The 57,237-nt window shown below is 64.6% G+C and carries 52 protein-coding genes and 1 tRNA gene (1 of these 53 only partly in view); 19 read left to right on the plus strand and 34 right to left on the minus strand.

The genetic code is table 11. From position 1 onward, the window contains the following. The 6 genes from BRX43_RS07075 to BRX43_RS07100 all read left to right on the plus strand — a co-directional run. Positions 1-764, plus strand: a 764-nt coding sequence (locus BRX43_RS07075) for an RcnB family protein (protein ID WP_206433138.1), incomplete at its 5' end; no start/stop codon positions are given. Between the two features lie 98 nt (positions 765-862). Next, positions 863-1,555 carry a 2OG-Fe(II) oxygenase gene (locus BRX43_RS07080; protein WP_125994166.1) on the plus strand — a complete coding sequence of 231 codons (693 nt, stop codon included), beginning with the start codon at positions 863-865 and terminating at the stop codon, positions 1,553-1,555. Positions 1,556-1,657: 102 nt separating this feature from the next. Continuing rightward, complete coding sequence (gene recJ, locus BRX43_RS07085; protein ID WP_125994270.1) at positions 1,658-3,424, plus strand: single-stranded-DNA-specific exonuclease RecJ; 1,767 nt, start codon at positions 1,658-1,660, stop codon at positions 3,422-3,424. A gap of 42 nt (positions 3,425-3,466) precedes the next feature. Beyond that, positions 3,467-3,541, plus strand: a tRNA-Glu gene (locus BRX43_RS07090). A 93-nt stretch (positions 3,542-3,634) separates the two neighbouring features. Beyond that, on the plus strand, positions 3,635-5,422 hold the full coding sequence (locus BRX43_RS07095; protein WP_125994167.1) for a site-specific integrase: 1,788 nt from the start codon (positions 3,635-3,637) through the stop codon (positions 5,420-5,422). Positions 5,423-5,616: 194 nt separating this feature from the next. After that, positions 5,617-6,024: a hypothetical protein gene (locus BRX43_RS07100; protein ID WP_125994168.1), complete on the plus strand. Its 408-nt coding sequence runs from the start codon at positions 5,617-5,619 to the stop codon at positions 6,022-6,024. A 39-nt stretch (positions 6,025-6,063) separates the two neighbouring features. Here BRX43_RS07100 and BRX43_RS20240 read toward each other — a convergent pair whose 3' ends face one another. The 3 genes from BRX43_RS20240 to BRX43_RS07110 form a co-directional block, all read right to left on the minus strand. Continuing rightward, positions 6,064-6,210, minus strand: coding sequence for a hypothetical protein (locus tag BRX43_RS20240; protein WP_164523553.1), 147 nt, complete (start codon positions 6,208-6,210; stop codon positions 6,064-6,066). Positions 6,211-6,306: 96 nt separating this feature from the next. Then, positions 6,307-6,624 (minus strand): hypothetical protein, encoded by a 318-nt coding sequence (locus BRX43_RS07105; RefSeq protein ID WP_125994169.1) that lies wholly within the window; start codon positions 6,622-6,624, stop codon positions 6,307-6,309. A gap of 55 nt (positions 6,625-6,679) precedes the next feature. After that, positions 6,680-8,188 carry an SIR2 family protein gene (locus BRX43_RS07110; protein WP_125994170.1) on the minus strand — a complete coding sequence of 503 codons (1,509 nt, stop codon included), beginning with the start codon at positions 8,186-8,188 and terminating at the stop codon, positions 6,680-6,682. 100 nt (positions 8,189-8,288) lie between these two features. Between BRX43_RS07110 and BRX43_RS07115 the strand changes: the two genes are divergently transcribed. The 3 genes from BRX43_RS07115 to BRX43_RS07125 all read left to right on the plus strand — a co-directional run bounded on the left by BRX43_RS07115 (position 8,289) and on the right by BRX43_RS07125 (position 14,286). After that, complete coding sequence (locus BRX43_RS07115) at positions 8,289-8,669, plus strand: hypothetical protein (protein WP_206433139.1); 381 nt, start codon at positions 8,289-8,291, stop codon at positions 8,667-8,669. Between the two features lie 39 nt (positions 8,670-8,708). After that, complete coding sequence (locus BRX43_RS07120) at positions 8,709-9,044, plus strand: hypothetical protein (protein WP_125994172.1); 336 nt, start codon at positions 8,709-8,711, stop codon at positions 9,042-9,044. Positions 9,045-9,651: 607 nt separating this feature from the next. Then, positions 9,652-14,286 (plus strand): NACHT domain-containing protein, encoded by a 4,635-nt coding sequence (locus tag BRX43_RS07125; RefSeq protein ID WP_125994173.1) that lies wholly within the window; start codon positions 9,652-9,654, stop codon positions 14,284-14,286. A 36-nt stretch (positions 14,287-14,322) separates the two neighbouring features. On the opposite strand, the gene BRX43_RS07130 is transcribed toward BRX43_RS07125, so the two are convergent. The 3 genes from BRX43_RS07130 to BRX43_RS07140 all read right to left on the minus strand — a co-directional run bounded on the left by BRX43_RS07130 (position 14,323) and on the right by BRX43_RS07140 (position 16,515). Then, on the minus strand, positions 14,323-15,027 hold the full coding sequence (locus tag BRX43_RS07130) for a DUF4238 domain-containing protein (RefSeq protein WP_125994174.1): 705 nt from the start codon (positions 15,025-15,027) through the stop codon (positions 14,323-14,325). Beyond that, positions 15,024-16,061 (minus strand): DUF4238 domain-containing protein, encoded by a 1,038-nt coding sequence (locus tag BRX43_RS07135; RefSeq protein ID WP_125994175.1) that lies wholly within the window; start codon positions 16,059-16,061, stop codon positions 15,024-15,026. Before BRX43_RS07135 ends, BRX43_RS07130 begins: the two co-directional genes overlap by 4 nt. Positions 16,062-16,161: 100 nt before the next feature. Then, on the minus strand, positions 16,162-16,515 hold the full coding sequence (locus BRX43_RS07140; RefSeq protein ID WP_125994176.1) for a hypothetical protein: 354 nt from the start codon (positions 16,513-16,515) through the stop codon (positions 16,162-16,164). A 635-nt stretch (positions 16,516-17,150) separates the two neighbouring features. Here BRX43_RS07140 and BRX43_RS07145 point away from each other — a divergent pair. Both BRX43_RS07145 and BRX43_RS07150 read left to right on the plus strand, forming a co-directional pair. Further along, positions 17,151-17,927: a Hachiman antiphage defense system protein HamA gene (locus BRX43_RS07145; RefSeq protein ID WP_125994177.1), complete on the plus strand. Its 777-nt coding sequence runs from the start codon at positions 17,151-17,153 to the stop codon at positions 17,925-17,927. Continuing rightward, positions 17,911-21,417, plus strand: coding sequence for a DEAD/DEAH box helicase (locus tag BRX43_RS07150; RefSeq protein ID WP_125994178.1), 3,507 nt, complete (start codon positions 17,911-17,913; stop codon positions 21,415-21,417). The genes BRX43_RS07145 and BRX43_RS07150 overlap by 17 nt, the downstream gene beginning before the upstream one ends. A gap of 314 nt (positions 21,418-21,731) precedes the next feature. Here the strand turns inward: BRX43_RS07150 and BRX43_RS07155 are convergent, their stop codons facing one another. From BRX43_RS07155 to BRX43_RS07175, 5 genes are read right to left on the minus strand one after another with little or no spacing between them, the layout of a single operon-like run. Continuing rightward, on the minus strand, positions 21,732-22,259 hold the full coding sequence (locus BRX43_RS07155) for a hypothetical protein (protein ID WP_241214828.1): 528 nt from the start codon (positions 22,257-22,259) through the stop codon (positions 21,732-21,734). Next, complete coding sequence (locus tag BRX43_RS07160; protein WP_125994179.1) at positions 22,256-22,609, minus strand: hypothetical protein; 354 nt, start codon at positions 22,607-22,609, stop codon at positions 22,256-22,258. Before BRX43_RS07160 ends, BRX43_RS07155 begins: the two co-directional genes overlap by 4 nt. Beyond that, entirely contained in the window at positions 22,606-23,163 is a 558-nt protein-coding gene (locus BRX43_RS07165) for a hypothetical protein (protein WP_125994180.1), read from the minus strand. The genes BRX43_RS07160 and BRX43_RS07165 overlap by 4 nt, the downstream gene beginning before the upstream one ends. Before the next feature lie 47 nt (positions 23,164-23,210). Beyond that, positions 23,211-23,870 (minus strand): hypothetical protein, encoded by a 660-nt coding sequence (locus BRX43_RS07170; protein ID WP_125994181.1) that lies wholly within the window; start codon positions 23,868-23,870, stop codon positions 23,211-23,213. After that, a complete protein-coding gene (locus BRX43_RS07175) occupies positions 23,870-24,391 on the minus strand; it encodes a hypothetical protein (RefSeq protein ID WP_125994182.1) in 522 nt (173 codons plus the stop codon). The genes BRX43_RS07170 and BRX43_RS07175 overlap by 1 nt, the downstream gene beginning before the upstream one ends. A gap of 744 nt (positions 24,392-25,135) precedes the next feature. On the opposite strand from BRX43_RS07175, the gene BRX43_RS07180 reads away from it, so the two are divergent. Continuing rightward, positions 25,136-25,996 (plus strand): hypothetical protein, encoded by an 861-nt coding sequence (locus BRX43_RS07180; protein WP_125994183.1) that lies wholly within the window; start codon positions 25,136-25,138, stop codon positions 25,994-25,996. Between the two features lie 295 nt (positions 25,997-26,291). Here the strand turns inward: BRX43_RS07180 and BRX43_RS07185 are convergent, their stop codons facing one another. From BRX43_RS07185 to BRX43_RS07195, 3 genes are read right to left on the minus strand one after another with little or no spacing between them, the layout of a single operon-like run. Then, positions 26,292-27,044, minus strand: a complete 753-nt coding sequence (locus BRX43_RS07185) for a hypothetical protein (RefSeq protein WP_241214829.1) — start codon at positions 27,042-27,044, stop codon at positions 26,292-26,294. Positions 27,045-27,052: 8 nt separating this feature from the next. Continuing rightward, complete coding sequence (locus BRX43_RS07190; RefSeq protein ID WP_125994185.1) at positions 27,053-27,700, minus strand: hypothetical protein; 648 nt, start codon at positions 27,698-27,700, stop codon at positions 27,053-27,055. A gap of 34 nt (positions 27,701-27,734) precedes the next feature. Beyond that, a complete protein-coding gene (locus BRX43_RS07195) occupies positions 27,735-29,810 on the minus strand; it encodes a S8 family serine peptidase (RefSeq protein WP_125994186.1) in 2,076 nt (691 codons plus the stop codon). Positions 29,811-29,913: 103 nt separating this feature from the next. On the opposite strand from BRX43_RS07195, the gene BRX43_RS21160 reads away from it, so the two are divergent. The 3 genes from BRX43_RS21160 to BRX43_RS07210 all read left to right on the plus strand — a co-directional run bounded on the left by BRX43_RS21160 (position 29,914) and on the right by BRX43_RS07210 (position 32,045). Next, a complete protein-coding gene (locus tag BRX43_RS21160; protein WP_277600159.1) occupies positions 29,914-30,036 on the plus strand; it encodes a hypothetical protein in 123 nt (40 codons plus the stop codon). A gap of 621 nt (positions 30,037-30,657) precedes the next feature. Then, positions 30,658-31,521 (plus strand): toxic anion resistance protein, encoded by an 864-nt coding sequence (locus BRX43_RS07205; protein ID WP_125994188.1) that lies wholly within the window; start codon positions 30,658-30,660, stop codon positions 31,519-31,521. 194 nt (positions 31,522-31,715) lie between these two features. Further along, positions 31,716-32,045 (plus strand): hypothetical protein, encoded by a 330-nt coding sequence (locus BRX43_RS07210; RefSeq protein WP_241214830.1) that lies wholly within the window; start codon positions 31,716-31,718, stop codon positions 32,043-32,045. Between the two features lie 6 nt (positions 32,046-32,051). Here the strand turns inward: BRX43_RS07210 and BRX43_RS07215 are convergent, their stop codons facing one another. The 10 genes from BRX43_RS07215 to BRX43_RS07260 form a co-directional block, all read right to left on the minus strand. After that, on the minus strand, positions 32,052-32,843 hold the full coding sequence (locus tag BRX43_RS07215) for an AIM24 family protein (RefSeq protein ID WP_125994190.1): 792 nt from the start codon (positions 32,841-32,843) through the stop codon (positions 32,052-32,054). A 17-nt stretch (positions 32,844-32,860) separates the two neighbouring features. Then, complete coding sequence (locus BRX43_RS07220; protein ID WP_241214831.1) at positions 32,861-33,784, minus strand: HpcH/HpaI aldolase/citrate lyase family protein; 924 nt, start codon at positions 33,782-33,784, stop codon at positions 32,861-32,863. Next, positions 33,784-34,893: a cysteine protease StiP domain-containing protein gene (locus BRX43_RS07225; protein WP_125994192.1), complete on the minus strand. Its 1,110-nt coding sequence runs from the start codon at positions 34,891-34,893 to the stop codon at positions 33,784-33,786. Before BRX43_RS07225 ends, BRX43_RS07220 begins: the two co-directional genes overlap by 1 nt. Next, the gene (locus BRX43_RS07230; RefSeq protein ID WP_125994272.1) at positions 34,883-35,635 is read right to left on the minus strand and encodes a hypothetical protein; all 753 of its coding nucleotides are present in this window, start codon (positions 35,633-35,635) and stop codon (positions 34,883-34,885) included. The genes BRX43_RS07225 and BRX43_RS07230 overlap by 11 nt, the downstream gene beginning before the upstream one ends. Then, positions 35,632-36,750 (minus strand): phosphoribosyltransferase domain-containing protein, encoded by a 1,119-nt coding sequence (locus BRX43_RS07235; RefSeq protein ID WP_125994193.1) that lies wholly within the window; start codon positions 36,748-36,750, stop codon positions 35,632-35,634. The genes BRX43_RS07230 and BRX43_RS07235 overlap by 4 nt, the downstream gene beginning before the upstream one ends. A gap of 71 nt (positions 36,751-36,821) precedes the next feature. Beyond that, positions 36,822-37,397, minus strand: a complete 576-nt coding sequence (locus BRX43_RS07240) for a TerD family protein (RefSeq protein WP_125994194.1) — start codon at positions 37,395-37,397, stop codon at positions 36,822-36,824. A 27-nt stretch (positions 37,398-37,424) separates the two neighbouring features. Next, positions 37,425-38,003, minus strand: coding sequence for a TerD family protein (locus BRX43_RS07245; protein WP_125994195.1), 579 nt, complete (start codon positions 38,001-38,003; stop codon positions 37,425-37,427). Between the two features lie 26 nt (positions 38,004-38,029). Next, positions 38,030-39,145 (minus strand): DUF475 domain-containing protein, encoded by a 1,116-nt coding sequence (locus tag BRX43_RS07250; protein ID WP_125994196.1) that lies wholly within the window; start codon positions 39,143-39,145, stop codon positions 38,030-38,032. A gap of 37 nt (positions 39,146-39,182) precedes the next feature. Further along, a complete protein-coding gene (locus tag BRX43_RS07255) occupies positions 39,183-40,361 on the minus strand; it encodes a TerD family protein (RefSeq protein WP_125994197.1) in 1,179 nt (392 codons plus the stop codon). Positions 40,362-40,390: 29 nt separating this feature from the next. Then, positions 40,391-40,972 (minus strand): TerD family protein, encoded by a 582-nt coding sequence (locus BRX43_RS07260; RefSeq protein WP_125994198.1) that lies wholly within the window; start codon positions 40,970-40,972, stop codon positions 40,391-40,393. A gap of 618 nt (positions 40,973-41,590) precedes the next feature. On the opposite strand from BRX43_RS07260, the gene BRX43_RS07265 reads away from it, so the two are divergent. Further along, positions 41,591-43,162 (plus strand): AAA family ATPase, encoded by a 1,572-nt coding sequence (locus BRX43_RS07265; RefSeq protein ID WP_241214832.1) that lies wholly within the window; start codon positions 41,591-41,593, stop codon positions 43,160-43,162. Positions 43,163-43,183: 21 nt separating this feature from the next. On the opposite strand, the gene BRX43_RS07270 is transcribed toward BRX43_RS07265, so the two are convergent. From BRX43_RS07270 to BRX43_RS07285, 3 genes are all read right to left on the minus strand, one after another. Beyond that, a protein-coding gene (locus BRX43_RS07270) for an IS5 family transposase (RefSeq protein ID WP_125994273.1) occupies positions 43,184-43,932 on the minus strand; the annotation gives its coding sequence in 2 pieces (ribosomal slippage) (positions 43,184-43,596 and positions 43,596-43,932; 750 coding nt in all). 160 nt (positions 43,933-44,092) lie between these two features. After that, positions 44,093-44,335, minus strand: a complete 243-nt coding sequence (locus tag BRX43_RS07280) for a hypothetical protein (RefSeq protein WP_125994199.1) — start codon at positions 44,333-44,335, stop codon at positions 44,093-44,095. Positions 44,336-44,776: 441 nt separating this feature from the next. Beyond that, the gene (locus BRX43_RS07285) at positions 44,777-47,458 is read right to left on the minus strand and encodes a GAF domain-containing protein (protein ID WP_125994200.1); all 2,682 of its coding nucleotides are present in this window, start codon (positions 47,456-47,458) and stop codon (positions 44,777-44,779) included. Positions 47,459-47,713: 255 nt separating this feature from the next. On the opposite strand from BRX43_RS07285, the gene BRX43_RS07290 reads away from it, so the two are divergent. Next, positions 47,714-48,475 carry a DUF1206 domain-containing protein gene (locus BRX43_RS07290; protein WP_164523554.1) on the plus strand — a complete coding sequence of 254 codons (762 nt, stop codon included), beginning with the start codon at positions 47,714-47,716 and terminating at the stop codon, positions 48,473-48,475. On the opposite strand, the gene BRX43_RS07295 is transcribed toward BRX43_RS07290, so the two are convergent. From BRX43_RS07295 to BRX43_RS07310, 4 genes are all read right to left on the minus strand, one after another. Then, positions 48,472-49,026: a transcriptional regulator gene (locus BRX43_RS07295; RefSeq protein ID WP_125994202.1), complete on the minus strand. Its 555-nt coding sequence runs from the start codon at positions 49,024-49,026 to the stop codon at positions 48,472-48,474. The two genes, BRX43_RS07290 and BRX43_RS07295, sit on opposite strands and share 4 nt — an antisense overlap. A gap of 147 nt (positions 49,027-49,173) precedes the next feature. Continuing rightward, positions 49,174-49,353, minus strand: a complete 180-nt coding sequence (locus tag BRX43_RS07300) for a hypothetical protein (protein ID WP_125994203.1) — start codon at positions 49,351-49,353, stop codon at positions 49,174-49,176. Between the two features lie 202 nt (positions 49,354-49,555). Continuing rightward, entirely contained in the window at positions 49,556-49,828 is a 273-nt protein-coding gene (locus BRX43_RS07305; RefSeq protein ID WP_125994204.1) for a hypothetical protein, read from the minus strand. 135 nt (positions 49,829-49,963) lie between these two features. Next, the gene (locus BRX43_RS07310; RefSeq protein WP_346962853.1) at positions 49,964-50,809 is read right to left on the minus strand and encodes a transglutaminase-like domain-containing protein; all 846 of its coding nucleotides are present in this window, start codon (positions 50,807-50,809) and stop codon (positions 49,964-49,966) included. Between the two features lie 305 nt (positions 50,810-51,114). Here BRX43_RS07310 and BRX43_RS07315 point away from each other — a divergent pair, with 305 nt between their 5' ends. Further along, entirely contained in the window at positions 51,115-53,985 is a 2,871-nt protein-coding gene (locus BRX43_RS07315; protein ID WP_241214833.1) for a TonB-dependent receptor, read from the plus strand. A gap of 276 nt (positions 53,986-54,261) precedes the next feature. Further along, positions 54,262-55,167 carry a LysR family transcriptional regulator gene (locus BRX43_RS07320; RefSeq protein WP_125994205.1) on the plus strand — a complete coding sequence of 302 codons (906 nt, stop codon included), beginning with the start codon at positions 54,262-54,264 and terminating at the stop codon, positions 55,165-55,167. A 73-nt stretch (positions 55,168-55,240) separates the two neighbouring features. Here BRX43_RS07320 and uraH read toward each other — a convergent pair whose 3' ends face one another. The 3 genes in view from uraH to uraD are tightly spaced (each overlapping or abutting the next) and all read right to left on the minus strand, a layout consistent with a single transcriptional unit that may run on beyond the window. After that, positions 55,241-55,582 carry a hydroxyisourate hydrolase gene (gene uraH / locus BRX43_RS07325; protein WP_125994206.1) on the minus strand — a complete coding sequence of 114 codons (342 nt, stop codon included), beginning with the start codon at positions 55,580-55,582 and terminating at the stop codon, positions 55,241-55,243. Next, the gene (locus tag BRX43_RS07330) at positions 55,579-57,006 is read right to left on the minus strand and encodes an NAD(P)/FAD-dependent oxidoreductase (RefSeq protein WP_125994207.1); all 1,428 of its coding nucleotides are present in this window, start codon (positions 57,004-57,006) and stop codon (positions 55,579-55,581) included. Before BRX43_RS07330 ends, uraH begins: the two co-directional genes overlap by 4 nt. Beyond that, positions 57,003-57,237: the 3' portion of a 2-oxo-4-hydroxy-4-carboxy-5-ureidoimidazoline decarboxylase gene (gene uraD, locus BRX43_RS07335; protein ID WP_125994208.1), read on the minus strand. Its footprint extends 257 nt past the window's final position; the window shows 235 of its 492 coding nt (coding positions 258-492); the start codon falls outside the window, past its right edge — the gene reads right to left on this strand; the stop codon is at positions 57,003-57,005. The genes BRX43_RS07330 and uraD overlap by 4 nt, the downstream gene beginning before the upstream one ends.

Raw genomic sequence — 57,237 nt, forward strand, 5'->3', positions numbered from 1 at the left:
GGGCGGGACTGGGTTCGGGGCGCCAGCCCGCGCCCCGGCCGGATCGCACCGACGCTGACCGCGACGCGGATCGTCGGGCCGACGCCTGGCGGCGTGGCCCGGAACGGGGGCCGGATCGCGCGCCGTCCCCCGGCGCGGGCTGGCGCCCCGAACCCAGTCCCGCCCCCATGCCCGGCCGGAACGATCGGGTCCCCGGCCGCGACCGTACCCAGGCCGATCGTGACGCCGATCGCTCGGCCGATGCATGGCGGCGCGACGAACAGCGCCGCAGCTTCGAACGCGATCGCCGGGAGCGGGATCGGCAATGGGGTCGTCAGCGTCAGGCGCGCGACGACTGGAACCGTAATCGTGCCTATGATCGCGGCTGGGGCGACAGCTGGAATGGCGGTTGGAATGATGACCGGGGCAGCGTAGCCACCTGGAACAGCGGTCGCGACAGCTATCGGCCCCGCACCTGGGATCGCGGATGGCGGAATGACCGGCGCTTCGACTTCGACGCATTCCGCCGCGACAATCGCCAGGCCTTCCACCTGCCGCGCTATTACGGCCCATCGGGCTGGACGCAGGGCTATCGGCGCTTCGGCCTGGGGTTCAGCCTTGCGCCGCCGTTCCGGAGCCAGGGCTATTGGATCGCCGATCCCTCCGCCTATCGCCTGCCGGAGGCGTACGGCCCCTATCGCTGGGTGCGCTATTATGACGATGCGCTGCTGGTCGATCTGCGCACCGGCCTGATCGTCGACGCGGTCCACGGCCTGTTCTGGTGATCGCCACCCGACCCGCGCCCGGCCGCGCGGTTCGGGCACGGCTTTACCCCTTTTTGCTTCCTCTTGCCTTCCGCGCCGGGCGGCGCGAAAAGCCCGTCATGGCGCTCTTTTCCAAATCGCGGCCTGCGACCAGGCCACCCGCCACGTCCCCGGCCCGCGCCCTGACCGGCCATAGCGTCGCCGCACGGCTCGACGCGAACCCGCAGGCCGAGCGCCTGCCGATCGACGATGCGCAAATCTACCGCGTGCCCGACTTCCTCGATGCCGCGACCAGCGCTTCGCTGGTGGCGATGATCGACAGTCGCCGGCGCCCCTCGACCTTGCTGTCGGACCGCAACGACCAGGGGTTCCGCACCTCGGAAAGCTGCGACATGGATCGTTGGTCGCCCGACGTGCGCCCGACCGACGAGGCGATCGCCGCGCTGCTCGGCATCGATCCCGTCCATGGCGAGACGATGCAGGGCCAACGCTACGCCCCCGGTCAGCATTTCCGCGCGCATCACGATTATTTCCACGACACCGAAAGCTATTGGCCGCGCATGGTCGCGGAGGGTGGCCAGCGCACCTGGACCGCGATGATCTACCTCAACGATGTCGAGGACGGCGGCGCGACCTGGTTCCCGACCGCCGGCGTCCGCGTCGCCCCGAAGCGCGGCCTGCTGCTCGCCTGGAACAATATGAAACTCGACGGCTCCCCCAATGAGGCGACCATCCATGAGGGGATGCCCGTCGTCGAGGGCACCAAATATATCGTGACCAAGTGGTTTCGGGAGAATGCCTGGCTGCGCTGACCGCGTCGGCGGGCATCACCCGTCGCCCTTTCCCTTGCCGTGCCCGCCCGCGTCGCTACGGATGCGAGGCATGTCCCCAACCGGTCTTCCGCTCGCGTGACGCTGTCTCCCGGCACTGTTCTCGGCATCACCCAGTCGATCGGCGGCCAGCCCTGGCGGTGGCGCGCTTTGTCCGCCGACGATCGCGATGGCGGGCTGGGCGGTGAGGCGCTGCTTCGCCAGCTCCTGCTCTCGCGCGGCTGCCCGCCCGATGCGATCGAGGCGCATGTCGCCCCCTCGATCCGCGGATTCATGCCCGACCCCTCGATCTTCCGCGACATGGACCGCGCCGCCGCACGCCTAGCGGATGCGGTCGGCGCGCGCGAGCCGATCGCCATCTTCGGCGACTATGACGTCGACGGCGCCACCTCGACCGCCTTGCTCGTCCGCCTGCTCCGGTCACTGGGTCACGACGCCCGCGCCTATATCCCGGATCGCCTGACCGAGGGCTATGGCCCCAGCGGACCCGCCCTGCGTCGACTGGCGGCGGAGGGCGCGTCGTTGATCCTCACCGTCGATTGCGGCGCCCAGGCCTTCGAGGCCCTGGAGGATGCGCAGTCCGCCGGGATCGAGATCGTCGTCGTCGATCATCACAAATGCGCGGCGGCGCTGCCCGTCGCCCATGCGCTGGTCAATCCCAACCGCCTGGACGAGGCGGCGGAGGCGGCCGCGCACGGGCACCTTGCGGCCGTAGGCATGTGCTTCCTGCTCGGTGCGGCGCTGGTCCGGGAACTGCGTTGTCGAGGCTATTTCGCCGATCGCGCCGAGCCCCGACTGATCGACCTGCTCGATCTGGTCGCGCTTGGCACCGTGGCGGATGTCGCCCAGCTTCGCGGGCTCAACCGTGCCTTTGTCGCGCAAGGGCTGAAGGTCCTGGCACGACGCGCCAATATCGGTCTTTCCGCCCTGATCGAGGCGTCGCGTCTGACCCGCGCGCCGACCGCCACCGATCTCGGTTTCGCGCTCGGCCCCCGCATCAATGCCGGCGGCCGGGTCGGCCGATCGGATCTTGGCGTGCGCCTGCTCACTACCGAAGACCCCGATGAGGCGCGACAGCTGTCGGAACAGCTCAACCATTTCAACGAGGAGCGCCGCGCGATCGAAGCCGCCGTGCAGGCGGAGGCCGATCTGCTGATCGACGAACGGGCGAATGTCGTGACCGTCTGGGGCCAAGGCTGGCATCCCGGCGTGATCGGCATCGTCGCCGGACGGCTCAAGGAGCGGCTCGGTCGCCCGGTGGTCGTGGTGGCGGTGGACGAGCATGGTACCGGCAAGGGGTCGGCCCGCTCGATCACTGGCGTCGACTTGGGCGCGGCGATCATGGCGGCGCGCGAGCACGGCCTGCTGGTGGCGGGCGGTGGCCACGCCATGGCGGCCGGCCTGACGATCACGGCCGCGCGTCTGCCGGAGCTGGTCACCTTTCTCGACGAACGGCTCAAGGTTGCGGTCGAGCGGGCTCGCGAGGATCGCGCGCTGCTGATCGACGCCGTGGTTGCGCCCGGGGGCGTCACCCCCGCCCTGATCGAATCGCTGGATGCCGGTGGACCTTATGGCGCGGGTTGGCCCTCGCCCCGCATCGTCGCGGGCCCGTTCCGCCTGATCCGCGTCGACGTCGTGGGCAACGGTCATATCCGCGCCATCGCAGCCGGCGAGGATGGTCGCAGCCTGAAGGCCATGGCCTTCCGCGCGGCCGACACCCCGCTGGGCCAGGCGCTGCTTGCCATGCCCAAGCACCGCCGCCTCTGGCTCGCCGGCCGCGCGCGTCTCGACGATTGGGGGGCGAAGCCTGCCGCCGAACTTCATCTCGATGATGCCGCATATGCCGATTGACGAACCCAAAACTCTCCTCTAACGACCCGCTCACGCCTTCACGGCCCCTTCGTCTAGCGGTTAGGACGCGGCCCTTTCACGGCTGAAACACGGGTTCGATTCCCGTAGGGGTCACCATCTGCGCTCAAGAGCGCAGAATTGCGCGATTAAGCCATTCTTTGCCGCTCGCTGGTACAGCGCACAGGTACAGCGAGCACTAAAATGGCCCTCATGGCGACACCCTGGAAACACCCTTCGACCGGCGTTTATTACCTGCGCCGACAGATCCCCGAGAAGCTGCGCCCCGCATTCGACGGCAAGGCGCTGTGGAAGGTATCGCTGGGCACCAAGAATGGCAGCGAGGCCACGGTGCTCTTCCTTCAGGCTAACGCCGCACTCGAACAGCGGTTTGAAGAGGCGCGAGCCCGGCTGAAGGCAACGGGCAGCCCCTGCCCTTCCGCACGCGATCGTGCCGACGAACTGGTCGCGGCCTATTTTCAGGGCCCCGAGTTCAAAGCTGGCGGACTGGATGGTGACGAGCGACTGCTCCTGGCTAGGCTGGAGCTCGATCGGGGGTTGTGGAACGCGACCCCGACCGGATGCAGTTCCCCTGCCCCACTGCCTGATCAGCAATGGTGGGAAATGGCGAATAACGCCGCACTGTTCCGCGATCATCCCGGACGCAAGCCGACTCTAGGCCATGCACCCGGCACGATCTGGCGCTGGGGCGACGAAAGCTTTCGGCTCGATGCCAGAAACCAGCAGATCGGCCGTCTCATCAACCAGATTGCCCGTCACAATGAGACGCCCCCAACTGATCTCCCCGAGGGCATTGAGGCCGCAATTAAGACCTATCTCGACGCGGTTCCCGTCGAAGCGCCTAAAGCCCGCAAGCGTCGCCCGACCTCGGGCCGCCTACGCCCCGACCTACGCCTGATGGAATTGTTCGCAGACTGGCAGGGGGTGATGCAGCCCTCCCTGCAGAGCGCACACGAATATGAGGGTGCCGTGCGCGATTTCATCGACTTCATCGGCGACATTCCCGTCGAGGAGGTCGTCAACAACGATCTCCTCGATTATCGCGACGAGGCGGCCCATCTGCCTGCCTCCATGCCGCGCGCCGATCGCGGGCTGAGCTTCACCGAGCGCCTCGATCGCCATCGGCATTCCGATACGCCCCGGATCAGCCCCGCGACGCTCAAAAAGCGGGTGGGTGCGATCCAGGCACTGCTGAGCTTCGCCAAAAAGCAGAAGTGGATCAGCCGCAACGAGGGCCGCGATGTGCCGATCCTCGGCTATTCTAAGTCCGGCGCCGCCCCTCGCCTGACCTTTCAGGAAGAGGAACTGCAACGGCTGTTCGCAAGCCCACTGTTCACCGCCCCCGCAACGTGGAAGCGTGATCGCCTGGTTACTGACATGACGCTGTACTGGCTATTTCTGCTCGGCCTGACGACCGGTGCGCGGCTGGAGGAAGTCGGCCAGGCCATGGTCGCCGATGTGAAGACCGACAGCACCATCACCTATATCGACATCGACGACTATGCGACCGACCCCAGCGACGACGGCAAATCGATCAAGACGGCCACGTCCCGCCGCCTCGTACCTGTCCATGCCAAGCTGATCGAACTGGGCTTTCGTAAATATCTCGAGGCGGTAAAGAAGGCCGGACACACCCGCCTGTTTCCCGATCTCGTTCCGAACGGCTTCGGTAAGCGGACGAAGGAAGCCTCGCGCAGCGCCAACCGCTTCATTGATCGATACGTATCCACCGACGCCCGATTGGTCTTCCACAGTTTCCGCCATGGCTTCAAGGATTTCGCTCTGGAAGCCGGCGTGCTTGAACGGATCGTCGACCAGATTTGCGGTCACGCCGCCACCACAGTTGGGGGAAAGTACGGTCAAGGCGTTCGCTTGGCGATCCTGAATCGCGAACTTCATAAGGTTGATTGGTCGTTTCTCGATTGGGCTGCATTGGTTCCGGCAAGCGCCGACATAGACTGGGACACGCTGTTCGAATAAATTTTCGTCGCCTGAGCCGCTTCAAGCTGACAGTTCTCGACCAACTATTGCCGTTTGGATGCTTCCCCGGCAAGGTCCGCTCATGCCGGAACCGGTCATTCGCGAGTTCGGCTGCTGCCGGGCAGCGACCGCCCCACTAGCTGCCGTTGCCGGTGCCTCGCTACTATCCCGATAGCCGACATACGGAGCGAGCGATGTCGGTCGAAGCCATTCTTGCATGTCTTGGCGCGATCGGTGGTCATGATCGCGCGACATGGAAGCTGAGCGTCGTGCAGGCGCGCGAGATCGTGGCCGAACTGGCAGCGGCCAATCCGCATCTGGAGAACCGGCCTCAATTCCAGTCGACGACGGCGGACGAGGACGGGACCGACCTCGCGATCCTGGCCACGCTCGAAGGCGGCTGGCCTCAATTTATCGAGCGCGACAAACAGACCGTCGGCTATCTGAAATGCGCGATGCTTCATCCCGACTTCGGCAATGAGCGAGACATGACCCGGAAGCAAGTTGAGCGCCAGATGCTCGTCAACGAATACACCTTCCCGTTGACAATGGACGGTGACTTCAATCGCAATGCCCTCATGGCGCGGGAATCCGAGACCTAGGACTATCGGTGAGCGTCCGCTGCGCAGTGCTTTTTATCGTCAAATGCCCGGCAGAGCCTTCTCTGGGCTGTCGACGAGGAAGGCCGGAAAACCGTAATTCAACAGTTCCGGCCGTGAGAACATGAAGGCGTCATTGCCGTAAAAATACAGATTCAAGATCAACAGACCACAGATTCCATCGAACACCGTCCGTTGTGACGCCTTATCTCGACTTTGCAGCCTATTGTGTTTCACCGCATTGTAATTTTCCCACCAGCCAGGTTTTGTTCGAGGTACTTTTCCCTAGCTTTCCCAAGGCTTGAACGCCAACCCATATTGATCGACATCAATCTCGACCGTGTGAAGATCAGGGTATTGCCCCATGATGATGTTGCAGCAGTCACGCATGTTCTGCGGAGTGCTCCCGGGCGATATCTTGTTGCATAATGCCTTTGCCGTGACATCCACTTCGCTCCCTATGAGCAAAAGCAGGCCTGCATATCGATCTGAAAAAGCATCGTAATTGCTGGGATGCGGCTCTACGAAGGATGTCGTCTTGGCGAGGTCTCGCTCCAATGTAAGAAAATAATGCCAAGAAGGCATATCATGGCTGTGGGCCATATCTACCAAAACCTCCACATAGGCTCTACGCGAATGGAAACGCAGGCTGATTTGATCAGTCGCCCGGACGCAGCAACTGCTTGGGGAACTGCGCCATCAGCTGGTCGCGGATGGCATGGAATCCCCCACCGAGCCCGGACGGCGTATATAGGGGCCGATTGACTGGGGACTCCGATGCGAGAGAGCCCGGCCAAGCGACTTCGATCATCTGCTTCGTCGTGTCTCGCAGATTATCGGGCAGCTTTTCCCACCCTCGAAACCAAAAGCGCGCGAGATCGCGAAAGCTTGAGGTGATCGCTTCGCCACGATCACGCAGGATCATGACCGCTATTGCCGCTGCAACGGGCATCGTTTCATCGGGCATTGCGGGGCAGATGACCTTCGCAAACGGATCGAAACCCTGACGAGGCGGCTGCTGGTTGTAATGCGCAAGAAGTGTGGCGGTCGCTTGGGCGGCATGACCGGTAGGGAGATACAGATTGAAGAGGGCGCCATTCAAGCTGCGCATTTCCTGCTCCTCATGTGGTCGAGCCAATTCCACCAAATTTCCGAACGCGCGTGCAACGCGCTCATGGAGATATTCCGGGACGACCGTTGCGTCGAGCGTGCCTCGAAAGGCATTCAACGCAGACGCAAAGGAACCGCTCGCGATGGATGCTTCCAGTGCATCGAACTCATAGTCGGTCAGCATACGTGGGTTGATCGGGGCATCAGCTACAAGGTTTTGCAGACCTGCCTCAGCTTGAAGCTTTCGGGTCGCGTTGCAGATCGCGACGAGACATCGCTCGAAAGCCGCCGCGCTATCTGCGGCATCTGGATAGAGGTCGCGCGGCACGACAAGCTTAATTCCAAACGCATTGGCGGTATCTGCGAGCTCGGGATTGGCATCGAATGCCAGCAGGTAGGATTGCGGCAGTTCGCCGCCAAAGGCCTTACGGACCGCGTTCAGCAACTTGACGATATTCTCGTCGCGCAAGCTGTAGCCGATGAAGAGCAGCCGCTTGCCTAGCAGATCGGCGCGCAGCCGGATGTCGAGCGGGTGATCGGTCACGGCCATCCGGCTTCGGTAGGATTGATCGCCGAACACGAGCGATTCGGGCACATCGAGATCGCCGTGAAATTTGATGAGCAATGGCTCACCCGGGATAGCGGCGCTTAAATCATCGATCGTGACGACTTTACGATATCGCCGTCCAAATTTCTCGGCCGTCAACTCGAAGATGTTGTCCTGGTTGGTTGTATAAACGATGCCCGGCCCGAGGCTGAGCAAGAGGCGATGCCCTGATGCCTTTTGCTCGTCGAGGGCTTCGACAAGAAGACGCTCGCGGAGAAACGCGATAAACGCGTCAGCGCCACGCCGCTCGGCATACAGATCGGACACAGTGGCCAGCGGCGTTTCTGGTGGCTCACCGATTTCGGACGCGAAGGCTTGTGCAAGCTCGGCGCCTGCTAGACCGAGATGTCGACGCGAAACGCCGGCACCAATGAATGGCACCAACTTATATCCTGCCAGCAGCGTCGCGATGTCTGTGACGATTGAAGGTTCTTGCTCGCCTGCTCTCATTCCTCAACCTTCCGATCGCCGCCTTGCGGTTTCGAACCGCGAGCTGCCGCTTGTTCAAATTAGGTATCGATCACTGAGTTCCCAGCTTCGTGTAGCGCGCATGGAAATACTGAAACCAGGAATTGAGGAAGGCCGCGGATCAGTCACCCTGATGGCGTTCGTCGCGGAGCCGCCGCCGCTGCGGCGCGACTGGCTGGCTGAGCTTCTGGACGGGCTCGGCAACGTGCCGGCCGACGTGGATTGGCTCCTCTTGGCGCTGACGGCCACCGAACCCAAGAAGCAGTTCGAGACCGATCCGCTCGCTGACGCGCTGTCCAAATACGTGGCATCGCTCGCGCCTTCCTTACTCGCGGCCCTGCTGGAGGGGATCAGCAAGCTGTTGAACCGGAAGCTCGTGGTCGAGCAGCGCCACTGCGAGATCTCCATGCGGTACAGCTGGCTTGGGCAGGTCGCCGGTCAGATTGTTGTCAAAATTATCTAGGGCCGCAATCCGGAGACGCTCAAGAAGCCGGCACTGTCAGTGCCGCGTAAACTTCCAATCGCTGAGGACTATGGCCGCGGCCTGTTCGAAGAAGTCCGCAAGGATCTGCCGGAACTGGACCAAGCGTGGCCCGAGCTTAACCGCGCGTTGTTCTGGTACTGCGTCGCCGAGGAGCGTTCGCGGAAGCGTAAAAGCGGCGGGCGTATGACCGATTACTGGCTCGTGTCGATTTTTGGTACCTATTGGGCATTCGGCGGACCGAATTTCGACTACGTGGCCGAGCAGATCACCGCACGGCCGCCCAAAGACGACAAACTGACGGCCCTCACGCTCGCCGTCGCGCTGTATTACCAGAATGGGCGGCTCCGTGCTTGACGGGATCGTCTCAAGGAGGCCGCGACGATCGAGCCAGAGGTTGAGGCGGAACTCGCGAAGCTGCTTAACCCACCCAAGGGCGCCGGCGCCGAATTCAAGCGGCAGCAGGCAGCATGGAAGCGCGAATCCGACCGTCGGGTCGCGAAAGAGGCGAAAGCGATCCTCGCGGGTCTCATCGCCACCGTCCGGAACTTCGGCCGACCGGGCTTGGTGTCGCAAGATCAAGCCTATCTCCACAACCAGATGCGGAACAGCGACGGTCAGCATAACCGCTGGACCGACGGGAAAGGGCCTTGAAAAAGGAAATAAGCGAGGACAGTAGAAGCGCGATGCGAACGAACGTCCAGCTCATGGGGTCGTTTTCTGAAAGCGGCCGGTCTTCAGCCGGCCCAAGATTGCTGCTTATAGACCGCCGGCCGGCTTAAATTTGAACTTCCACTTCTGACAAAAGCTGCCGTACGACATATCGCTCGCGAACGTCTGGAATGAACATGCCCAAGCTGACCATGGACCGTCTGATACACGCAATCATCATTGGCCCGGCGGCACCGACGTCTCCCAAGGTCCTGCGCCGTCGTCCCAAAGCTGCGGCCAAGGCCTGACCATCATGGCGGTATCAAAGGTTCTGACGCCTGCGGGGCAGATCAAGGCAGCGATCCTCACGCTCAAGGACAGCGGTGACGATGGCTTCGAAGGCCTGATGGCGGCGCTGCTCGGGGCGGTGACGCACTTGCCGTTCCGGCTGGCCGTTTCAGGAAGCCAGGATGGCCAGGATGGTCGCGGTGACGGGGCTGAGGAGTCGATTGCGTTTGAGGCCAAACTCTACACGTCGAAGCTCACCAAATCAGTGGTCAACAACAAAGCCACTGAGGTGCTTGCCAGCGCCGATCCGCCCGATCTCTGGATCCTCAGCGCGACCGTCGGCGCGTCCACTCAGATTGTCACGACTCTGCGCGCCGCCTTCGCCAAGGTCGAGACCAGCCTGCTGGTGCTCGACTGGCCGGCCAACACATCGCTGCCGCCGCTGGCCTTGCTGTGCGCTATGGTACCAGACATCTGCGCCGATTTCATCGCCTGCCACAGTCAGGCTGGCGTCGACCGGGCCGCATTGCTGGCTGCGCTCACGGCGCTGGCAGTCGCGCCGGGTTTTGCTGCGCGCGCTACAGACCTCAGCGACGCGCTGGCCAATCCGTTACTCGGTCTCGCAACGGCCCGCGCCGCCAATCATGCTATCTATGGGCGGCTCTTCGCGAGGACAGACGAGGCCCGACATCGTTTCGGACAACCGCTGGCGCCTGCGGCCAGCCACGCTCTTGCGCCGATCGATCGAGCGCGACGTGTCGAGCTCGATACAGTTCTGACAGCGCCGCCGATCCCGGGCATCATCGCGGTGACCGGCGACCAGGGGTGCGGCAAATCCTGGCTCGTCGCGCAAGCCTGGCTCGCTCTGCCGGATGCCCCGTTCCTGATCTTTCTGACGGCAGCCGAAGCGGTCGCCGCAATGTCCTGTGCGCCTCAAGAGCTTATCGCACGCCAGCTGATCGAACAATCGGGCGGTGTGCAGACCATCGCGAGCCTCGATCGCTGGACGCAGCGCCTTGCACGATGGCGCGCGCGGCCCGCGACCGCGCCGCGCTTGCTCCTGGTGATTGACGGGCTCAACGAGCGTGCGCGGACCGACTGGGCGCCCTGGTTGTCGCGCCTGGCCGGCTATCTCGCGATGATCGGCGGATGCGTGATCGTCACAAGCCGGGCGCGCTATTTCAAGCGGATCGACGACCGTTTCACCGTACCGCGGCGTACGGTCACGCTTGGTGACTTTACCGATGCCGAACTCGATGCTGCGCTCGCCGCACATGGGGTCGCGCCCACACAAATCGCCAAGCGGGTTCGGTCATCACTGCGGAATCCGCGTATCCTCGGTATCGCGCTCGAGCTTCTCGGCACCGCACAGATCGGCGCCGCCGAGGAGCTGAGCATCGAGCGGTTGCTGTTCGAACATGTCCGCACCCACGCCAGCGACCCCGCCGACGGCGAGACGCCTTGGCAGTTCAAGACCCTGCTCGCCGATCACGCCCGGCTGATCCGCGAAAGGATTGAGGGTCAGGTCACCGACGACCGGCTGATCTTCGCCCATTATGACTTCGCAGACGCGCCGCGCTTCGATCTGCCCCGCGACCTCTTGCCAGTGGTCGAAGAGCGCTTCTTTGTCGGAGTCGAGGGCGATACCGCTCTCTACCAGCTGACCGAGGACGGCCTCGTCTATGCGCTCGCCATCGCGACGATCCGCGAGCTTCAGAAGGCCGAGCGCAATGCCCGGTCAGTCACCGAGCGCCTCGCCGAAATCATCGAGCCGGTCGCCGCGCTCGACCTCGTAACCCATGTCCTGTTCGCCGCAGCGCTCATTGCCAGCGTCGACGCCGAGGTCAGTCCGGCAATCGGTGCCGCCTTGCTGGCGCGTCACGCGATGCAACAAAATGCCGATGAGGACAGCTATCCCGCTTATTGTGGCATTGTCCGCAACATTCCGGCGGCGGCGCTCGATGCGCTGTTCGCGCTGGCCATCGACGAGCCTCATGTCCAGCACAAGGAATGGCTGCTCGATGCGCTGCGCCGTGCGCGCGCCGACCGGGCGGCGTGGGAGATCATCGCGCCACGGCTCGATGCATGGCTGCGCATCTATTCGCTCAACGCTGCGCATGGCCTTATGCCGGGCGAACGCGATGCCACGAAGCGCGCCGACGCAAAGGCGGAGACCGAAACCAAGATTGCGACCCGGCTTGCCGACCTGACGCCGTGCGAGCGCGCGATCCTTGCGCGGATGACCCGCGACGACAGCGTCGATGGCACTGTGCTCAGCGAGGATATCTTCACTATCCTGGCCGGCATGCCGCTGTTCGATTTCGCCGACGGGCTGATGTGCTGGGCGTTCGCCCGCTCGATCAACGGTGGCTATCATGTGCCGTGGAAAGACTTCGCCTTCGTCGTCCAGCATAACCGGATCGACTGGTTCGAAACGCGCGAGGCGCTGCTTGCGGCAGCCGCCTGCTTCACCGCCGCCGATGCCTCGCGCACCGGCCAATGGGCGCTGGTTTCGATCCTGCGCGCCACCGGCAATGCCGACGATGGCAGCCGTGCGGAGATCATCGCCAATGCGCTGATGCCCGAATGGGAGCATTTTCAGGGCTGGCGGCTGGTCGAGCGCTATTGTGCGACCGATCCGTGCGATCCAGCCTCCGAACGACCCGACACGATCGATGACACCGCCGAGCGCATGGGGGCGCTCGATCCCAAGGCCCTTGTCAGGAATCGCTGGACCGGCGAGCATGAGCACTTCCTGGGCGACGCCGCACCGGGTCTCGCACGCTTCGCACCCGATAACGTCGTCGCGATCAACCGGGCCGTGGTCAGCGACATGCTCGAGCGCCCGAGCAATATCGCGACGCTCGGCATTCCGTTGCTCGGCAGTGCCACCGTGCTGATCGAGCCGGATACAGTCGAGGCAATGGCCGCGCGTGCCGCCGCGCTGTCCCATCCCAAAGAGCCGATCGGGGACGCCGACACCAAGGACTGGGTCGTTTCGCAATATCTTTTGGTCACCGCCTTCGCCCATCTCGACGGCGACGCCCAGGTCCAGGTGCTCATCGATCTGCCCGAACACGGACCGCCGCTGGTCCAGCTCGACAGCGTGTTTCATCCGGCGAGCGCCGACATGGTCGATCGGCTGGTCGACCACGGGACTGCCTCGAGCGAGGAGCATCGGCTGCTGATGGCGCTGGCGTTCGTGCGCGGGTCGGACTCACCGATCAGCCCGGAGACACTCGCGAAAATCCGGTTGTTAACCGATCATCCCAAAGCGTCCGTGCGCGGTCTCGCGCTCCAGATATCGGCAGAGCATCCCGACGACGCTCAGCTCACCGCCTTCGTGGCGAGCGGCTGGAGTGCCGCGACCTATCACCCGCGCGAGCATTTCTACGAACGCTGGCATGGCTCGTCGATGATGATCGCCGCAGCGAAGCGGGGCCTGTTGAGCGGAGCCGAAGCCGTCGCGCGTGTCAGCCCCGATCGCTATGGCGCGGCAGCGGAAAAGCTTGGTGCCGCCGCAGTCGGTACGCCGCTCGCCAGCCTGATCGGTCAGGCCACCGCGCGCGTGCTCGCAGCGGTGATGCCGTTCCGGCCACCGCGCGTTTCGTTGAGTGACACTGCCGATGCCGACGCCGTCGCCCGCTTCTCGCTCGAGGATGACGACGCCGATTTGCCGGATGACCAGCGCTTCGCCCGGATCAACGAAAGCGACGAGGCGTTCGCCGCGCGCCAGAAGGCCGGGTGGGATCGCTTCCAGGCGTTCGAGGCTACGCTCACCAAAAGCGGTGCCGAGCTGATCCTGCGCGATATCGGCTCGAATGCTATGCGCGCGATCACCGAAACCGACCTCGCCGCGCTTCAGGCCATCGCCAGGCAGTTGCTCGATGTCCCGACCAGACGGTTGCCGCGCATTGCCAATCTCGCCTCTCGCATCGCCCGGGCGCTGTCCACCGCAGACCCGGATCTCGCCGTCGCGCTGTTCCGCCGTTGCGCTGGCCACGAGGCCTTTGTCCGCATCACGCGTTCGGCGGGTTTGATCCCGCTGATGACCTGGGATATCTGGCACAGCGAGGATTCCGGCGCGATGGAGGCGTTGCGTCGCGACCGGCTCGCGCGCTGTTCGAGTGACCACGCGCTGGCAAGTGAAGTGCTCGCCGCCTGCCATGCCGGACGGCAATCCTGGCTGGAAGATTATGCGACGCGCGAGATCGCGACCGACCATCCCGTCGCCACCGCTCGGGCGCTGACGATCCTTGGCTTCGCCGATGAGAGCGAGACCGCCGGCGCGACGATTGCGCGGTTCGACAATCATGGCGGAATGGTCGGGCGGGCCGCCGAGGCAGCGCGGTTCGCCTATGATCGCAACCGCTGGTCACGCATCTGGTATCAGCACCTCGCCGAGACCGGCGACCGCGTCGACTTCTGGCGCTATGGCACCTTGCTCGCCAAGATCGCCGATGCCCGCATGGCGTTGTGGACCGGAGACTATGTGGAAGGCCCGCTGCTCGACCGGTTCGGCTATTCGCTCAACCGGCCGATCGAACGCCGCATCGAGGCGTGGAAGAAAAAGCGCGACAGCAAATTGTTCGGCCAGGACCAGCCACGCGATGTCTATCTCGAACCCGCGCCCGACGGCTTCGATCTGAGCGAGGAATGATGTGCGGTCCTGCGAAATGGCCGGAGCTGGGCGTCGCTATTCGGCGAAGCTTTCGGTGGATGAATAGAGATACTGCCAGGCGTTCTTGATCGTCATGCGATTGATGCCGGCGATCTCGTCCGCGTCTGGCGTGCGAGTCACCGGTCCGAAATTCCGGTGCGCGGGGTCGTTCGACAGAAACAGGCAATGGCGGCTCGACAGCGGCAGCAGCATCGTCGGCTTGTTGGTGAAGTCGATCAACGGATTGCTGGAGGTCAGGAACCGTTGGTCGCTGCCCGGCGGGATCACGTTGAGCGCATAATAGAGCGGAACATAGCTCTCCCAATTGTCGAGTGCGGTCTTCAGCCGGACCACAAGCCAATAATCCTCGCTCCAGTGGCCGACCTTGTCGGGATGGACCGTCTCCAGCTCGCGCCGCAATCGCGGCTGGTTATGGTGCATGAACGAAATCGCCATGGCGAGCTTGCGGATATCAGCCGGGAACTGACCCTCGAGAATCTCCGTGATGACCTTCGACGCCATACCATCGACCACCGCAATCTGCTTCTCAGCCCAGTCCGGCGCATAGCCGGGCGGTGGATTGCGCAAGGTGTTCCAGCGCTTCTTGAACCCGAAGCGCTCATTATTGCCCTTGGTGATCTTCCCCGTCTCGCTGTCGAGCCGCCACAGCGCGCCGGCCTCGGTCTCGAACCGCTTAAGATAATAGCGCGGCGTATAATGGTGCCGCTTCGAGATCGTCATGGCATCGCCTCCGGTTCATCGGCAGGGGCTTCCCGCACGGCCCACTTCTGGTCGCGCTCGCGTGGTCCGTTCCACTTCGGCTTGTCGGGACGCGGGCCGAAAATGAACTGACCGAACGCATAATAGCCGCCTCCGGGCGACGGCACGCGGTCGAGCTGTGCCACCGGCGACAGCGCAGCAGTGCCCGCGATCAGCGACGCTTCGCGCGTACCGGACGCGAAGATTGTGTGGTAGCCGAAGCGGCAGATCAGCCGATTGATCCTGGCAATCGCCTTGCGGTCGGTGATCGTGCGGTGGCCGATGTCCGGCCGGCGCGGACGGCGGCGACCGCGCAGGACCATCCGGGTCGTCACCGGAAACAGCAGCTCGATCCGGCCGGCGTCCTGCGCAATCTTATAGGGTCGCATTGCCGGCGTCGGGACGCGCGGGTCATAATAGATCACCGGATTGTCGCTGGTGAGGAACGCGTGATCGGACGCGTTGTGCAACACATCGAAGCTGAGCGTGGCGAACAGCTTGCCCATGTCGTTGAGCGCGCGCGCCATTATCTCGAGCGATTTTTGCGGGTCGATGGTGACCTGGATCTTCTCCATCAGGTCCGGGAAGCCCTCGGGGAGCGGGGGCAGCTTCCCGGCGGCGTGCATGAGCAGCGCCTGTGTGTGCACCGAGTGGCCGAGGTGCAGCTCGGCGGGATCGCGGAACGCCGGCACCCGCACGCGCATGAGGCCGAGGAAGGTGATGATATGCGGCGCGGCTTCAAACATCGCCTCGCGGTTGGCGAGGGCTGTGACGATTGTCGGCCACTTCGTCTCGATCTCGCTGAAGATCGCCTCGAGTCGATCGTCGTCGCGCGTACCCTCATCGTCGAACTGCGAATAATAATAGCGCTCGAACCCGGTCGACTCCGGGCGCTGCCGGAAGGGCCGGGCAGGATCGCCCTTGCGGAAGACCTGCAGCTGCCCCGAGCCATCGCAGAAATTCTTCAGATAAGTGACCGGCACATAATGGTGACGTTTCGGCATCGAGAAGAACATAGCCAAAACATCGGCGCGCTGCGAGGCTAATTCTCGCCGCGTCAGTCATTTCGGATCAAATTGAACGGCTTAGGCGCTGCGGAAAAGGCGGCGTACGCATCTATAACGGCGCGGCACGCTGGGCGATCCGGCTCGATGCCGGTGACCTCATTTCAGGCCGACTATAAGGCGTGGCTGGCGGCGCGATCCGCCGCGCTACATTGTACTGCTGCGCGCGCAGGTTGCCTTGGCTTGGCTCGATCGCGGCCGGGCTTTGCGCGGTCCGGTCGAGAAAGATGTCACGGAGGAAGACATGCCAGAATCCGAAGATCGGGCGCCGCGGATTATCGGCTGCGGCTAGACGAGCGAGACTGGGAAGTCTGCAACGACAGACACTGATAACAAGATCGGCATCGGCGGTAATGGTCAGAAAAAGTTTGGGTAGACGTCGTTTGAGATCGCCGGGAATTGACATCGCCGTACCTCGCGTTGCCGTCGCGCTGGGGTCTTTATTCTTTACGTTGTCGATCAGAAGCCGTCAGTTGGCTTGCGGTCCAATCTCAGTCGGCACATGAGATCAGGGGCGCGATCGCTCAACGTCGGCATTTGATAAGACCCGCCGTTCGCCGCGTCGCCGGTGAACGGCAGAAATGTCCCACGACCTTCCAGCCGGAGGCGACCTAGAATGCGACGTTCGTAAGTTACGCCTTCAACGGCAGCTTCTGTCAAAAGCCGACGCCACGCGCTTCCTCGACCGGTCTCGGGAGTGCCCCGAACTGGCCGTAACCTGTCAGGCAGCTTTCAGGTGGGGAAATGCGAAAGCGGACACCAGCTTGCAGTGGCTGACTCGTGCTATCGGTTATCGCATCCCTAACGGCCTCTGGGCCGTGACCTGCCAGGCTGCTTTTGCCACCAGCGGACCTCCGCACAAGCAATTGAGCGAAATCGCCGACTGATCACCACTGACGCCAGGCTTGCGGATCGGTTCGAGCCAGTGATTTCTGAGCCGCGCCTTGATCTCATTTGACGCCGCCAACGCGATTGACGCAAATGCTCGCCACCCGGATCGAAATGGTTTATTAGGGTTGCGCCAGAGATCAGAGGTCCTAATTGGTTCAGTTCGCTACATGGTGCAATTCATCAGCGACGCCGGTCGGGGCGCACAGTCTGCAGACTCTCACCGGCGATCCGGCGCGGCTGCACTTGGGCGTCGGCGCAACTGCCGCCGTCGTACCCGGCCATTATGCCTCCGAGGAGCGGATCGCGCATGTGCTGCGCCACCTGGGTAAGCCCCAGGCTGCCGCAATAATTGAGGCCAAGTTGCCGACGACCAAACAGATCCGGTCGGGTGATCTCGGCGAGATTTTTGCCACCGAGTGGATAGTGACCAATACCTTCTATCGGGTTCCTATAAAGCGGCTGCGCTGGAAGGACCACCGCAACATGGCCATGCGCGGAGAGGACGTGATCGGGATCGCCCAAGATCCGATTACGTCGCGGCTGCTGTTTCTTAAGACTGAAGCGAAGAGTCGCGCTACGCTCACTGGTCAGGTCCTTGTGGAGGCGCGCGCAGGGCTCGACAAGGAGAACGGGCTGCCGTCGGCGCATGCGCTGTCCTACATATCAGCACGGTTGTTCGAGACCGGCGACCACGGGCTAGCTGACGCGATCGATCAAGCAACCTTCAATTCGGGTATTCAGGCAAACTCGGTCCGGCATCTGCTGTTCACCTTCTCGGGTAACGCGCCGCAGGCGCTGCTCACCGCGTCGCTTCAGGCCTACGCCGGAAATCATGCGCAAATGAGCGTCGGGCTAGAGGTTAATGGTCATCCGGCGTTTGTTGGCGCGATTTATGATCAGGTGATCGCCAATGCCAACCAGCCCTGAAGAGATCCGGGCGGCGATCGAGCTTGCCGCTACCGCCGGGTTCCGTGGCCGACTAATCGCGCGGGGCCAGGCCCGTGCAATGGTCTGGCGCGATGGCGTGCTGCCGGCCGACGCCCCCGCCTTCTCGCCACAGCTCAGCTACGATCTCACGACCTATGCCTATTCGTTGCTCGATCTGGGTCTCAGGCTCCGCGATCTCGACGGCGACAAGGCAAGCGCCCGCACCGCATTCGAGCAGGCCGCCACCGCCCTCGAAGCCGTCATCGCCAAAGGCGACCCGGCTGACCCCGACCGAGACTTTCACTTTGTCATGGCCGCCGCGAGCTATCATCTCGCCCACCTGTCCGCGCGCGCCTATTCGCTGCTCAGCATCGTCACCGCCGACGCCAACTTTTCACCGCTGGAGCGCGCCCTTGCGCTCCTGATGCGACGCGACTTTCGCGACCTTGAGGTCATGGTTCTGGCGTTCAGGACCGGCGGTGTAGCGAGCGACGCACGGATCGCTGCGGCGATTGAGGCTGGGCTGGAACCTGCGCAACCCGACGGGGTAGAGCCGGGAGCGGCGCTGATCGACGGGGTGAACCTCGCACTAACAGATAAGTTTTTCGGCGCCATAGCCACTTATCTGCTGGCGCTGGAGCGCGGTGATCCCGCCTTGGTCGAGGCTGGCTTGAGCGACTTGCGTGTTGGGCTCACGGCCTGTGCGGAGCTAAATCTCATCCCGCACTGGTGGGCCTGCCGCATCGGTCTGCACCTGCTCGCCGACCTGTGGAGCAGCACCTTTCACCAGCGCTTGCCCGCGCTGCCTGCCGGCGGCACCGCACCGGACTGGCTCGGCATGCGCGAGCTCTTTATCGCGATCATGCTGCGCCGGCCCCGCGCGGAGGTAGACCTCTGGCCGTCTCAGATCGCCGCGGCTGAGCGCGCGGCCGACCAAGGCGACGATTTAGTGGTGTCGCTGCCGACGAGCGCCGGCAAAACACGAATCGCCGAGCTGGCGATCCTGCGCTGCCTCTCCGGTGGGCAGCGCGTCATGTTCGTGACGCCGCTCCGCGCATTGTCCGCCCAAACCGAGACTACGCTCCAGCGCACCTTCGCCGCATTGGGCAAGACTGTCTCGGCGCTTTATGGGAGCATCGGCGACAGCGGCCTCGACGAGGATGCGATCCGCACCCGCAACATCGTCGTCGCGACGCCCGAAAAGCTCGACTTCGCGCTCCGCAACGATCCGTCGCTGCTCGACGATGTCGGCCTGCTCGTTTTCGACGAAGGTCACATGATCGGGCTCAATGAGCGGGAGGTGCGCTACGAGGTTCAGATCCAGCGATTGCTGCGACGCCCTGATGCTGCCGCACGCCGGATAGTATGCCTGTCGGCGATCCTGCCTGACGGCAACCAACTCGAGGACTTTGCCAATTGGCTGCGCCGCGACGCGCCGGGCGGACTAATCAAGAATGATTGGCGCCCGACTCGCCTGCGCTTCGGCGAGGTCACTTGGAATGGGCAGACGGCGCGCCTCGACCTGCGCGTCGGTGACGAACGCCCATGGGTGCAGACCTACCTAACCGGCACCGTTCCAACGGCTTACAAGCCGCCCAGGCGGCAGCGCAGCACACTTTATCCGCATGATCAGCGCGAGCTGTGTCTCGCGACCGCATGGCGTCTGGTCGAGGATGGGCAGACGGTGCTGGTCTACTGCCCGGAGCGTCGCGGCGTTGAACCCTATGCCGGCGTAATCGTGGACCTGCACGAGCGGGGCGCGTTGCCGTCGCTATACACCAAAGACCCGAATTTACTGAACACCGCGCTGACGCTCGGGGAAGAATGGTTGGGGGCCGGTCATCCGATACTTAGCTGCCTGCGACTGGGGGTGGCGCTGCATCACGGTGCCTTGCCGACCGCCTATCGCAAGGAGGTCGAGCGCCTGCTGCGCGACGGCGTGCTGCAGGTGACGATCTCGTCGCCGACCTTGGCACAGGGCCTGAACCTCTCGGCAACTGCGGTAGTGATGCACGGACTCCACCGCTCGGGTGTGAGGATTGAGGCGTCGGAATTCAAGAACGTCATCGGTCGGGCCGGCCGCGCCTTCATTGATGTCGAGGGACTCGTACTCTATCCCATCTTCGACAAACCGGCGAATCGGCGGGCTACTTGGAATGGCTTGGTTGATGACTTAGGCGCACGCGAGATGGAGAGCGGGCTCATCCGGCTGATCATGGAGCTGTTGACTCGGCTGCATCTCAAGGTCGGCGGCAATTTCGATCAGCTAGTCGAATACGTGATTAACAACGCCGAGCCCTGGGCCTTCCCGGAACTTGCCGGTGAGAAGCTAACCGATCGGGACCGCGCGCTGAAGGCGTGGAATGAGCAGGTAGCGATGCTGGACACGGCCATCCTCAGCCTGATCGGCGAGCACGACGTACCCGATGCCGAGATCGCCGCAACCCTTGATGCCGTGCTGCAATCCTCGCTGTGGAGCCGCCGCCTGGCGCGCCTCGCCGACACCCGGCAGAACACGTTGAAGACCATGCTGCTGGCGCGCGCGCGGCTGATCTGGGCGCGGACCACCGCGACGCAGCGCCGCGGCTATTTTCTTGCCGGCTTGGGTCTTCAGGCGGGCCACGCGCTCGATGCGATCACGGCCGAGGCCAACGAACTCCTGGTCAACGCTAACGCCGCGTTGATGACCGGCGACCGGGACGGCGCGATCGACGCCATCACCGGCATCGCCGAGCGGGTGTTCCCTTTCGCGCCGTTCACGCCCGACCCCCTTCCAGCAAACTGGAAAGCCATCCTACGCGCCTGGCTACTTGGCGAGCCCATCAACGGGGGTAATCCGGACGAAGCGAACGAGATGCTGCGATTCATCGAGAACGGGCTGGTTTACCGCCTGCCGTGGGCAATGGAGTCTATTCGGGTTCGCGCCAGCGCCAGCGGCGACCAGGTCGGCGATTTCTCGATCGACGATTACGAACTCGGACTGGCGGTTCCGGCGGTGGAAACTGGCACTACGGTGAGAGCCGCCTCACTTCTCATCCAGGCCGGTTTCAATTCACGGCTCGCCGCGATCAAGGTTGTGGAGGACACGGCCGCGAGCTTCGGCAGCGGTGCGGAATTGCGTGCTTGGTTGCGGAGCGAGCCGGTTCGCCAGCTGACCGCGTCACCGGACTGGCCAACTGCGGCCACGAAGCCGCTGTGGCTAGACTGGGTGTTTGGGTTCGTGCCGCCGGACAGCCGAACGTGGTCGGATCAGCGCTTCTTTGCGGCCGTCGAGTGGAGCGTTCACCCACCGCCAGCACCCGGAGCGCCGGTACGGGCGCATCACATCGCGAACGAGCCGTTCATCCTGTCGTCCACTGGCGAGCGGCTGGGCAAACTCCACGCGCCGCTAAATCCCGCACGTCGCGGGTTGGTCAGGGTGACGGTTGCGAATGAACCAGGGCGGATCAATGTGGCCTATCTCGGTCCTGATGATCTATGGATCACCTGATGGTTGCGAGGGGAGGTCGCCTGAAGGTTGCCAGTCCGCGATCGGCTTAGCCTCGATCGCTCCTCGATCAAACTTTTCGCGACCGCAAACGTCAGCTTCAGCTAAAATGCGACCTTCACGGTCGGGCTCACGAACGACGGCTTTGTCCCAATCATCGCCGTACAGAATGCTCTAATCATACCAGGATATGATCCCTTTGGATAACGAATTTCGAGGCCGTTATTCGGAAAAGCACGCAGCCGTGATGGCAAGATTGAGGCAGTGGAGCTGGGTTGAAGAGGTTGCCGCCTTTTGCGCGGCAACCTCTTCAACTATTAGCACCACGTCTGCAGATTGACTTGGTTCCCTAAATCGGCGCCATCGCGAACGAGCATTGCCAGCTTCGCGGTCGCGCGGTCGCATCCCGCCGCCAGCGTCGCCGGCCGCCCCCGCACCTGCACGATCTCGCCCGGCAGCACCTTGAAATGGGACTGAGCCCCATCCTGCGGCACGATCACCGCGCGAGCCTTGCCGGGGACGAGCGACAGGCGGCATCCCGTCGAGACGTAGCAGACGGTGTCGCGCGGCAGCATGACGGTGATCCCGGTCATGACGGGGACGTCGTCTTCGCCGATGGTGAATTCGAGATAGACAAGGTCGACCTGTGCCTCAACTGCTGTGCGACCGAACGCGATCTGCTGGGAATGGTCGAGCGGATCGCCGGCGAGGATCATCAGGCCGGGGTTCATGATCTTGTTGCCGAGCAGAAGCTTGGAAACGGCAGCGACATGGGCGCGGACATGGGCGGTCTGATCGGGGTTCATGGTCTGTCTTCCTTGTTTCATCCCCACCACGGGGATCACATCGACTTGCCCATCCTCCTCATCTTCTCCCCCTCACTGCGATCGCGCCGTCGATCGGCCCGCGCAGCGGGCGGCTCGTCCGGGACCGAGCAGCTCGGTCCCATGTGAAGCTGCACCGCGATCCGCCGCAGGACAGCACGGTCGAGCGCGTGCGCCCCGTCAACGACGCGCACCGCCCGGACCCGCTCGACGGCCGCCGGACATATGACGGCGGCGACCGCCATCACGATTCGCGTGCCTGGCCCCGCTGCCGCCTGCTGCCAGCGCTGGCCGGCCAACACGAGCAGCGGAAAGACGATGACGAGCGGCCAACACGCCTGCCGCAGCAGGCGGGGCATGGGCACCGTCATGACCGATCCTCCCCGCCCGCAGGGCCGGATGCCGGGCTGCGCTCGCCGTGGACCAGCAGGCGGATGGCCCGGACCAATCCATCAGCGCGTTCGTGCGCCGTTCGCCACGGCACTTCTTCAACATGAAGATGTCGCGCCGTTAGTTGAAAGCCTGAAGCCGCCGTGCCGTCCCGCTTGTCCGGTGTCGGCACGAGCCAAAGGCCAGCGTCGACATCGACCCAGAGCGTCAGCATCCAGTGCCAGGTGACCCGCCCGCTGTGCCACAGGCCCAGTGCGAAGCCCGGCATCGCGTCCTCCGCCGGCGTCCTGATGATCAGCGCATCGGACCGCGTCTCCACCAGCACGCTGTCCATCGCGGCGATGGACGCGGCGAGACTGCCGACCGTCGTCGTGACCAGCAGGTGGTTTGCCTCGCAATACAAGCAGCCGGCGAGCGGCAGGCCGAGGTCGGCCGGCATGTCGGTCAGCCGCCACCCAACCGCCCGCGCCAGTGTTCGCACGACGTGCGAGTTCATCGCCTGGCCGATCTGCGGCCAGGGTTCGTTATCGTTCATGATGTTTCTCGATGATGGTGTTGGTTCGCCGGTATGCGCCGGCGCGGTCAGGCTTGCTGCCAGTCGGCCTGGAACTGGCGAAACGCGTTGCCAACCAGGGCATGGGCCTTGTCGGTGGCGAGCGGGGTCACCCATTCGCCAAAGCCCAGCGGCGTCAGTCGCCTGGGTCCAGCAAGGAGGGCATGGACATGCGGCGGGCTGGCGCTTCCGGCCCGGTGCGGGGCATGCTGGACCAGCAGTGCGGCCACCTCGAACGGATCGACGATCAGCCGGCGGGTGAAGTCGCGCACCAATTCATATTGCTCATGCAGTCGCGCCGTCGGGAAGGTGAAGGTCAGATAGGCGAGCAGCGCCTTGGCCTTGACCGGCAGTTCGGCGTCGACCGTCTCCATCAGGATACGCGGGTCGGACAGTCGGTCGTCGGCCCCCGGTGGCAGCAGCACCTCGGCCCTCGCCGCAGTCAGCGTCCATGGCGGCATGTCGGCTGGCGCACCAACGGTCAGTTTGGCGGCGGCAAAGGCCGCCGCGCTGTTCAGGTGTCCGCGAAAGCTGGGTCGCAGGCAGCCATACATGACACGGGTCGCTTCGCGATCAGCATCATCGCCAGTCAGCAGGAGCCAGCTATGCGGGTTCGCCGGATCCGGCAGGCAGCCCGAATTGACCTCGACGCTGGGTGTTGACGCTGCGCGCTTGGCCTTGGTCCGCATCAGAACGCCTCCCGCGGGTAGAGGCGTTCCGCTAGGTCAGACGCGGCGCGGTAGATGCCGTCGGCGCGCTCCGCGAGCGTTGCATAGGGCGGTACCAGATGAAGCTCGAGGCCGTGCGCCTCCAGCCGGATCGCCCCGCCAAATCCGCGCGGCACCAGCCACAGGCCGCCATCATCATGGCGGTAGAGCGCCAGGTCCTCCAGCTTGAAGGGGGTGAGGCCACCGCCCGCCAAGACGACATCGATCGACACCGGCAGCAGGTCACCGCCGGTCAGGCAGCAACGCACCAGCATGACGTCGATCGACTGATCGGCCGCGAGGCGCTCGATCTTGCTGCGGAACATGGGGCTGGCGACACAGGTCAGCGCCACGACAACCGACTGGGCGTCGTACAGAACGCTGTCGGCGGGCATACCGCCGCCCGAAACCAGGACGGGCACCTCGGGCTTGCCGAAGGCGGAGGAGATATAGTGGTGAAGCACGTGCGGCAGCGAGTGCACGGGGGTAGTCAGAAAATCCATTGCAGTACCGAAGCTTAAGGGTCGCGGACCGAGCGATCCGGACAAGCCCCTCCAATCTTTTTCATCGATCTTCAGGGCTCAAAATCCCGGCTTCCTTCATCCTCGTCAGACTCAGGTTGCGGCGCACGCTTCTCGCCGCAGTGGAGGACGGCCCCGACGGCGCATGGACCGCGCTGATCACCTCGCGGACGGCCCTCAGTGCGCGCTGCCTCTTCCAACTTCACCGCCATTTTCCTTCGACAACTGCACGACGCTCGCTTTCGCGCATTCACGCCTGACGTCGTTCGTACCGAACATCTTTGGTCTCGCGCCTTCCGGAACCGTGCCTACGCACGGTGGAGGACCCCGCAGGCCGATGGCCGAGGTATGTCAGGTAGCTACTGCATAGCTGACACCAATCCGTCGCAGACCGAGCGCAACGCTCCTCTCCGGCCTTCAGGAAGCCGGGAGGGGCGGTAAAGTTGGGGCTCCCCAACTTTACGGTATTGCGCCCTCAAAATCTGGTGTGTCAAATCAGGGCTCCTGACATACCCAGATTTCGTGATTTCGTCGAAATCGCGTTCGTTTTGACATACCGGCCGCAGGCCGCCCGGAACGCGGCGACAGGTATGTCAGACTTCCTCAACGATGTGCAGGCTATGCCAGCGTCATGGCGGTGCGCGGCGAACGGTCTCGCGCATCGCGAAGATGCGTCGGTCCCGTCGCTCGACGACGCGACCGTCAGAATGGGAAGGTTGAGCAGTTATGGCCGAGCCAATCGAAGATGGGGATGCGGTACGCTCGACCGGGGCTGTGGCAGAGCCGGAGATCACCACCAGGGTCCTGGCCCTGGTCCGCAAACTGGCTTCGGATCCCGCAGGTGGTGGAAGCGCTGGCATGCGCGCGGTCGACAATCTGCAGGGCCATGCCGAGCGCGAAGCCTATCTGCGGGAAATGGTCATGAAATTCCGGCCGCCCGAGGCTGACCCGGAACTTTGGCTTCGATGGCTGTCAGGCGGTCCCGAACCTTTTGCGCCGCGCGTGCCAGAAAAGCCGCACTTTTCGCAGGTAAATACCAAGCGGGAGATCGAGCGCGCTTCGAAACGGGTCACCGCAGCGCGGGACCGGATTGCGAAAGCGGAACGTGAACTCTCGGCAGCGCAGTCGGTGGCGGCATCAGCCCTCGAATTCGAGTCCTCACTCATCGCGTGGGCGCTGATGGAGCAGATCACGTCGCTGGTGTCGCCGGTTTTTGCGATGGGGCCGGCGTGGACATTGATGCGTGTTGTCAGCCCCCATGTCCCAGCCGATGAGATGGAAAACGAACTGATCCTTGAAGACCACGAACCTAGCCGCAAGGCGCTGGAACAAAAGGTCAGGGAGGAACGCGTTGAGCTGTCGAAGAAGCTGCATGCCGCACTCGATTTCTGGGCAGGTGACAGGGAGTTCGAGGTGGACTTGCGGAACGCGATCAAATCCGTTGTCGACAAACATCAGTCGCGTGAAGCCGCTGCCCGCGGCAAAGGCCGAAAGGTACGCTCGCAAAACGAGGCCAAGAACTCCGTCAGGTCGGATAGCGCAGCCGCGCGTCACGAAATCCTCGCTCAGTCGGAACCCCTGGAGTAACTGTAGACCGCCGTGGCGGCTTACCATCTTCCCAATCCGATCGCGTCGACCGCAGACTCCTGCTCCTGCTCCTGCTCCTGCTCCTACCCGCAGCCCGCGATCACGAGCAGCCGGTTCCAGCGAATGCTGCCTTCATCACCATCCGCATGGGGCGTGGCGGCAGCATAGCTAGGCCCGTCTGCCGTGCGCGGTGCTACGCTTCTTGGCATGGCATCTGTAACCGGCGCGGCGATCGCCATCGGCAGCGTCGCGACCGGCGCCGGCAGCAAGGACGTAAACGTCTTTACAGTCAATTTCAGAAAGCGCCGCGCGCCGCAGCCGGTGCTTCGCGGGCCGCTGCCGCCTTCACCGCCGCCTCGTCGGCAAGACGCGCGTTGCGCCCCCGGCTGCCAAGGATCTTGAGGGAACTGGCGTCGGACATGACGGTGATGCGCGGATTGGGCTCCATCGTCAGATCGCCGCCGCATCGGGTGATGCACCACGATCCGTTCGCCGGCGTGCCCTCGGTCGGCCGCCCGTACTTTGCTTCGACTTGCCCGATAAGAGTGGCCGGATCGACGCGTTTGGTCGATACCGTCAGGTCGATCCGGTCGACGATCTCGCCCGCTGGCGTCTGCGCCATGAACAGGCGGAGATGTTCACCAGTAGGACCCTGGCAGGTCAGGTCACCAACGGCAGTGCCATCTGGGCCGAAGCCGTCGGGGATGCCTTTGCGCTTACGGACCTCCCGCTCGACGAGTTGCCGGAACGAGGCCGACTGGTATGTCGAGCACCGGTAGGTCCCTGCCAGCGCTGCCTGCACCGCGGCCAGAGGCATCCCGAGGCGAACGCCGGCGACGTCCATCGCCAGCGGTTTGGCCGTGGAAGACGCAGGTTGTGCGGGCACTCTCGCCTTCTGCGCCATGGCGGGAGCCGTGGGGAGCGAAAGCGCCATTATGGCACCGATGGCAGCAGCCTTGGTCATTTGCATCATGGTGTTCCTTGACGACCCGGCGCTCGGCGCCCGGGTCATGGTGTCGGCCGATATGAATGGGAGGATGATGGTCACGTCGATCGTCAGCGCGGCATCGGTCGCCAGCCGTCGCTTTGCAGCTCGAACGGCATTGTTGTCTCCTGCGGCTCGGCCATCCGCGCCTGTTCCGCCGGCGGCATGACCGGGATCGGCTCGACGCCGCGATAGGTGTAGGTGACCTGACTGACCCGATGACCGGCAAAGTCGGTCGGCTCGGTCCAGCGCACCACGTCGACAACCTCGCCTTTCGCGAGGCAGAGCGACGGCACGGCAACCGTCGCGTTCGTCGCCTTGCGCTCGACCGCGTGAAGATACGGCGCGCCCTTTGGCGTCGGCGCGTAGGAGATCAGTGGCTGGCGGACGAACGGGTTGGTGGACCCGCTCCACCGCGCCGGCTTCTCGAACGTCGTGCGCGTGACGAGTCCGACGCTGGCCAGACCATCCAGCATCGCGACCGCCTTTCCGTCGGAACCCGGTCCTGCCATCGGCGCCCTCGGTGAGGTGACGATCGGAAACCCCGATCCGGCGGTCTCGCCCTCGACCTCGTACTGCATCACGTCGATGGGATGGCAGAAGACATCGCGAACGACGGGTTCAAGCGCGGCGGCGAACGCCGCCTTGCTGGGGGCCTTGGAATTGCCACACCCGCTCAAGCCCGCGGCGGTGGCGAAGAGCAGGACAGCGGCGAACATGGACGTGGATCTGGACATGGGTGTTCCTTCCGGTTCAGCGGACGACGAGGTTGAAGAAGGCGGCGACGTCTGACGCGCCGCGAACATGGCCGGCGTCGAAGGCCCGCGCGACGCCGACCCGCAGCGTCGAGCAGGGCGCGAGCGCAGTCGACCAGCCGAACTCCAGATCGAGTTCGCGCGCCGTCGGCGACAGATCGAAGGTCCGGCGCTCTTCGGCGAGCGCACCCGACATCAGGTCATAGGCGACCGGCACCATCAGCGACGCTCGCGCCCGTTCGACGCGCAGCGGCGACGACAGGCCGAGCGTGGCCAGCCCGCCGAACAGCGAACGCGCGCCCTCAACCGCGAAGGCGGTGCTGACGATGCGGCCATCGAAGCGGACGCCTGCGACCGCGTCGGTGGCGCTGCTGCTGCCGACCGTGGCGCGACCAGTCAGCTGTACGCCCGCGACGTTCTGGCGCAGCGTCGTGGTCGCCAGGATGGTCCGGGCACCGGCCGCACCGGCCCCCGCATCGTCCCGCAACCCCAGCACCTGTCCCCGTTCGACGAGCTCCGATACCTCCAAGCCGACACCAAACGGGGCGGAGACGGTGACGGTGCGCAGGCCGGCCTCGCGGCTTTGCGACCCACGCCGGAATGACGAGGGCGACGCGGCGATGGAGGAACCTGAGGCGAACGAAGCCGACCAGCCGCCGATGGACCATTGGGAGGACATGCCGATCGGCTGCCCGATGGTGCCACGCAGATAAGAGCCGGCGAGCGAGGAGCCGCCACCCGGACCAACGGCGACGTTCGCACCCATCGTGACCGTCTGACCTGCGGCCGGTGAGAACGTCACAGTCGCCGGTCGGCCGGATGCAGCGGCCTGCCAGGGTCCTGTCGTCGTCGTCGTCGCAATGCCCAGTCTCGCGTCCGACCACGACGAGGACCGAAGGGGATAGGGAGCTGCGGATGCGGCGAGCCCTCCCGCGAGCAGACCGGAGGACCGCGCACGGATGCCGCTTGGCGCCGTCATCAGGTAGTCGCGGCCGTAGCGGTCAAACACGGTCATGGTCGACGTGCGCGAGCCGAGGTCGGCCGCGCCCGCCTCACCGCCGAACGGCGCGGACACGACCAGCGACGAATAACGCGCCAGCACCGTCCGTGCAGCGGCGAACGACGTCGTCGGAGCCTGCGCCTGCATCGCCTTCTCGACGTTCAGCAGTCCGACGCCGTAGACTTGATCGACCCCGGGCGCACCGAGGTCGGTCGCCGTGTCGAGCATGATGCGGCTGATCTCCTTGCCGCCGAGTTGTGGCCAATACTGCTTCAGCAGGGCCGCGGCGCCCGCGATCCCCGGTGCCGCGAAGCTGTTGCCCGTCACGACGACCTGCTGGCCGTTCTGGTCCACGGTCGCGACATTGCTCGCGACGACCGACAGGGTGCGGTCCGCCAATGCGCCGGGCGTGCCGTTGCCGCTGGGCGGCTGCAGGTTCGCGTCGACGCGGATGCCGAACAGGAACCAGTCCTTGTTCGACAGGTCCTTGCCGACGAGGTTCTCAGCGACCTTGCCCGAGAAACTGTCTTCGCCGACGTTGTTCGTTACCGATTCGACGAACAGCCGGTTGCCGCCGCGTACCAGATCCATCGCCGACTTCAGATCAGCGGCCATCTGCTCGCCGCCACCCGAGCCGTTGATGCTCATCGAGATCACGAAGGCCCCCTTGTCCACCGCGTATCTGATCGCCGGAGCGATCAGCGCGACGTTCGGCGCATCCGATTCGGGTATCGGACCGGTCGAACCCGCGGTGATGCCCTCGAGGTTCGGACCGCTGATCTTCAGTGCCAGGATGGTGGCGTCATAGGCCACGCCGTGCATGCCATTGCCATCACGCGCACCGGCTGCGACCGCAGCGGTCTTGCTGCCGTGGCCGTCCTTGTCGTCGAGCTCGAACCGGATCGTCTCGCCCGGGCAGGTCGCGCAACGGGCGATCTTCTGGTCGAACTCGGTACTGTCGGCCGAGATGCGGCCCGCGAACTCCGGGCCATCACGGTCGATGCCGGTGTCGACGATCGCGATCGTCACGCCCTTGCCCGTGATGCCGCGCGCGTAGGCGTAGTTGGCCTTCATGCCGATGGCAGCCGCGCTCTTCGCATCCTCGGCGGTCGGCGCAGGCTTAGGGGCAGGTGTTGGAGCCGGGGTGGGCGCAGGCGTCGGGCTTGGCGTCGGGGTGATGACCGGCGTCGTTCCTGGGGAATTGACACCCCCGCCGCCACCGCAGGCGCCGAGCATCATGGCGGTCGCAACCGCCGCCGAGTTTCTGATGATGGCGAGCCGCCTGTCGCGGCAATCGTGATATGCACCCACGCTCGAACCCCCGTTCGCGTCGGTGCCGACAGGCTGATCCCAGCCGGCGGCACCGCCCCTGTTGAAACGAGGCGGTGCCGGCCCAAAAGCCGGGGATTCAGAATCCTGCGGTAAGACAGGCGCGAGCGTCTTTAGGCCCCGAAGAGCCCTGGACATGCACGCCCGCTCCCCGGCCGAATGGAATTCGGGCCGGGCATACGGCTACTTACCGACAAGGTTCTGACGCCTCGGTCCGCCTGCTGGCGAACAGTCCACCTCTACGCCGAGCGGGTTAACAATCTCAAGCGCAGAACTGCGGCCGTGACATTATCGGGCGGAACGTGGCGACGAGATAACACAATTTTTGAAAAGCGGCGTGGCGAGCGGTTACTCAGCCATAAGAGGAAAAATGCCTACTGACGGCTTCGCCTTTCCAAAAAAAGGCACGAAGAGCATTCCTTAAGCGCCGAGGATCATGCTGCCGGATTGCCTATTAAGGCGACCAAATCGGTTCAATGGGGAAGCGCATGTCGCTGGGTGCGAAGGCGACCCAATCTCCAGTGACGATAGCGCCCAGCTTTACAGCACCGATTCATAGTCGTTATTCGAAGGTCGGTTCCACCGCGGCAGAATGATCAAACACATGGTAGACGGTGAGCCTAGCAATCCTCGAAGCCACATCGCGGCAGGAACCGAACTCAAGATCGCTGCAAGAGACATCGTTCGCCGTTGGGTCCGCGATACCACTGACGTCATACTCGACCGAATCGGCGAGGGCAGCATCCGCGCATCTTCCGATGCCACGGCCCATTTGCCTGTATTGGCCGAGGGCAGGTCTGCACAGACCGTCTTAGCTGACGTCGAGCAGTCAATTGCAGCATGGGACGAGCCCCCACCGCCACCTCGCTTTCAGTGGCTACGGGTCCGTCAGCATTCTGCCCCCAGCCTATCGCCCACAAATATCGACACGCTGGTGATGCGCCTGGATGCCGAACGGGATGAATCCACACGGCGGATGATCCTCCTCACATCGGCCCGCGATCGTCTGGCCAAGGCCACCGGCGGATTGGAGCAGGCTTTGACGACGATCGAGCTATTGCGGCCCATGATCGAGTCCGCAGCGCGGGAGTTGCGGGTCGAGCAGCCGGAACGCGCCGCCGCAGTGCAGGATCGTGGATCTGCCATCCTGCTGGAACGCGAACAGGCCCTGCTCACCCAGCAGGCCATCCACCGGCAGGCCGTGATGACGCTGGACCTCCTGATCGCCAATCAGACTGTCCTCGACAAGGCGATCGTCCAGGCGCGCACCGCGACGCTGTCAGCGCTGCAAGTCGCCATGGCGGCCCGGCAGGTGATGAGCGATCAGACGCGTATCGACCCAGGCCTCGCCGCCGAACGCGCCCGAGACAAGCTTCGTGCTGCCCTGGCCGAGGCGCACCAGGCGATGGAAACATTGGCATCGCGTGACAATTCCACCAGCCCGCTGGATTTGTAGCCGCTGCATGCGGTAGTCTCGCCTCCGGACGGAGGCGACAAGCGCAAGACATGGTATCGGGGTTTCTTGATCGAATCGCCAACTGGCTCTCAGCCTCCGATGACGGGTCGGCCATCCAGCCCCCTGCGCCCGTTCCGAGCAACCCTGCCATCAGCCCCGACGACGAACGCCTGCCCGATGCGTCGCGCCCGCGCGTGGCCCGGCTCGTCTCGCTCATTGCCGATATCGAGGCGCGGGCGCGGGACAACAGCCTGATGGTCTCGGCACTGGCCGAGGTTCGCCAGATGCGCGACACGCATTTGCCGCGACTGATCGTCAGCTATGCGGAAATCCCCCCTGCCCACCGCGCCGAGATTTTCCGCACGACGGGTCGTTCGGCGAGCTATAATCTTAACGAGGCGCTCGATCGCATGGTCACCCGCGCGGAAACGCTGTCCCGATCGATGGCGCAGGACGATATCGACAGCTTCGCCGACAATCTGCGCTTCATCGAGCAGCGCTATAGCGACAACGGCTCCGCCTGACCTCCTTTAGCCGAGCCGCATCGTCGGAGTGAGCCACACCGTGCCACGCCCGGAAAACACGAAGACCAGCCCCTCGCCACTCCGCATCGCATTGCGCAGCCCCCGGACCAATGGGCGCAATTCGACCTGCAAGCCGGCCGAATACATCAGCATCAGGTCGCCATCGACGATCAGTTCGTCCCGCCCGTCCAGTTCGACCACCTCGATCTCGTCGACCGGCACCGGCGACTCCACGACAAAGGCCCCCGCCCCGGTCAGCTTGGGCTGCATCAGGCCGTTGCCCGACAGCACGCCCTGCACCGAGCGATGGATATGGGTCGACACCGCGATATTGCCGTCGCAGGCGTAGAAGGCGCCGTCATCGAGGATCAGGGCATCCTGCGGCCCGTCCATCTGCGCCAGAATGAAATGCTTGGGGGTCGCCTCGGTCCACACCTCGCCCTGTCCGGCATAGCGGGTCGCGAAGGCGCTCTCGCCGGTCCCGGCGGAGGTGATGGCGCGGGCAAAAAAGCCACCGGCACCGGCATTCTTCTGAATGTCGATCTGCAACCGGCCCTTGGCATATTGCAAAGCGCCCGGCTCCAAGAGCGCCGCACCGCCATCGAGCACGATCCGCAACTGGCGCGCGGTGGCGGGATGCGGCGGGTGAAGGTGGATGGTGGCGGCGGTTCCGTTGGGCGAGGCATTGGGGACGTGCATCGGCGTGCCGAGCGCGTGGCTCTTGCGCACGAACTGATACAGTTCGAAGCGGACGCCCCTGCCGACCTGCTCGTCGATCTTGGTCCGATAATCGCTCATGCTAGTCTCCCCTATGCTCATGCGTGCAGCGGTATCGAGGCAGGATGCGCCATCGGATCCGCCACACCGAAGGCATCGGCGCGGGCGAGAATCCGCTCGGCCCAGCCGCGATGGGTCGATGGTTCGCACATGACCCCATGATGGGCAAACACCGCTGCACTATCCGGCGCCAGGATCGCCTGCGCCTCCCTCCATTGGTGCGACGGCACGGCAAGCGCCGCCTGGATGACCGGAACCTGATCGGGATGGATCGCGGATTTGGTGAACAGGCCATGCTCGACATCGCGCTGCACTTCGTCGCGAAGCAATGCGGTGTCGCCGAACCGCTCAAAGACCGGCGCGCTGAGGGCAAAGCCCCATGGCGCGAAGCTGCCGACCAGCATTCCAATCACCGCGCCCAGCGGCCCGTCATAGGCGGTTCGCCCCGCCACGCGGCGCAACCCCATGGTCTGCAGCAGATCATTGCCACCGATACGCAGCGCCAGGATGCGATCCTGCACCGCCAGCAGCTGATCGCGCAGCCGACGCAACTCATAGGGGTCGAGTGCCTCCCGGGTCTCCAGCGTCGGCATCAACCGATGCCCCGACGCATAGGGCAGCGAGAGATAGGCCGGCATATTGTCGGCATGCGCCTTGGGCAGGACGAAGCCCTGGACCCGCTCGATGCCGGGCAAGCGGAGGATATGGTCCAGCATTGCCCCATCGCGCGGCCGGACGAAGATCATCGGATCGCCTGATGCGGCGTCCCGCTGCGCCAGCCGACGCAGCAGCGCCGCCAGATGCGCCATCGCTAGAGGAATGTCGGAAACGAGGACCGCATCTTCCAAGCACAGCACCGCCGAGCGCAGCCCTGGCACGGCAACAGGACCGAACAACCGCTCGAACAGATCGGGGCGGGTGCATGGCATGTAGAGCGTCGCGCCCAGCATCATCGCCGACATCATGAGTCGTTCCCCAGGCTGCGGATGATGGCGACCGCGCGATAACGGCTGTCGTCGCCAAGGTCGGAGACGGGCAGGCCGCCGCGTTCGGCCAGATGGAGCAGATGCGCGACATCGGGGTCGTCGCTATCGCGGACCAGCAACCGCTCGGGCATACGACGCAACAAGGCGCGGGTCGCCTCGGCGATGCCCGGCTTGATCCGGTTGCGGTCAAGGGTCTGCGCCGATGCGAGCAGACGCGTGACCATTGCTTCGCATGCCTGACGCAGCGCCGGTCGCCGTGCCGCATGTCCGTCGATTGGCTGCACCATCGCTCGCAGCGCCAATGGCGTCAGCGTATCGACAAAGGCGCGCGAACGGTCGGCGGCGGCGAACTGTGGATAGCAGACACAGGCATGGAAATCGTCCGGCCCAACCAGATCGTCGCGCAGGATCGAGCGGCTGACCAGTCCCGAAACGATCCCGTTCAGCAGACCCGAGGCGATCAGGTAATCATCATCGGAAGCGGCGATGTCCGCCTGCCCGGCAGGATCCGCGACAACCGCCAGCACCGGCGCGAAACCGAAGGGCCGGTCGGCGAGGCTGGCACGCAGTTCCTGCGCGATGGCCCCCTTCCCCGTCCAGCCGTCGACGAAGACGACATCGGCCGGATCGTGGCGATCGGCGATATGGCGCAGCGCGTTCCGGTCGATGCCGCGATCGCGAATGATGCTGACGGCATAATGATCCACCCCATGCCCGGCGGCACGCAGCACCCGCGTCAGCAACACCCCGATCGGCGTGCCCGCACGGGCGAGGCTGGCGATCACCACAGGCTGTCCAGGACGTCGCGCCGCCAGATGCGCGGCGAGGCTTGCGATATCCTGCGCCAGCCGCGCGCCATTGCGCGCCAACGCCGCGTCATACAGCGACAGATAGGCGTCGCCGGGCACGGCTTCGGGCGCGATCATCTCGGAGTAATGGCGGCGGCCCGACTGGATCAGCGCCTCTTTCTCCACAACGTCCGTCGCGTCGAGCGCGACCGGCTTGAGCAGGAACGTCACGTCTTCCGGCGCATAGCTGCCCGAGAATGGCGCTCCGACCGGGACGGTGACGGGATCAGCCGCCACCCAGCACCTGCTTGCCCAGTTGAGACCCCACCGGCATCATCGCGAAGTCACAGACCGTCATGAACGGCGCATCGGTCAGGCTGTCCCCGATGCCCAGAACCGGTAGGTCGCCATGCGCGGCCCGCAACCGGGGCAGCAGCCGCTCGACCGCCTGCCGCTTGCCCAGATAGGGCGGCATCAGCGCGATATTGTTGCCGTTGCGGTGATCGGTCCAGCCGACGGGCAGGCCCGGTACGGCGGCATCGACCACCTCGTTCAGCGCCGCGCTGTCCGCCGTCGCATGTTTGACCAGCACGTACAGCGGCACATCGTCTTCGGTCAGGACGCGAACGCGGATCGCCTGCCCGCTATGCTCGGCCTCGGCTGCAATGGCGTCGGCATAGCCGGTCAGTTCGGCGACATGTGCAGCGGCGCTGGCGGCGATGCGGGCCGCCCACTCCTCGTCCACCTGCCCATGATCGTCGAGGATCACCCCGCCATGCGCGCAGATCGCGGCGGCGAAGGGGATATGAACCCGGCGCAGTGCATCCAGGCTGCGAGCCGTAACCGGGATCAGACGCGTCGTCTGAGCCAACCAGGTCAGGAAAGACATCTGGCGGGGCGTCGCATAGCTGAGCGGGTCGCCTCCCTGGGTGAAGCCCAGCGGCGTCAACCGATCGACGGGGACATCGTCGGGACATTTCCCGATCGTCTGGAACAGCGTATCGTCAAGATCGACGAACGCGATCGCCCCTATCGTCATCGCCACCCCAGTATCGTAGCATCGAGCGCGGAGATCAGCGCCGGATCGACACTGGCTATCGGCGTTTCGTGACAGATCCAATTCCTCCGCCCATCGGCGGCATCGGCATTGTAGAGATAGTTGGCGACCCCGGTGTCGTAATTGTCGCCGAAGCACAGCTTGGTCGCCATCGCGCCGCCGATCCGCGCCGGGCTGCGGCTGGTCGCCTGCACCACCACATCACGCCCCTCCGCCTCCAGCCGTTCGGCGAGGCGAAAGGGCAAATAGGTGAACTCGCCGGTGCCGATGATCCGCAACGGGTCGGTGCCATCGGGTAGCGGCTCGACCGGCAGCGTGTCGGGCGAATCCGACCGCCCCAGCCGTCCGTGATTGACATGCGTCGGCATGGTGCCGAGCGATCCCGCCCGCGCCTCGAATCCCGGATCGACCTGGTGGTCGGTGGCAGGCGTCCAGTCCAATTGCCCGCGAAGCAGCGATACCACTTCGGTCGGGCGCGGCATGACAGTCCAACGCTTTGTTCCCGCCGTCCAGTCGGTCAGCGTCGCCACAACGACTCTTTCAACCTGCGGCCATTCGGCGATCAGCGCAGCGGCGAGGTTGCGAACGGTGGTGCCGGTCGAAATCTCGTCATCGACGATCACCAGCGATCGGGGACAGGCCAGTGCATCGAACTGCGGACGATAGATCAAATGTGCCGAGGCGTGGCTGTGCGGTTCCTCGAACCGGCACAGCAGTGGTGCGTCGACCCTTTGTCGCGTGGAATGGATGAAGCCGGCATCCTCGCGCCCGGTCTGACGCTGCCATTCCTCGTGCAGCGTCTGGCCCAGGCAAACCGCCGTCTCGGCCAGTCCGATGACCAGCACCGGGCCGGGCAGATCGACGGGGATGGCGGAAGCCAGGTCGCGAACGCTGCGCCGCATGACGCTGGGTCGCGCGGGCAGATGCCGCCCCAGCACGCGCGACACGACCAGATAGCCGCGCTTGGGGTTCTCCCGCGCGGCAAAGTCACAAAGCGCCTCCAGCGGCCAGCGGCTGTGGTCGACGCGAATGGTCAGCCGACCGGTCGGCAGAGCGATGCGATAGGGCGGAGGCGCGAGGTCCGGCACGGCCGACATGAGGTGAGAATGTCCCGAATGAACGACCACGACAGGCCGATCCCGCCGGTTTCCCCGGCGGGATCGGGTCGTCAGATATTGACGCCAAGCGACTGGGCAAGCGGCCCCAGACCGCCGGCGAAGCCCTGGCCGATAGCCTTGAACTTCCACTCGCCATTGTGGCGATACAGGTCGCCGAAGATCATCGCCGTCTCGGTCGAGGCGTCTTCCGACAGATCGTAGCGTGCGATCTCCGTACCGCCGTCCGCGTTGACCACCCGGATATAGGCGTTGGACACCATGCCGAAATTCTGGCGGCGCGCCTCAGCTTCGTGGATCGTCACCGCGAAGCTGAGCTTCTGGATATCGGCGGGCAGCTGATCGAGGCCGACGACCACGACTTCGTCATCGCCGCTGCCCTCGCCGGTCAAATTGTCGCCTTGGTGGACGACCGCGCCGTTCGCGCCGTTCTTGTTGTTGTAGAAGATGAAATCCGCATCCGAGCGGACCCGGCCACCTTCGTTCAGCAGGAACACGCTGGCATCGAGATCGAACGCGCTGCCATCGGTCACCCGCGTGTCCCAGCCCAGCCCGACACGCACGCCGCGCAGGCCCGGTGCTTCCTTGCTAAGGCTGACATTGCCGCCCTTGGAGAGAGAAACTGCCATTTTTGCTATCCTCGATAGGGTCGGCGATCAGCCGACATTGACGCCATAATTGCGGGCCATGGGAGCCAGGCCGCCCTTGAAACCCTGGCCGACCGCGCGGAATTTCCACTCGCCATTATGGCGATAGACTTCGCCGAAGATCATCGCCGTCTCGGTCGAGGCATCCTCGGACAGGTCGTAGCGCGCGATCTCGCGGCCGGTGACATCGTTGACCACGGGGATGAACGCGTTGGACACCATGCCGAAGCTTTGGCGCCGCGCCTCGCCCTCATGGATGGTGACGCTGACCGCGATCTTCTGGACATCGGCGGGCACCTTGCCCAGTTCGACCTTCAGTGCCTCGTCATCACCATCGCCCTCGCCGGTGCGGTTGTCACCGGTATGCTCGACCGAGCCATCGGACGAGCGCAGGTTGTTGTAGAAGATGAAGTCGGCATCACCTCGCACCTTGTCATTGGCGCCCAGAAGGAAGGCGCTGGCATCGAGATCGAAATCGGTGCCGTCGGTGGTGCGCGTGTCCCAGCCCAGACCGATCAGGATGTGGGTGAGGCCGGGTTCTTCCTTCGACAGGCTGACATTGCCGCCCTTGGCCAGACTGACTGACATGGATGTGCTTCCTCTCTCTTGATCGTTTAGAAGGACAGGCGTTCGCCGGTCGGCGCGACTGGCACCGCATCCTCCAGCGCCACGTCGCCATCGCCCTCCCGCCGATTGGCACGGATCGAGGCAAGCAGCGCCATGCCGATAAAGGCCGCGCCGATCAGGCCGGTAACAGTTTCGGGCACTTCGACCCGGACCGAGATCAGCATGATCGCGGCCAAAGCGATGATGGCGTAGAAAGCGCCGTGTTCCAGGTAGCGATATTCGGTGAGCGTGCCCTTATCGACCAGCATCACCGTCATCGACCGGACGAACATGGCACCGATGCCCAGCCCGAGTGCGATGATGAACAGGTTGTTCGATAACGCGAACGCACCGATCACCCCATCGAACGAGAAGCTGGCGTCCAGCACTTCGAGATAGAGGAACGCCGCCAGCCCCGACTTTGCGACCGCAACCGTGGCGGCGGCATTGCCCGAGACCGCGTCCTCCTCGTCTTCCTTCTCGAGGATCGTACCGATCGCCTGCACCGCGATATAGGCGAGCAGCCCGAAGATGCCCGCGGTCAGGAAGGTCATGGCTTCCGTCGCCGGAATGACGCGCGAGATGCCGTACAAAGCAAGCAGCACGATCGCGATCGCCAAGCCGGCAATCCGGGACAGGCCGGCGAAAGGCCGCTCGATCAGGCCGATCCAGTGCGAATCCTTTTCCTCGTCGAGAAAGAAGGTCAGCCCGACCATCGCTAGGAACGCACCACCGAAACCCGAGATGCCGACATGCGCGCCGGTGATGATCCGTTCATAGGCGACGGGATCTGTCGCCGCGAGAACCACCGCATCGATCGGCCCCAGCCGTGCCGCAATCGCCACAATGACCAGCGGGAACAGGATGCGCATCCCGAACACCGCGATGATGATGCCCCAGGTCAGGAAGCGGCGCTGCCAGACCGGCGTCATGTCGCGCAATACGGTGGCGTTGACCACCGCATTGTCGAACGACAGCGAAACCTCCAGCACCCCGAGCACCAGCACGATCCACAAGATGCCGAGCGTGCCCGCGATATCGTGCGTCAGCGTCCAGCCGATCCATGCCCCGATGGCCAGACAGATCGCCGAAAAGGCGAACGATCCCTTGAAGTATTTGAACATTTTTCCCCCGTATGCCGGCGAACGTGATCGGACAGCCTTAATCCTTGCTCCCCGTAACCCAGCGCAGGCCCCAGCCAAAGCGCTCGTCGAGAACCTGCTGGTCGCGAACATATTGGACGATCCGCGTCGCTTTCAGCCGACCGCCATCATTCTCGATCAGGACGATGCCACACAGGCGGCGGTCATTGCGCCCCTCGGTCATGCGGACTTCGATCGGCGGCTGGTCCGGCATGGTGACCGTCACCACGCCATCGGTCTGCTGCCAATTGGGAACACCGTCATAGATATTGGCGAAGACAACGAGGCGACGCAGGTCCGACCAATGGGCACCATTGATGCGCATCGTTTCTCCCTGCGAGATATCGCCCGTGCGGTCGTCCCCCGACAGGGCGATATAGGGAGGCTGATCGAACCCACCGAATGCCCGTCCCAGCGCCTGCACCACGCCCTTGCGCCCGTTGGTCAGTTCGAACAGGCACCCCAGATCCAGATCGATCGCGGTGCTGCCACCGAAAAACGCCTTGCGACCGCGCGACCAATTGAGGTTGACGACGATCTCGCCGAAATGATTGCCCTTCTTCTCCAGGCTGACCGTCTGCCCCGGCTTGTCGAGCGTGACCTTGCTCAGACGGACAGGCGGTGCGGGCGGCGGTGGCGGAGGCGCCGGCGGCGGAGCGGCGTCCTCGGCCACCTCGATACCGAAGGAGCGCGCCAAGGGCGCCAGACCGCCATTGAACCCCTGCCCCGAGGCGCGAAACTTCCACTGCCCGCCCCGGCGATAGAGTTCGCCAAGCACCATCGCCGCCTCCGTCGCGCCAGCCAGCATCGGCCGATAGCGGATCGTGTCGCCGCCGCCCGCCGGGGTCACGGAGATTTCGGCATCGGCGAGCAGCGCCAACGTCTGCCCCTTGGCCTGCGCCTCGTGGATCGTCACGCAGAAGACGATGCGCTCCAGCTCGACGGGCAATTGCGCCAGATCGACGGTGAAGCCGCCGCGCGGCCCGGTACGATCCCCGAAGCGCACCGCACCGGCGGCGCCATCAGGCTGGTTGTAGAACACCATGTCCGCATCACCGCGAACCTTACCGCTGGCGGTCAGCAAATAAGCAGACGCATCCGCCTCGACATCGCGCCCCGATGGTATCGCCCACGAAAAGCCGACAGACATCTGGCTGCCGGTGACAGGCGTGTTGCCGCCCTGTTGAAGATCGGTCATGCCCCGCAATTCCCCGCCTGGACGATGGTTCAGAGAACAGCGTTGATCGCGGAACTCATGTCGTGGAACGTGCGCCCTGTCGTCTTCTCGCCCAGCGCCTTCATGTCCCAGCCATGGCCGTTGCGGGTCAGCTTGGCCATCACCTGCCCGGTGTGGCTGCCCTCCCCCGTCAGGTCGTAACGCGCCATCTCGCGTCCCGTGGTCAGGTCGACCAACCGGCAATAGGCATTGGCGATCCGCTCGAAGCTGTCACCTTGGAAGCTGTTGACCGTGAAGACCAAGGTCTGAACCGAGGATGGAACGCGCGACAGATCGACATTGATCGTCTCGTCATCGCCGTCGCCAGCACCGGTCCGATTATCGCCACTATGGACGATGCTGCCGTCCTTGCTCGACAATTGGCGGAACCAGACCTCGTCGACCATGCGGCGGTTGCCATCGAACAGCAGGCACGAGGCATCGAGATCGATGTCGCCGCCACCGCCGCCGAACAGACCGAACAGCCCCTTACCCTTGCGGACGTCCCAGCCCAGCCCCATCGCAACCTTGGTCAGGCCGCCACCATCGGACTTCGCGAGCGAAACGGTCTGTCCCTTTTGCAAGCTAACCATATACGATCGTTGCCCCCGTTAGATATCCCGATGGTGGCGCGAACAGTGACACAAGGTCAAGGTCGCAGCCGCCCGAATTTTTTCATCCATTTTGGTCAGTGCAAAAAAGATGACCGATACCCCTTCATCTTTCTATGCTTGGCATGTGAAGGTGGGATGACATCGAGCAAAGGCGACGTGGGTTTATGATCCAGCGGGATCGCTTGACGGCACTGATCGAATATGTCGAGGCAACCGAACGAGATCGATTGCGCACGGTCAGCGACATGGCGGACTATCGCGCTTTTCGGCGATCGGGTGAGGATATCATCCTTCTTCCCGGCGTCTTGGTCAACGTGCGCGACGGCGACGATCATCGCTGGTTGAGCGTCGACCGCCTCGTCCGCCGCCCGCCACCGGTGCCAAGCGACCCAGAATTGCGGCGCTGGATCGACCTGCGCGACGATGTAACGCAGGCGCCAAGTCTACGCCGCGAACTGCCTCGAGAAATGCTCGACGACGCACTACGCGACCGGATCGAAACGCCCAGCCTGGCACTGATCGGTCACCCTGAAGCCGCGCGATTGAACGCGACACTGGAGGGCTATAAACGCGAAATCTGGTCCGCCTGGGCGCTGGATGGAGCGGCCCCGCCGCCAAGCGATCGACCTCTACAACAGCCTGTTCGCGCTTCGCCAGACGCTGGACGGCGGGTCGGAGCAGCCGGTCGAACTGGTATGGGGCATCGGCGTCGCGCGCTGGACCCAGCCGTTCGGGCGGCTGCACCACCCGCTGCTGACTGTCCCCGTCGAACTGACGCTCGACGAGGTCACGCACCGCATTGACATTCGCCCGCGTAGCGAAGCCCCACCGGGGATCGAGACCGCCCCGCTCGACGCGCTCGACGCGCTCGACGCGCCTTCGGTCGACGAGTGGCAGGCCGGCACGCAGCGCTATCTCGACGCAATGGAGGGCGAAGGCCTGACGCCTTTCGATGCTGAAAGCTTTGCACCACCGCTACGCCGCGCGGTCGCGCTGCTCGATCCCGACGGGCATTATCTGCCCGATCTGGGCGAACGCCACCCACCAACCGGAGAGACCCTGCAGGTCGATGGCGGCTGGATCCTGATCGAACGTACGCGGCAAGCGACGCAGTTGATGGACGACCTGCGTCGGTACAGGGCCGCCCTCAGCACGATCGACGATCCAGAAGCCCTGCCACCTGCCGTCCGTGTCCTGTTACAACCACCCGCTGACAGCGCGACGACGGAGGCCTATCCCAGCTATCGCGGCGTCTCGACGGTGCCGGGCGTCACATCCTCGGACGGATCGGGCCATGATCTGTTCATCCCTATGCCGTTCAATCGCGAACAGGTGGAAGTGATCCAACGCCTTGCTACTCGGCCAGGGGTGGTCGTGCAGGGGCCGCCGGGCACCGGCAAAACCCACACCATCGCCAATATCATCAGTCACTATCTGGCGCTCGGCAAACGGGTCCTCGTTACTTCGCAAAAGGCACCCGCGCTGAAGGTGCTGCGCGACAAGCTCCCCGCCGCCGTTCGCCCGCTTGCTGTCAGCCTTCTCGACAGCGATCGCGACGGACTGAAGCAATTCCAGGAATCCGTCGACATCATCGCCGACCGGCTGCACCGCACCCGCCCGACCGAGGCGGCGCAGCAGATCGCGGTGCTCGATGCCCGGATCGAGGCGATCCATCGTCAGCTCGCCACCACCGACCGACAGGAGGAGGATATCGGTCGACAGGCCATGACCGGCGCGACCATCAACGGTGCCGCGATCGAACCCGCCGATGCCGCACGACGGGTGATTGGGGCGGGAGAGCTGGCGGATTGGCTGCCCGATGCGATCGACGTCATCGCCTCGCACGAACCCGAGTTTGACGATGCCGCGATCATCCGGCTACGCGCGGCACGCAAGGAAGCGGGCGAACGGATCGCGCTGCTCGACCAGCCACCGCCGCCCGGTGACCTGCCCGATGCGGCGGCGATCGGCGCGATACACCATGATCTGGTCGAAGCGCGAGCGCTGGGTGAACAGATATCCGGCGATCAGGCGCTCGGACGACAGATCGGCGCCGAAGCCGTCGCCACCTTGCGCACGCAGGCCGATGAACCAGCTGGCCGACCGCCATCTGGGCGGCCAGGTCGCCGATTACCGATCGGCCCTCCGCGAGAAAATATCGCTGTATGATCTAGGCCGGATCGACATTCATCATAGCCATATCATGGCGGCGGCGAAGTGTACGAAGCCGGTGAAGTGGATGATGCGGCGGTCATAGCGGGTCGCGAAACGGCGGAAATGCTCGAGGCGTCCGAAGCATCGCTCGATCTGGTTTCGATGCTTGTAGATGCCGGGATCATGCGGGATGGCGATCTTGCGGCTGCGCTTTGACGGGATCACTACCTCGGCGTCCATGGCCGCGATCTGTTCGCGCAAGTCGTCGCTGTCATAGGCTTTGTCGGCGAGTACCGCTTTGGCGCGCCGGCCATCGAGCAGAGCGGGTGCCGAGCCGATGTCGCTGGCCTCCCCCGGCGTGACGAGCAAGCGCAGGGGCCGACCGAGGGTGTCGGCAAGCATAGGGATCCTGGTCGTCAGTCCGCCTCGGGAACGCCCCAGCGCCTGATCCTTGGCCCCCCTTTTCCGGTCGCTGCCTGGCTGTGCGCGCGGACGATAGTGCTGTCGATCATGAGGTACTGATTGTCGTGGTCGGCCGCCAGCGCCTCGAACGCCCGCTCCCAGACGCCCGCATGGCACCAGCGGCTGAAACGGCGATGCACCGTCTTCCACTTGCCATAACGCTCGGGCAGGCCGCACCAATGCGCACCCGAGCGCAGCACCCACGAACACCCATCTACAAACAAGCGGTTGTCTCCACCTGTCCGTCCCGGATCAGCCACCTTGCCCGGCAACAACGACGCGATCCGCTGCCACTGCGCCTCGCTCAACTCGTACCGCTTGATCCCCATCGCTTGCTCCGCGCCTCGACACGGACGCCTATGAACCAGCATTCAGCAGCTTTGGGAATCTTGAATGTCGATCGGCCCCAGGATCAGTACCGGGGCATCGGCCAGGAAGGCGCGCGCGATCGCGACCCGCTGACGCTCCCCCCCCCCTCCAGTTTCACACCGCGCTCGCCGACTGGCGTGCGATAGCCTTACCGCCACTCACCGCGTCGATCATGGTGCCGGCGTAGAGCGGCACGAACACCTCGGTCAGGGTCGCGAGCAGCATCGCCGCCGCACATCCGGCCGTCAGCCTTGGCATCCGCCCCCACAGCCGCAAGGTGAACGCCAGGACCCGACGCACCACGGAGGCGCGCGGAAGCCGATCCTCGGCATCATATTCGTCTTCGATCATGGACATATACCCACGCGTCGGCGCGCGGTCCTTCCATCAGCGATGGTCGGTGTCGGCGTCGCGTACGACCGAAAGCGTCAGTGGCGGAGAAGGCCACCGGAAAGGGGTGCTCCACGGGTGGGCATGATCTGATCGGTCATCGTCGCCCTCCTTCCCGTGAATCGCTGGGCAGTGCAGCCATAGCTGATCGAGATTATAGAATCCATGAGGGACGGAAATTTTGCCGCCATCTCGCGTGCCATTCCGAACAGCTCATACGGGACGTCCGAAATGGCTGGAATGAGCGAGCATGGCTTTGCGGACGCACTCCCACCATGTGGAGCCCAATAAAAAGGGTTCGCGCAGATTTGCGACGACAATGGGTTCACAAGGAATTGGCTGAAGTTTCGGCATCACGACCATGTTTGATCGACACCAGCGCCAAACACCCGCCCCGATTGGGACCCATTATGTGAACATGCCGGGAGTCAGGCTGGCAAGGCTCGCCGCCAGTTCTGCGTTCCGGAAGGGCTTGCACAACCGGGGCAGGTCCGGCGCGATCCCTTCCAGTTCCGCGTAGCCGGAAACGACGAGCACCGGCAGCGCCGGATGCATCGTCCGCGCGGTTCGCGCCAGCTCCGCGCCGGTCAGACCCGGCATCAGGTGATCGGTGACGAGGATATCGGGTTGGACGCCGCCCTCCAACAGGCTCAGCGCCGCCTTGCCCGATGCGGCCTCCACCACCTCGAAGCCAAGCCCGGACAGCATATGGGCGGTGCTGATGCGGACCAGTTCCTCATCGTCGACAAGCAGGGCCACCCCACGCCCTGCGCCGCTTGGCGATACCAGGAGCATGGCATCCTGATCGCTCGGCAGAGTCGCGCTGATGGGAAGCCACAGGTCGATCGAGGTTCCGAGGCCGGGTTCGCTGTCGATCGTGAGACCGCCGCCGAGTTGGGCCGCCAGACCATGGACCATCGACAGGCCAAGCCCCGTGCCCTTGCCGATGCCCTTGGTGGAGAAGAAGGGCTCGACGGCGCGCCGCCGCACCTCGGCGTCCATGCCGGTCCCGGTGTCGCGAACGCTGAGGCGGACATAATGGCCGCGGCCGGGCGCACCATCGCAGCCGCCCTCCTGCACGCTGGCGCGGGTGGCCGTGATGGTGAACCGCCCTCCCCGAGGCATGGCGTCGCGGGCGTTGACCGCCAGATTGAGCAACGCCATCTCAAGCTGGTTGGCATCGGCCTTGACGGGCGGCAGGTCGGGGAGATCGAGCTGGATTTCGATCGACGCCCCCAATGTCACGCCGATCAGGCCCGACATTCCTTCGATGAGCCGCGATACGTCGACCGCCGTCGGCTGGAGGGGCTGTCGACGGGCGAAGGCGAGCAACCGCTGCACGAGCGTCTTGGCGCGTTCCGCCGACTGCAATGCGCCGTCGATGAGGCGCCGCTCGCGCTCGCTGCCGACACCCTTGCGCACCAGCATGTCGAGCGAGCCGATGATGGGCGTCAGCAGATTGTTGAAGTCATGCGCCACACCGCCGGTCAGGCTGCCCATCGCCTCCAGCTTCTGGCTCTGGCGCAGCGCTTCCTGCGTCTCCTGCAACTGCGCCTGATCGCGCAACCGCTGGGTCACGTCGGTGACGAACTGATAGGTGCCGATCGGTTTTCCGGCATCGTCGCGAAGCGTACGGAACTTGATCTCGTAATAGGGACGAACGCGTTCCGGATCGCCGAACTCCTCGACGAACGTCACCTCCTCGCCGGATAGGCCTCGTGCCCATCCGGCCCGGACCTGGGCCTGTTCCAGCGGTCGGTCGGCGAGAAGATCGAGCATATTGTCGCCGACGCCCGGACGCACGCCGTAAATGCGCTCGAACTCATCGGCATTGGCCTTGTTGATCGCGGTGATGACATAGTCGAGGTCGACGGCCATGATCATGACATCGGTGATCTCGAACAGCGTCGCGAACACATTACGCTCCGCCATTTGCCCGGCCACCCGCGCTTCGAGCGTCTCGTTCAGCTCGCGGAGGTTATCCTCGGCCCGCGCGCGTTCGATGGCGACCTTGACCCGTTCGCCGACCTCCCGGAACAATCCCTCTTCCGAGCACGACCAGCGACGAGGCGTCGCGCTTTGCAGGGCGAGCAGGCTGACCCAATGCCCTTCCTCATAAAGGACCACATCAAGATAGGCCCCGACCTGCCTCGCCGCCAATCCGGCCCGCGCCTGGTCATTGAAGCGTGGATCGATGCCGACATCGTCCGTCTTCACCACCCGATGAGCGCGATAGGCATTGAGCAGGTCGGGTCCGAACGCCGCGAGATCATGTTCCCCCGCGATCGAATCCACGCCGTTGGTGAAATCGCGCTCGACCCGCATCACGGTGCCGAAATATTCGGCATAGAAGACGCGGCTCAACCCGAACCGCTCGCCCAGCCGCTGTACGGCGGCGGAGGCGATATCCGTCGGGGTCTTGAGCGATCGCAGTTCGTCCGATAGCGCCAGGAGGAAAGCCTGCCGCGCCTCGCTTTCCCGGAGCGCGGCCTGGGACAGGATGCGCTCGATCGCGTCCGCCGCTTGACGGGCGAGGACGTCGAACAGCTTCAGGGCGCGGGCGGATGGCGTATGCGGCTGCGCCCAATAGGTCGCCAACAGGCCGAGAGCCTTGCCGGAACGCGACAGGAGGGGCGTGATCTGCACGGCACGAACACCCGCCAAGCGATAGGCTATGAGATCATCGCCGGGGACCGCTACCGCGTCCTGTTCGACATCATGGACCGTGACCCGCCGCCCGGTCGCCAGCGCGGTGCCGCAGGTGCCGATGGAGGGTGCGGTTGGCGTCTGCCAATGGGAGGCGGCGTCCCCATCAAAACCGGAATGGGCGAGGAGTTGCAGACGCTCGCCCCTGTTCAGCATGTGGATGCTGGCCATCTCGGAACCGACCAGATCCGCGGCGGCGTGGACGATGGCCTCGTAAATCGCCTGGGGTGCCTCGTCGCCGACCAGCAGCGTGCTGAGTTCCTGCAACCGTTCCATGGCCGCGACCTGCGCCGCCAGCGCCGCTTCGCTCTCGCTCATGCCGCCACCCGCGCCAGCATGGGTTTCCAGCGGTTCACTGGGGCTGCGAGCAAGATAAGCATCCATGATTCCGGTCCCTTCGATGCACCTGCCGAAACGGAGGCCGGGATGGATGCGTCTTAGTCCCAAAGCGGAAGGACGTCATCGGCTAAAGCATGCCAGACGCAGCCATGGCCGCCGACCACGCCGCCCCCATCTAAACGCCGTCATTGGCGTGCCGGACGATGCCCCAAACCGTTGCACCGCTGGAACGAGATAGCGAAGCCCTTGTTATGCCCGGACAAGGGAGGATGTATGACCGCCAATTCGCGCCTTAGGGCTTTGACCCGGATCGGCTTCGCGACGCGCGGCCTGCTGTACATCGTCATCGCCATGCTCATCCTTCGCACCGGCCGGGCGGAAGATCCGAGTGGAGCGATCGAATATCTTGGTCGAGGCGGAGGCCGGGTGCTGCTCCTCGTGATCGCCGCCGGACTGATGGGGTACGGCATATGGCGCCTGGCCGATGCCGCCCTCGACATCGAGCGTCATGGCTCAGATCGCAAAGGCGTGATGGAACGGGTGGGCGCGGGTGTCAGCGGCGGCATCCATCTGCTGCTCGCATCCAAGTCGATCCAGCTGATGCGCGGTGCGGCCCTGTCCGGGGACAGCACCCAGGACAGCGCACGGACCGCCATGCAGTTGCCGGGCGGCTGGGCGCTGGTCCTGCTCGGCGCGGCGATCCTGGCCGTGCTTGGTGTGGTCCAGCTCTTGAAGGCCGCGAAGGGCTCCTTTCTCCGCTACCTTGCGCCATCGGTCGCGAAACAGGCCTGGGTCCAGTGGAGCGGGCGGGCGGGCTATGCGGCGCGCGGTATCGTGTTCCTCATCAGCGGCTACCTTCTCGCATGCGCCGGGATCGAGGAACAGGCGAGCGAGGCGGGCGGGATGGCGCGCGTGCTGGCATGGCTGACCAGCCCGTTCGACATCATCATCGGCGTCGGGTTGCTGGCATTCGGCCTCTTCAGCCTCGTCGAGGCCCGTTACCGCCAACTTCATGACGTGCCGGTCGACGATGCGATCCTGCGGGCGACCAGCTGGCGCTAGATAGACGGGGACCGTGGGACCGCGCGCGCGGCCTGCCGCACCCGGCACCAGGTCTCATATTCGCCCAATGCATCGGCAAGCGCGCGGTGCGCAGGATCGGTGCTCCTCGCCGCATTGGCGGCCGAGACCAGGGCGTGAACCTCCGCATCCAGCCGAACGCCGGGAATCACGGCCTGAAGGATATCCGTCGCCGTGGATCGCAAGGCCTCGTCCGTGTCGCACAGCCGCAGGGCGTGACGCGGCAGCCCGGCCCCGCGCAGAAGCACGCTCAGCCATTTGCCATCCCAGGACGGTGCGCTGGCGAAGAGTTCATGATCGCTCAACGCTTCGATCATCCGGGCCGCCACGACCTCGTGCGGCTGCCCCTCTTCCTCGAGCATCGCGCGGCTGAGGCCATGGATCGCTTCCGCTTCCGGGCTCCAATCCGTCCACCCGGGGGCCGGTCTGATCAAATGGCTTTCCGTCCGCCCATCCTGGAACACCCAGGCCACTTCCACCGGGTAGCTTTGACCGGACAGCGACGACGCTTCGAAATCGAGGAAGACTTTCATCCGATCCATCTCCTCCCGGACCATCGCATCCGCCGAGCGATAATCGCACGAACCAGTCATAGGGCGGGTCCCGCACCGGCCCCAAAAAGCGAAAGGCCGCTCCATGGCGGAGCGGCCTTTCCATTGTCGACCGAGGCCGGCAATCGTTCAGATCCGGCCATGCTCCAGCGAAGCCGCCATGATCGTTTTCGTTGCCGCAATCGGCATATGACAATGAGACATCCGATCACCTCCTTTCCGTTGTTGACGATGGATGGAAAATGGCCCCGCATCGGACGATTTCAATGCCTTGCGATGTCGTTTTGTCGCGAGGGCCGTCAATTGCATGCATCCTAGCGGAGCGCGCGGACGTTAGCGACACGGACGAATTCAGGGGTTCCGGTAATGCTCGCAAATCTCAGCCAAGCCATTTTCGCCTCTGCCATGCTGTCCGCCGCCGTCACGGCATGCCTGGCGGTCTGGTCCCGTCACGCCATGTGACGGCCCTACCGGCCATGCTCGGCGACGCGATCGTGGGATTACAAGAGCGTCAGTTCGGCTCCTCGGCATCCATTTCACGATCGACCGTGTCCATGAAGTCGCGCGCGGCGTTGCGGTCGTCCTCGTCCTCGAAGGTCGCAGTGACGTCCGGCGCGACACCAAGCATATAGGCCAGGCACCACAAGCCGAAACGCCGGCCATCGTCCCGCTCCAACCCGATCTGCACCTGCAGCCGCTCGATGCCCGAGGCGAGTTGGTCGGGAGAGAGGTCGCCAAGCTCGGTCGTGCCGAAAAAGCCGGTCAGTAAATAGTCAAAGTCCATGACCGCTCATAGTATGCCCCACGGCTTGCGCCCAGCCCGGAAGCACCACGCGCCAAAGGCCAAACGCGATGCCCGGTCGGATCCTCATCCGGTAAACGACGGACGCACTGGGAAAGCGAAGCCGCCGGACGTCTGCTATTGCATGGCAAGCGAATCCAAGGTGCTGTTGACCCGTTCGCGCAAGACTGGCTCTCGCGTGATCTCCAGCATCGCGGTCAGGCTGGCGCGTGCGGCCGCCACGTCGTCATCGGCAAGCTCCAGTCGGGCGCGTTCCCACCAGGGATGCGGATAGTCGGGCGCGATCGACGTCATTCGACTGTAGAGCGACAGCGCCCGTCGGCCGCGACCGGCCTTCTCCGCGCGGGTCGCCTGGTTGAGCAGCAGCCGAACGAGGATCGCCCGGTTCGGCATGGCCGCCACGTGCCGCACCGCCGCCGAGACGCCGCCTTTTGCCGAGGCGAGCAGCGCGGCGATCTGTTCGACACCAACGCGCACGCCTCCACGGAACGGGTCGATGATCACGGGAGCGGCCTCCTGTCCGACCATGACGAGCACATGCCCCGGCAGGTTGAGGATGTCGGCAGCCCAGCCGATGCGTCGAGCGGCGGCGACGTACAGGATCGACAGGCTGATCGGCAGGCCGCGCAGGCGGTCGATCACGCGGATCAGGTCGGCATTGTCGGGATCGTCATAAGTTTCCGCGTCCCCCACGAAGCCGAACTCCTCCGCCAACACCTGCGCGAGGCAGGCGGCGCGGGCCGCAGCGTCCGTCACTCCGGTACCCACCTCGTCTAGGCGCGACGCGATATCGGAAAGCACGTCCTCATAGGGGCTGATGTCGGTTCCGTCGTGATCGAGCCACGCCAGCGTCAGCGCAGCCTCGTCAAGGACGATGTCGCCATCGTCGACCAGTCCTAAATCTTCGATATCATTCATGGAGTCCGAAATGGTGTTCGCCCGGCTCCTTGCAAAGGTGTCCATTCCCGAGCCCAGCGGATCGCAGCGAGGAAGGCGGTGCTGCGGGCGACAGGCCATGGGCGGAAGAGGAAGTCTGCCATTCGCCACGCAGAGTGTCGCGCCGACTCCCAGTGCCCGACGATGGTCCCGATCGACACCGCTCGGGACCCTGCACAACCGTCCCTCGATGGGACATGTGGTATGAAAACAACAGGCGTCGAGCAATATAGCTTCGCGGGCCTCGGCCAGCTTGTTCCATATAGTCAAACGCATCCGCCTCCCCGTAACAATTGTGCAACGCCGCACAACGGCAGGCTAAGGGGGAAATCATGCGTTGGACGACCTGGATGATACGTTCGTCGAGCATGGCGCTGAGCGCCGGACTGCTGCTGACGGCGAATGGCGCCGCCGCGCAATTGGCCACCGACCCGCAAACGCCGACGGCCGCTGCGTCGACCGAGGCCCCGGTCGACGACATCATCGTCACCGGCTCGCGCATCCGGCGCGATCCCCTAGATCAGCCATCGCCCATCACGACCGTCGATGATGCCGCGATCGCCCGCACCGGCCTGGCATCGGTCGCCGACGTGCTTCAGCGCCTTCCGGCCTCGTCCGGCGGCCTCAATTCCAAGTTCAACAGCTCCGGCAATTTCGGCAATCCGCCGGACGGGGGCGGCGTCGGCGCGGGGTCCGCGGTGCTCGACCTGCGCTATCTCGGCCCCAAGCGGACGCTGGTGCTCGTCGACGGCCTCCGCTTCGTCAACGGCGCCTCGGCCAGCGGCATCCCGTCGACCGTCGACCTCAACTCCATTCCGACGTCGATGATCGAGCGGATCGAGGTGCTGCAATCCGGCGCCTCGCCGCAATATGGGTCCGACGCGATCGCCGGCGTGGTGAACATCATCACCAAGCAGAACCAGAAGGGCTTCAAGGGATCGGCGCAATATGGCCAGTATCTCGGCGACAATGACGGCAAGACCCAGGATTACCAGCTCAGCTACGGCGTCGGGAGCCAGGGCGTCCATGTCGTCGCCGGCGGTTATTACACCAAACAGGATTCCGTGAGCGCCGCCGACCGTGACATCTCGCGATTCCCCAATCCCGGCCAGACCAGCTGCGCGGACCCGATCGGTGGCTGTTCCAGCTTCACGCCGCTCGGCCGCTTCCTCGTCAACGGCCAGAACCTGACGCTGCGAGGACCGGTGGCCTCGGGCCGGCCGGTCTATGACCCCACGCTGGCGACCGGCGATTTCAAGGCGTTCACGGCGGCGGACCGGTTCAACTTCGCGCCGTTCAACTATTTCCTGACGCCGGTCGAACGCTATGGCGGCTTCGTCAACACGCGGGCCGAATTCTCCGACGCGCTCAACCTCCGGGTGAAGGCGGTGTACAATCGCCGCAATTCGCAGAACCAGGCGGCGTTCCTGCCGCTGGGTATCGGTCCCGACGTGGGCAACGGCAATATGCTCGACACGCTGTCGGTCGATGCCACCAACCCGTACAACCCGTTCGGCGTGACGCTGACGCCCGGACAGAATTACACCGCGATCTTCCGCCGCCTCGTCGAGGCGGGCCAGCGCACCTACAGCCAGACGGTCGATACCCTGTCGCTGACCGGCACGCTGGACGGCAAGTTCCAGATGTTCGGCCGCAACTGGTATTGGGACGCCAGCGCGGTGATCGGCTATAACGACGCCAAGCAGCTGTTCACCGGGAACATCAACGCGGCACGGCTGGCCCGGGCGATCGGGCCGGTCAGCCAGTGCACGGGCGACTGCGTACCGTTCAACTTCTTCGGCGGCGTGGGATCGATCACCCCGGCGATGCTCGGCTATATCGGCTTCGACGAGCGCGACCGCAGCCGCCAGGTGCTGAACGACTATACCGCCAACCTCTCCGGCGAGCTGTTCGACCTGCCCGGCGGCCCGGTCGGCATCGCGATCGGATATGAGCATCGCTACCAGTTCGGCAGCTTCACGCCCGACCCGATCATCCAGGCCGGCCTGGGTGCCGACATCCCCGCGCAAGCCGCCAGCGGCCGCTTCAACGTCGATGAAGTCTATGGCGAAGTCCGCTTGCCGTTGCTGCGCGACATTCCGGCGATCGCATCGCTGGAGCTGAACGGTGCGGTCCGGCATTCCAATTATTCCACCTTCGGCAGCAATACGACCTATAGCGGCGGCGCCTTGTGGAAGCCGGTCAACGACCTGCTCCTGCGCGGGCAATATGCGGAATCGCTGCGCGCGCCCTCGATCGGCGAGTTGTTCGGCGCCCAATCACGCTTCGACGCGTCGATCGACGACCCCTGCACCAGTGCCAGCGGCGGCCTGTTCCAGTCGAACGGGACCGTCCGGGCCAACTGCATCGCCAATGGCGTCCCCGCCAATGGCAGCTATGCCGAACCATCGGGCCAGCTGCCCGTGCTCACCGGCGGCAACCGCAACCTGCAACCGGAAACGGCGCGCACCCTGCTGTTCGGTGGCGTCTACAGCCCGCGTTGGGCGCGTGGCGGCACCCTGTCGGCGCTCAGCCTCGAGGTGAATTACTACGACATCAAGGTGAACGGCGCGATCGCTTCGATCCCGGCGCAGGTGTTGCTCAGCCGCTGCGCGCAGACGGGCGACACGCTCAGCTGCGCCGCCGTGCGCCGCGCGCCCAGCGGTATCGTGACGGCGATCAACGGCCTGCTGCTCAACACCGGCGGCATCCGCACCAAGGGCATCGACGCCACCCTGACGGTCCGGTCGGGGGAAACCGGGGCGGGGCGGTTCGGCCTATACGTCTCGGGCAACTACCTGCTGAAGTATAGCGAGCGCACGCCCGCCACCACCGGCTTCGTGTCGACCGACTATGTCGGCACCGAACGCGGCTCGCCCGATCAGACCTATCCGCATTTCAAGGGTCTCGGTACGATCGACTGGTCGATCGGACCGGTCACGGCCAGCGTCACCGGACGCTATATCGACAATGTGCAGGAGATCGCGGCGAACAACGAGCTGAAGAGCCGGCTCTATGGCGACGTGCAGCTTCAGTTCCGGCCGGCATGGCTGGATTCGCAGGTTGCGCTGACCCTCGGCGTCAACAATGTCTTCGACAAGGACCCGCCGGCCTGCTTCAGTTGCAGCCTCAACAATTACGATCCGACCACCTACGATATCCCAGGTCGGTTCGGCTATCTTCGACTATCCTACGGCTTCTGACCGAGTCCCCCGCAGATCGCTCGGCGCGATCTGCGGGGAGGATCAAGGTGGAGCCGAAGCGATCGGCGAACACCGCTCCGGTCACGCGCGGTAATTTGGGTGTTCCGGCGCAAGCCTCTCAAGCGGCTCACATCCGTTTCGACAATCCTTTGTCGAGCATAACCTCGCCTTGTTGCCTCTTCGACCAATGGCGGGCAAAGGCATCCCCATTAGCGCCGATGGGCCCGTCATTGCGTTCGATGACGGCGGGGCGTTGGGGATAATGCGGGGGCGCCGATGGTCCTGATCAAGACCGGCCTGATCTATTTCGATCAGGCAATACGCCAGGGATCGATCCGCAAGGCTGCGGAATCGCTGAATATCGCATCGTCGGCCGTCAACCGGCAGCTTTTGCAGCTCGAGGACGAACTCGACGTGCAACTGTTCGTCCGCATGCCGCGCGGCATCCGTCCGACGGCGGCGGGCGAGGCGCTGCTCGGCTATATCCGTCGCTGGAAACGCGAGAGCGTCGCCCTGCATCACGAGATGCTGCGGCTGCGCGGCGGCGAACGTGGGCTGATCCGGATCGCCGCCGCCGAAAGCCTCGCCGACGACCTCGTGCCGCGGACGATCGCCCGCTTCCAGCACCGCTTCCCGCTGATCGAATTCTCGTTGCTGGCGGGCGACAACCATCGGGTGAAAGCGGAACTGCTGTCGAAGGACGCCGACGTGATCTGCGCCTTCGACCTGACGGGAACGTCGCGCACCGCGACCGTGGCGCATGTCCAGACGCCGATCGGCGTCGTCGTGCCGCCGGGCCACCCGCTCGCCCTGCTCGATCAGGTGACGCTGCCCGACTGCATACCCCATGCGGTCGTGACGCCGAACGACGACTGGCTGAAGCAGAGCGTCCTGTACGAGCTGTTCGACACGAGCGACGTGCCACTGAAGCGGGTCGCCACGGTCGAGCGGATCGATACGCTGAAGAACCTCGTCCGGGCCGGCATCGGCATCGCCTTCCTGTCGCGCATCGGCCTGGAGCGCGAAGTGGCGGCGGGCGAACTCTGCTGGGTTCCGCTGGCCGAGGGGATCGTCCGCCCGGCCAGCGTATCGATATTGCTGCAACGCGGCCGCGTGCTGCCCATCTATCTCAGCAGCTTTGTCGACATGCTCAAGGAAGAGTTTGCGCGGCTGGACGCCTAGGCGGCGGTGCCGGGACGATATCGCCCTCCGCCGCACCGGCGGCGATGCGGATCATCGGCTGCCGGACACGCAATCAACTCCCCCGATAGGTGGAATAGCTATAGGGCGAGACGAGCAACGGCACGTGATAATGCCCGCCGTCCCGTCCGATACCGAAATCGATCGTCACCCGGTCGATAAAGGGAGGATCGGCCAGCGCCACTCCGGCCGTGCGGAAATAATCGGCGGTCGCGAAGCACAGCGCATGGCGTCCCGGCGACAGGCGCAGCGCGGCAAGTCCGGGGCACCGCCCGTCCGCATTGGTCATCCCTTCGAACAAGCACGCGCCATGCCCGTCGAGCAGGGTGACGGCGATCCCCGCCCCCGGGCGACCATGCGCGGTATCGAGGACATGAGTGGACAGCGTCGCGCTCATGCCGCCGCCTCGCTGCGTGGCCAGGTTCCGACGAATTCGGGTTCGTCATAGTCGAGATAGGCGGCGATCATCGCGTCGCGGTCGTCGAGGAACAATTGGTCGGCGACCCCCGCCACCAACCGGGGCAGCGCGTGGCGCAGTCCCGACAGCGCCGATGCCGATAGGCCCAGGCTGATGAGCCCCGAATAGTTGAACGCGAACAGCCCGTGCAGCGCGGTCGCATGGTCGGGCTCACGCGGCAGGAACTGGAAATTCGGCCCGAGATAGGGATGCGCGTCGATCAGCGGATGGGCTCCGGCGGTGTCGGCCGGGCGATACCGGTCGGACCAGCGCGCGATGCCGTCGGCGACCAGCGCCAATTCGGGCCGCAGCGCCGGATCGGTGACGAGGCCCGTGGACAGGACGAGGAAATCGAACGTCTCGGTTCCATGCGGCGTGGTGACCGCGACCCCCTCGCCGAGATCCGCCACGTCCAGCCATGGCGTGCCGAGATGCAGGTGGAAGCCGGGCAGCCCCGAGGCGCGGTCGAACGTGTCGTTGGTCGGCGGCTGGCTGCGGTCGAAAAAGGCCTGCATCATCCGATATTTGGCGGCATCGTCCAGCGCCGGGAAGCGCCCGATGATGCCGCTGCGCTCCATGTGCCGGATCGGATTGACCCGCGGCAATGCCGGGCGTCGAACGAAGACATGCGCCTCCGCGACACCCGCGCAAAGCGCCGCATGGGCGTTGTCGAACGCCGATGCCCCCGCCCCCAGCAACGCGATCCGTTTACCGGCCAGCGCCGCATAGTCGATCGCGGCGGAGGTATGGGCGTAGCGCGTGGGCGGCAGGCGGTCGCGGACCAGAGGCGGCACATGCCAGTGGCCGCCCCCCTGGATCCCCGTCGCCAGCACCACCTTGCGCGCGAGGAGCGCGGTGCCGTCGCCCAGATGGACGCGGAACCGCCCGCCCAGCGGTTCGATCAGCGAGACTCGCGCATCGTTGCGCACCGGCAGGTTCAGCACGGCACGATACCAGCGCAGATACGCCATCCAGTCGCGACGCGGGATCTTGTCCAGCGCGTCCCAGCCCTCGCTGCCATGCTGCGCCTCCCAAAAGGCGCGGAAGGTCAGCGACGGCAGGCCCAGGTCGATCGCGGTCAGATGCTTGGGCGTGCGCAGCGTCATCATCCGCGCATAGGTGTCCCAGGGACCCTCATAGCCGGCCGGGTTTTCGTCCAGCACCACTATGTCGGTCACGCGTTCGCGCAGCAGCCCGAACGCCGCGCCCAAGCCGCTCTGCCCGCCGCCGACGATGATGACGTCATGGACGTGGCCCTCCGCGCCGTCGCGCGGCATGGTCCAGCCGGGACCGCCATGCGCGAGGCGCTGGAGGTCGGTCGCAACCTGCTCAGCCAGGGCGGCGAGGCCGATGGGTCGGGTCATGCCAGGGTCTCCAGTCGCAAGCGGACGATATGGCCGATCTCGTTCATCGCCGTCGCCACCTCGGTTTCGCGATCATTCTCCAGGCGTTCGGCCATCGCGCGCAGGATGCCCGCCCGGTCGGTGCGCCGGACGCAGATGACGAAGGGAAAGCCGAACCGCGCGCCATAGGCGGCGTTCAGCGCATGGAAGCGCTCGAACTCCGGCGCGGTCATGCGGTCCAGCCCGGCGGAT

It is taken from the genome of Sphingomonas sp. S-NIH.Pt15_0812, assembly GCF_003951315.1.
Lineage (GTDB): Bacteria > Pseudomonadota > Alphaproteobacteria > Sphingomonadales > Sphingomonadaceae > Sphingomonas.

Excerpts from the sequence above, each read along its gene's own strand:
- BRX43_RS07080 (WP_125994166.1), top strand. The coding sequence starts at position 863 with ATGGCGCTCTTTTCCAAATCGCGGCCTGCGACCAGGCCACCCGCCACG.
- BRX43_RS07095 (WP_125994167.1), top strand. The coding sequence starts at position 3,635 with ATGGCGACACCCTGGAAACACCCTTCGACCGGCGTTTATTACCTGCGC.
- BRX43_RS07100 (WP_125994168.1), top strand. The coding sequence starts at position 5,617 with ATGTCGGTCGAAGCCATTCTTGCATGTCTTGGCGCGATCGGTGGTCAT.
- BRX43_RS07105 (WP_125994169.1), bottom strand. The coding sequence starts at position 6,624 with ATGGCCCACAGCCATGATATGCCTTCTTGGCATTATTTTCTTACATTG.
- BRX43_RS07110 (WP_125994170.1), bottom strand. The coding sequence starts at position 8,188 with ATGAGAGCAGGCGAGCAAGAACCTTCAATCGTCACAGACATCGCGACG.
- BRX43_RS07115 (WP_206433139.1), top strand. The coding sequence starts at position 8,289 with ATGGAAATACTGAAACCAGGAATTGAGGAAGGCCGCGGATCAGTCACC.
- BRX43_RS07125 (WP_125994173.1), top strand. The coding sequence starts at position 9,652 with ATGGCGGTATCAAAGGTTCTGACGCCTGCGGGGCAGATCAAGGCAGCG.
- BRX43_RS07130 (WP_125994174.1), bottom strand. The coding sequence starts at position 15,027 with ATGACGATCTCGAAGCGGCACCATTATACGCCGCGCTATTATCTTAAG.
- BRX43_RS07135 (WP_125994175.1), bottom strand. The coding sequence starts at position 16,061 with ATGTTCTTCTCGATGCCGAAACGTCACCATTATGTGCCGGTCACTTAT.
- BRX43_RS07140 (WP_125994176.1), bottom strand. The coding sequence starts at position 16,515 with ATGTCAATTCCCGGCGATCTCAAACGACGTCTACCCAAACTTTTTCTG.
- BRX43_RS07150 (WP_125994178.1), top strand. The coding sequence starts at position 17,911 with ATGCCAACCAGCCCTGAAGAGATCCGGGCGGCGATCGAGCTTGCCGCT.
- BRX43_RS07160 (WP_125994179.1), bottom strand. The coding sequence starts at position 22,609 with ATGACGGTGCCCATGCCCCGCCTGCTGCGGCAGGCGTGTTGGCCGCTC.
- BRX43_RS07165 (WP_125994180.1), bottom strand. The coding sequence starts at position 23,163 with ATGAACGATAACGAACCCTGGCCGCAGATCGGCCAGGCGATGAACTCG.
- BRX43_RS07170 (WP_125994181.1), bottom strand. The coding sequence starts at position 23,870 with ATGCGGACCAAGGCCAAGCGCGCAGCGTCAACACCCAGCGTCGAGGTC.
- BRX43_RS07175 (WP_125994182.1), bottom strand. The coding sequence starts at position 24,391 with ATGGATTTTCTGACTACCCCCGTGCACTCGCTGCCGCACGTGCTTCAC.
- BRX43_RS07180 (WP_125994183.1), top strand. The coding sequence starts at position 25,136 with ATGGCCGAGCCAATCGAAGATGGGGATGCGGTACGCTCGACCGGGGCT.
- BRX43_RS07190 (WP_125994185.1), bottom strand. The coding sequence starts at position 27,700 with ATGTTCGCCGCTGTCCTGCTCTTCGCCACCGCCGCGGGCTTGAGCGGG.
- BRX43_RS07195 (WP_125994186.1), bottom strand. The coding sequence starts at position 29,810 with ATGAAGGCCAACTACGCCTACGCGCGCGGCATCACGGGCAAGGGCGTG.
- BRX43_RS21160 (WP_277600159.1), top strand. The coding sequence starts at position 29,914 with ATGACCGGCGTCGTTCCTGGGGAATTGACACCCCCGCCGCCACCGCAG.
- BRX43_RS07205 (WP_125994188.1), top strand. The coding sequence starts at position 30,658 with ATGATCAAACACATGGTAGACGGTGAGCCTAGCAATCCTCGAAGCCAC.
- BRX43_RS07215 (WP_125994190.1), bottom strand. The coding sequence starts at position 32,843 with ATGAGCGATTATCGGACCAAGATCGACGAGCAGGTCGGCAGGGGCGTC.
- BRX43_RS07220 (WP_241214831.1), bottom strand. The coding sequence starts at position 33,784 with ATGTCGGCGATGATGCTGGGCGCGACGCTCTACATGCCATGCACCCGC.
- BRX43_RS07230 (WP_125994272.1), bottom strand. The coding sequence starts at position 35,635 with ATGACGATAGGGGCGATCGCGTTCGTCGATCTTGACGATACGCTGTTC.
- BRX43_RS07235 (WP_125994193.1), bottom strand. The coding sequence starts at position 36,750 with ATGTCGGCCGTGCCGGACCTCGCGCCTCCGCCCTATCGCATCGCTCTG.
- BRX43_RS07240 (WP_125994194.1), bottom strand. The coding sequence starts at position 37,397 with ATGGCAGTTTCTCTCTCCAAGGGCGGCAATGTCAGCCTTAGCAAGGAA.
- BRX43_RS07245 (WP_125994195.1), bottom strand. The coding sequence starts at position 38,003 with ATGTCAGTCAGTCTGGCCAAGGGCGGCAATGTCAGCCTGTCGAAGGAA.
- BRX43_RS07250 (WP_125994196.1), bottom strand. The coding sequence starts at position 39,145 with ATGTTCAAATACTTCAAGGGATCGTTCGCCTTTTCGGCGATCTGTCTG.
- BRX43_RS07255 (WP_125994197.1), bottom strand. The coding sequence starts at position 40,361 with ATGACCGATCTTCAACAGGGCGGCAACACGCCTGTCACCGGCAGCCAG.
- BRX43_RS07260 (WP_125994198.1), bottom strand. The coding sequence starts at position 40,972 with ATGGTTAGCTTGCAAAAGGGACAGACCGTTTCGCTCGCGAAGTCCGAT.
- BRX43_RS07265 (WP_241214832.1), top strand. The coding sequence starts at position 41,591 with ATGGAGCGGCCCCGCCGCCAAGCGATCGACCTCTACAACAGCCTGTTC.
- BRX43_RS07280 (WP_125994199.1), bottom strand. The coding sequence starts at position 44,335 with ATGTCCATGATCGAAGACGAATATGATGCCGAGGATCGGCTTCCGCGC.
- BRX43_RS07285 (WP_125994200.1), bottom strand. The coding sequence starts at position 47,458 with ATGGATGCTTATCTTGCTCGCAGCCCCAGTGAACCGCTGGAAACCCAT.
- BRX43_RS07295 (WP_125994202.1), bottom strand. The coding sequence starts at position 49,026 with ATGAAAGTCTTCCTCGATTTCGAAGCGTCGTCGCTGTCCGGTCAAAGC.
- BRX43_RS07300 (WP_125994203.1), bottom strand. The coding sequence starts at position 49,353 with ATGCAATTGACGGCCCTCGCGACAAAACGACATCGCAAGGCATTGAAA.
- BRX43_RS07305 (WP_125994204.1), bottom strand. The coding sequence starts at position 49,828 with ATGGACTTTGACTATTTACTGACCGGCTTTTTCGGCACGACCGAGCTT.
- BRX43_RS07310 (WP_346962853.1), bottom strand. The coding sequence starts at position 50,809 with ATGGACACCTTTGCAAGGAGCCGGGCGAACACCATTTCGGACTCCATG.
- BRX43_RS07315 (WP_241214833.1), top strand. The coding sequence starts at position 51,115 with ATGCGTTGGACGACCTGGATGATACGTTCGTCGAGCATGGCGCTGAGC.
- BRX43_RS07320 (WP_125994205.1), top strand. The coding sequence starts at position 54,262 with ATGGTCCTGATCAAGACCGGCCTGATCTATTTCGATCAGGCAATACGC.
- uraH (WP_125994206.1), bottom strand. The coding sequence starts at position 55,582 with ATGAGCGCGACGCTGTCCACTCATGTCCTCGATACCGCGCATGGTCGC.
- BRX43_RS07330 (WP_125994207.1), bottom strand. The coding sequence starts at position 57,006 with ATGACCCGACCCATCGGCCTCGCCGCCCTGGCTGAGCAGGTTGCGACC.